At 63.0% G+C, this 57,671-nt stretch carries 47 protein-coding genes (2 of these 47 only partly in view); 22 read left to right on the forward strand and 25 right to left on the reverse strand.

All coding sequences use genetic code 11. The features are described from left to right. From C9E81_RS10400 to C9E81_RS10420, 5 genes are all read right to left on the reverse strand, one after another. Window positions 1-560: the 5' portion of a carbohydrate ABC transporter permease gene (locus tag C9E81_RS10400; protein ID WP_122112247.1), read on the reverse strand. It extends 274 nt beyond the left edge of the window; 560 of the gene's 834 nt are visible here — the first part of the coding sequence; the start codon lies at window positions 558-560; its stop codon lies off the left edge, out of view. After that, entirely contained in the window at window positions 560-1,480 is a 921-nt protein-coding gene (locus tag C9E81_RS10405) for a carbohydrate ABC transporter permease (protein WP_122112248.1), read from the reverse strand. The genes C9E81_RS10400 and C9E81_RS10405 overlap by 1 nt, the downstream gene beginning before the upstream one ends. Window positions 1,481-1,559: 79 nt before the next feature. Further along, window positions 1,560-2,774: an ABC transporter substrate-binding protein gene (locus C9E81_RS10410; protein ID WP_122112249.1), complete on the reverse strand. Its 1,215-nt coding sequence runs from the start codon at window positions 2,772-2,774 to the stop codon at window positions 1,560-1,562. Then, the gene (locus tag C9E81_RS10415) at window positions 2,774-3,712 is read right to left on the reverse strand and encodes an alpha/beta hydrolase (protein WP_122112250.1); all 939 of its coding nucleotides are present in this window, start codon (window positions 3,710-3,712) and stop codon (window positions 2,774-2,776) included. The genes C9E81_RS10410 and C9E81_RS10415 overlap by 1 nt, the downstream gene beginning before the upstream one ends. Beyond that, window positions 3,709-4,410 carry a GntR family transcriptional regulator gene (locus C9E81_RS10420; protein WP_122112251.1) on the reverse strand — a complete coding sequence of 234 codons (702 nt, stop codon included), beginning with the start codon at window positions 4,408-4,410 and terminating at the stop codon, window positions 3,709-3,711. Before C9E81_RS10420 ends, C9E81_RS10415 begins: the two co-directional genes overlap by 4 nt. 119 nt (window positions 4,411-4,529) lie before the next feature. Between C9E81_RS10420 and C9E81_RS10425 the strand changes: the two genes are divergently transcribed. After that, window positions 4,530-5,606 carry an ABC transporter ATP-binding protein gene (locus tag C9E81_RS10425; protein ID WP_122112252.1) on the forward strand — a complete coding sequence of 359 codons (1,077 nt, stop codon included), beginning with the start codon at window positions 4,530-4,532 and terminating at the stop codon, window positions 5,604-5,606. Window positions 5,607-5,675: 69 nt separating this feature from the next. Here C9E81_RS10425 and C9E81_RS10430 read toward each other — a convergent pair whose 3' ends face one another. Next, window positions 5,676-6,383, reverse strand: a complete 708-nt coding sequence (locus tag C9E81_RS10430) for a GntR family transcriptional regulator (protein WP_122112253.1) — start codon at window positions 6,381-6,383, stop codon at window positions 5,676-5,678. Window positions 6,384-6,504: 121 nt separating this feature from the next. Between C9E81_RS10430 and C9E81_RS10435 the strand changes: the two genes are divergently transcribed. The 9 genes from C9E81_RS10435 (at window position 6,505) to C9E81_RS10475 (ending at window position 17,354) form a co-directional block, all read left to right on the forward strand. Continuing rightward, window positions 6,505-7,596, forward strand: a complete 1,092-nt coding sequence (locus C9E81_RS10435) for a zinc-dependent alcohol dehydrogenase (RefSeq protein ID WP_122112254.1) — start codon at window positions 6,505-6,507, stop codon at window positions 7,594-7,596. Beyond that, entirely contained in the window at window positions 7,547-9,316 is a 1,770-nt protein-coding gene (locus C9E81_RS10440) for an acetolactate synthase catalytic subunit (protein ID WP_243698599.1), read from the forward strand. The genes C9E81_RS10435 and C9E81_RS10440 overlap by 50 nt, the downstream gene beginning before the upstream one ends. 45 nt (window positions 9,317-9,361) lie before the next feature. Next, window positions 9,362-10,561, forward strand: coding sequence for an ABC transporter substrate-binding protein (locus tag C9E81_RS10445; RefSeq protein ID WP_122112256.1), 1,200 nt, complete (start codon window positions 9,362-9,364; stop codon window positions 10,559-10,561). A gap of 67 nt (window positions 10,562-10,628) precedes the next feature. Next, window positions 10,629-11,516, forward strand: a complete 888-nt coding sequence (locus C9E81_RS10450) for a branched-chain amino acid ABC transporter permease (protein WP_122112257.1) — start codon at window positions 10,629-10,631, stop codon at window positions 11,514-11,516. After that, window positions 11,513-13,312, forward strand: coding sequence for a branched-chain amino acid ABC transporter ATP-binding protein/permease (locus C9E81_RS10455; RefSeq protein ID WP_122112258.1), 1,800 nt, complete (start codon window positions 11,513-11,515; stop codon window positions 13,310-13,312). The genes C9E81_RS10450 and C9E81_RS10455 overlap by 4 nt, the downstream gene beginning before the upstream one ends. Further along, on the forward strand, window positions 13,305-14,009 hold the full coding sequence (locus C9E81_RS10460; RefSeq protein ID WP_122112259.1) for an ABC transporter ATP-binding protein: 705 nt from the start codon (window positions 13,305-13,307) through the stop codon (window positions 14,007-14,009). The genes C9E81_RS10455 and C9E81_RS10460 overlap by 8 nt, the downstream gene beginning before the upstream one ends. Before the next feature lie 4 nt (window positions 14,010-14,013). Next, complete coding sequence (gene fabG / locus C9E81_RS10465; protein WP_122112260.1) at window positions 14,014-14,823, forward strand: 3-oxoacyl-ACP reductase FabG; 810 nt, start codon at window positions 14,014-14,016, stop codon at window positions 14,821-14,823. Window positions 14,824-14,855: 32 nt separating this feature from the next. Next, the gene (locus C9E81_RS10470) at window positions 14,856-15,665 is read left to right on the forward strand and encodes a shikimate dehydrogenase family protein (protein ID WP_122112261.1); all 810 of its coding nucleotides are present in this window, start codon (window positions 14,856-14,858) and stop codon (window positions 15,663-15,665) included. A 69-nt stretch (window positions 15,666-15,734) separates the two neighbouring features. Continuing rightward, the gene (locus C9E81_RS10475; protein ID WP_122112423.1) at window positions 15,735-17,354 is read left to right on the forward strand and encodes a GMC family oxidoreductase; all 1,620 of its coding nucleotides are present in this window, start codon (window positions 15,735-15,737) and stop codon (window positions 17,352-17,354) included. Window positions 17,355-17,377: 23 nt separating this feature from the next. Here the strand turns inward: C9E81_RS10475 and C9E81_RS10480 are convergent, their stop codons facing one another. From C9E81_RS10480 to C9E81_RS10500, 5 genes are all read right to left on the reverse strand, one after another. Then, window positions 17,378-18,235, reverse strand: coding sequence for a sigma-70 family RNA polymerase sigma factor (locus tag C9E81_RS10480; protein ID WP_122112262.1), 858 nt, complete (start codon window positions 18,233-18,235; stop codon window positions 17,378-17,380). After that, a complete protein-coding gene (locus tag C9E81_RS10485) occupies window positions 18,235-18,714 on the reverse strand; it encodes a carboxymuconolactone decarboxylase family protein (RefSeq protein WP_122112424.1) in 480 nt (159 codons plus the stop codon). The genes C9E81_RS10480 and C9E81_RS10485 overlap by 1 nt, the downstream gene beginning before the upstream one ends. Window positions 18,715-18,923: 209 nt before the next feature. Next, window positions 18,924-22,385 carry an ExeM/NucH family extracellular endonuclease gene (locus tag C9E81_RS10490; protein WP_122112263.1) on the reverse strand — a complete coding sequence of 1,154 codons (3,462 nt, stop codon included), beginning with the start codon at window positions 22,383-22,385 and terminating at the stop codon, window positions 18,924-18,926. A gap of 118 nt (window positions 22,386-22,503) precedes the next feature. Then, window positions 22,504-24,669 (reverse strand): esterase-like activity of phytase family protein, encoded by a 2,166-nt coding sequence (locus tag C9E81_RS10495; protein ID WP_122112264.1) that lies wholly within the window; start codon window positions 24,667-24,669, stop codon window positions 22,504-22,506. A 68-nt stretch (window positions 24,670-24,737) separates the two neighbouring features. Beyond that, entirely contained in the window at window positions 24,738-25,376 is a 639-nt protein-coding gene (locus C9E81_RS10500; RefSeq protein WP_122112265.1) for a TetR/AcrR family transcriptional regulator, read from the reverse strand. Between the two features lie 119 nt (window positions 25,377-25,495). Between C9E81_RS10500 and C9E81_RS10505 the strand changes: the two genes are divergently transcribed. From C9E81_RS10505 to C9E81_RS10525, 5 genes are all read left to right on the forward strand, one after another. Further along, window positions 25,496-26,695 carry an efflux RND transporter periplasmic adaptor subunit gene (locus C9E81_RS10505; RefSeq protein ID WP_122112266.1) on the forward strand — a complete coding sequence of 400 codons (1,200 nt, stop codon included), beginning with the start codon at window positions 25,496-25,498 and terminating at the stop codon, window positions 26,693-26,695. A gap of 6 nt (window positions 26,696-26,701) precedes the next feature. Next, window positions 26,702-29,812 carry an efflux RND transporter permease subunit gene (locus C9E81_RS10510; RefSeq protein WP_122112267.1) on the forward strand — a complete coding sequence of 1,037 codons (3,111 nt, stop codon included), beginning with the start codon at window positions 26,702-26,704 and terminating at the stop codon, window positions 29,810-29,812. Window positions 29,813-30,022: 210 nt separating this feature from the next. After that, window positions 30,023-30,727, forward strand: a complete 705-nt coding sequence (locus tag C9E81_RS10515; RefSeq protein WP_122112268.1) for an ABC transporter permease — start codon at window positions 30,023-30,025, stop codon at window positions 30,725-30,727. Further along, window positions 30,721-31,437, forward strand: coding sequence for an energy-coupling factor ABC transporter ATP-binding protein (locus tag C9E81_RS10520; RefSeq protein ID WP_122112269.1), 717 nt, complete (start codon window positions 30,721-30,723; stop codon window positions 31,435-31,437). Before C9E81_RS10515 ends, C9E81_RS10520 begins: the two co-directional genes overlap by 7 nt. Then, entirely contained in the window at window positions 31,437-32,240 is an 804-nt protein-coding gene (locus C9E81_RS10525) for an ABC transporter substrate-binding protein (protein WP_122112425.1), read from the forward strand. The genes C9E81_RS10520 and C9E81_RS10525 overlap by 1 nt, the downstream gene beginning before the upstream one ends. A 92-nt stretch (window positions 32,241-32,332) precedes the next feature. Here the strand turns inward: C9E81_RS10525 and fdhF are convergent, their stop codons facing one another. Then, complete coding sequence (fdhF, locus tag C9E81_RS10530; RefSeq protein WP_122112270.1) at window positions 32,333-35,104, reverse strand: formate dehydrogenase subunit alpha; 2,772 nt, start codon at window positions 35,102-35,104, stop codon at window positions 32,333-32,335. After that, complete coding sequence (locus C9E81_RS10535) at window positions 35,101-36,822, reverse strand: NAD(P)H-dependent oxidoreductase subunit E (RefSeq protein ID WP_122112271.1); 1,722 nt, start codon at window positions 36,820-36,822, stop codon at window positions 35,101-35,103. The genes fdhF and C9E81_RS10535 overlap by 4 nt, the downstream gene beginning before the upstream one ends. Window positions 36,823-36,970: 148 nt before the next feature. On the opposite strand from C9E81_RS10535, the gene C9E81_RS10540 reads away from it, so the two are divergent. Beyond that, window positions 36,971-37,198, forward strand: coding sequence for a sulfurtransferase TusA family protein (locus C9E81_RS10540; RefSeq protein WP_122112272.1), 228 nt, complete (start codon window positions 36,971-36,973; stop codon window positions 37,196-37,198). 3 nt (window positions 37,199-37,201) lie between these two features. Here the strand turns inward: C9E81_RS10540 and C9E81_RS10545 are convergent, their stop codons facing one another. Genes C9E81_RS10545 through C9E81_RS10560 form a run of 4 tightly spaced genes read right to left on the reverse strand, consistent with a single transcriptional unit; the run spans window position 37,202 to window position 40,441 of the window. Continuing rightward, window positions 37,202-38,449, reverse strand: a complete 1,248-nt coding sequence (locus tag C9E81_RS10545; protein WP_122112273.1) for a molybdopterin-binding protein — start codon at window positions 38,447-38,449, stop codon at window positions 37,202-37,204. Further along, window positions 38,446-38,937: a molybdopterin-guanine dinucleotide biosynthesis protein B gene (gene mobB, locus C9E81_RS10550; RefSeq protein WP_122112274.1), complete on the reverse strand. Its 492-nt coding sequence runs from the start codon at window positions 38,935-38,937 to the stop codon at window positions 38,446-38,448. The genes C9E81_RS10545 and mobB overlap by 4 nt, the downstream gene beginning before the upstream one ends. Then, on the reverse strand, window positions 38,934-39,581 hold the full coding sequence (gene mobA, locus C9E81_RS10555) for a molybdenum cofactor guanylyltransferase MobA (RefSeq protein ID WP_122112275.1): 648 nt from the start codon (window positions 39,579-39,581) through the stop codon (window positions 38,934-38,936). The genes mobB and mobA overlap by 4 nt, the downstream gene beginning before the upstream one ends. Further along, window positions 39,578-40,441: a formate dehydrogenase accessory sulfurtransferase FdhD gene (locus C9E81_RS10560; protein WP_122112276.1), complete on the reverse strand. Its 864-nt coding sequence runs from the start codon at window positions 40,439-40,441 to the stop codon at window positions 39,578-39,580. Before C9E81_RS10560 ends, mobA begins: the two co-directional genes overlap by 4 nt. Window positions 40,442-40,568: 127 nt before the next feature. Here C9E81_RS10560 and C9E81_RS10565 point away from each other — a divergent pair, with 127 nt between their 5' ends. Genes C9E81_RS10565 through C9E81_RS10575 form a run of 3 tightly spaced genes read left to right on the forward strand, consistent with a single transcriptional unit; the run spans window position 40,569 to window position 45,755 of the window. Then, complete coding sequence (locus C9E81_RS10565; RefSeq protein ID WP_243698600.1) at window positions 40,569-41,312, forward strand: TetR/AcrR family transcriptional regulator; 744 nt, start codon at window positions 40,569-40,571, stop codon at window positions 41,310-41,312. Next, window positions 41,309-42,475, forward strand: a complete 1,167-nt coding sequence (locus C9E81_RS10570) for an efflux RND transporter periplasmic adaptor subunit (protein ID WP_122112278.1) — start codon at window positions 41,309-41,311, stop codon at window positions 42,473-42,475. Before C9E81_RS10565 ends, C9E81_RS10570 begins: the two co-directional genes overlap by 4 nt. A 10-nt stretch (window positions 42,476-42,485) precedes the next feature. Next, window positions 42,486-45,755, forward strand: a complete 3,270-nt coding sequence (locus C9E81_RS10575; protein WP_122112279.1) for an efflux RND transporter permease subunit — start codon at window positions 42,486-42,488, stop codon at window positions 45,753-45,755. A gap of 117 nt (window positions 45,756-45,872) precedes the next feature. On the opposite strand, the gene C9E81_RS10580 is transcribed toward C9E81_RS10575, so the two are convergent. The 8 genes from C9E81_RS10580 to C9E81_RS10615 form a co-directional block, all read right to left on the reverse strand. Beyond that, window positions 45,873-46,514, reverse strand: coding sequence for a HupE/UreJ family protein (locus C9E81_RS10580; RefSeq protein ID WP_243698601.1), 642 nt, complete (start codon window positions 46,512-46,514; stop codon window positions 45,873-45,875). Between the two features lie 40 nt (window positions 46,515-46,554). Further along, the gene (gene larC, locus C9E81_RS10585) at window positions 46,555-47,787 is read right to left on the reverse strand and encodes a nickel pincer cofactor biosynthesis protein LarC (protein WP_122112426.1); all 1,233 of its coding nucleotides are present in this window, start codon (window positions 47,785-47,787) and stop codon (window positions 46,555-46,557) included. Window positions 47,788-47,789: 2 nt separating this feature from the next. Continuing rightward, complete coding sequence (locus C9E81_RS10590) at window positions 47,790-49,124, reverse strand: nickel pincer cofactor-dependent isomerase, group 22 (RefSeq protein ID WP_122112281.1); 1,335 nt, start codon at window positions 49,122-49,124, stop codon at window positions 47,790-47,792. A gap of 12 nt (window positions 49,125-49,136) precedes the next feature. After that, on the reverse strand, window positions 49,137-50,687 hold the full coding sequence (locus tag C9E81_RS10595) for a UxaA family hydrolase (protein WP_122112282.1): 1,551 nt from the start codon (window positions 50,685-50,687) through the stop codon (window positions 49,137-49,139). Between the two features lie 75 nt (window positions 50,688-50,762). Beyond that, window positions 50,763-51,500, reverse strand: a complete 738-nt coding sequence (locus tag C9E81_RS10600; RefSeq protein WP_243698602.1) for a FadR/GntR family transcriptional regulator — start codon at window positions 51,498-51,500, stop codon at window positions 50,763-50,765. Further along, the gene (gene larB / locus C9E81_RS10605) at window positions 51,497-52,213 is read right to left on the reverse strand and encodes a nickel pincer cofactor biosynthesis protein LarB (RefSeq protein ID WP_122112284.1); all 717 of its coding nucleotides are present in this window, start codon (window positions 52,211-52,213) and stop codon (window positions 51,497-51,499) included. Before larB ends, C9E81_RS10600 begins: the two co-directional genes overlap by 4 nt. Further along, window positions 52,206-53,009: an ATP-dependent sacrificial sulfur transferase LarE gene (larE, locus tag C9E81_RS10610; protein WP_122112285.1), complete on the reverse strand. Its 804-nt coding sequence runs from the start codon at window positions 53,007-53,009 to the stop codon at window positions 52,206-52,208. The genes larB and larE overlap by 8 nt, the downstream gene beginning before the upstream one ends. Next, window positions 53,006-53,758, reverse strand: coding sequence for a FadR/GntR family transcriptional regulator (locus C9E81_RS10615; RefSeq protein ID WP_122112286.1), 753 nt, complete (start codon window positions 53,756-53,758; stop codon window positions 53,006-53,008). The genes larE and C9E81_RS10615 overlap by 4 nt, the downstream gene beginning before the upstream one ends. Window positions 53,759-54,066: 308 nt before the next feature. Here C9E81_RS10615 and C9E81_RS10620 point away from each other — a divergent pair, with 308 nt between their 5' ends. The 3 genes from C9E81_RS10620 to C9E81_RS10630 form a co-directional block, all read left to right on the forward strand. After that, on the forward strand, window positions 54,067-55,029 hold the full coding sequence (locus tag C9E81_RS10620; protein ID WP_243698603.1) for a TAXI family TRAP transporter solute-binding subunit: 963 nt from the start codon (window positions 54,067-54,069) through the stop codon (window positions 55,027-55,029). Window positions 55,030-55,152: 123 nt separating this feature from the next. Continuing rightward, a complete protein-coding gene (locus C9E81_RS10625) occupies window positions 55,153-57,021 on the forward strand; it encodes a TRAP transporter permease (protein WP_122112287.1) in 1,869 nt (622 codons plus the stop codon). 24 nt (window positions 57,022-57,045) lie between these two features. Continuing rightward, a protein-coding gene (locus C9E81_RS10630) for a thiamine pyrophosphate-binding protein (protein ID WP_122112288.1) crosses the window boundary here: on the forward strand, window positions 57,046-57,671 show its 5' portion. It continues 1,072 nt past the right edge of the window; 626 of the gene's 1,698 nt are visible here — the first part of the coding sequence; its start codon is at window positions 57,046-57,048; the stop codon falls past the right edge of the window.

A 57,671-nucleotide genomic window follows, 5' to 3' on the forward strand; every position in this document is an offset into this window, starting at 1 on the left:
CGGCGCAGCGCCTGCATCCGGGTGCATCCGTCCGTCATCGCGGCCTCGTCGAGCGAGCGCGGTATCCCGTTCATGTAGCTTACCATCATCCAGATCGAGAAGGGGATCGCGACTGTGGAATTGGCGATGATAAGCGCCAGATGCGTGTCCAGAAGCCCCAGCACGCGCATCAGCACGAATAGCGGCAGGATCAGCAGGACCAGCGGGAACATGTTGATAAGCAGAAATTGCAGCATCAGAAGCCGCTTTCCCCTGAAATTGAAGCGCGAGAAGGCATAAGCTGCCGTCACCGAAAGCGACAGGCCCACCACCACCGTGCCGCTGGCCACGATCAGGCTGTCCAGCAGATTGCCGGCAAAGCCCACCGTGGCGAACAGGCGGGTGTAGTTCTCGATAGTGGCGTTCCAGATCGACGGTCCCTCGGTGAAAAGGGTGGATTCATGGCTGATCGAGGTCAGGAACATCCACAGGTAAGGCCCGAGCGTAAAGGCAAGGATCGCCAGCATGGGCAGATCGACGGTCAGGATGCGTTTTGCCGTGGATGGTTTTTTCAGGGCCATCAGGACACCGCCTTTCCGGTGCGTCTCAGGTAGAACACCACGATCGCCATCAGCAGCAGCGTGAAGAGCACAGCGATCGCCGAGCCATAGCCGAAATCGAGATTCGTGCGCGCTTTCACGAATGCGTAAAGCGGCAGGGTATGGGTGGAATAGCCGGGTCCCCCTCCGGTCATCACGAAGATCACGTCGAAACTGTTGGCCACCCAGATGGTGCGCAGCAGCACTGCCGTCACCACCACGCCCGAGATGCCGGGCAAGGTGATGTGCCAGAACTGTCTCCAGGTGCTGGCGCCGTCGATCGCGGCGGCCTCATAGTAGCTGCGCGGGATGGATTGCAGCCCGGCAAGGATCATTACCGCGAAGAAGGGAAAGCCCTGCCATGTCAGCGTCAGGATGATCGAGGCCAGCGCGGTGTCGGGATCGGCAAGCCATGGAATGGCCTTCTGGATCAGGCCAAGCCGCAGCAGGAACTCGTTCGCCACGCCGTAATTGCTGTCATAGATCCAGACCCACATCAGCGCGATCACCACCGAGGGAAGTGCCCACGGAATGATGATCAGCGCACGCGCCACGGGGCGCCACGGAAAATCCTGGTTGAGCAGCAATGCGGTAACGAGCCCAAGCAGCAATTGCGCCGGAATGGTGGTGGCCATCCAGATCACCGTGTGCCTCAGCGAGATCCAGAATACCTCGTCAGCCAGTGCGGTCCTGAAGTTCTCCAGCCCGATCCAGTTGAAGTCGTTCGGGCGGAAAAGCACATATTCATGCAGACTCATCCACGCGGTCTGCAACATCGGGACAAAGACGATGGCCAGCGTGACGAGCACGGCGGGCGAAAGCATCGCGTAAGGCAGCACCCGCCGCCCAAGGGCGGCCCGGCTTGGGCTGTCGGAGACCTGAATCCTTGTTGCGTCCGTCATCGACACGTCGCTCGCTGAGATTTGGGAAACGGGGAAGGGGCCAGGGCACGGCAGTGGTGCCCTGGCCTGCGGACCGTGATCAGCCGCCGAAAAGCTCGGCGATTTCGGCGTTCATCTCTTCGGCCGTGATTTCACCTGTCAGCACTCGCTGCATGGCCGTGGGCCAGGCGGTATTCACGAAATCGGCCGTGGCAGAACTGTCGGGCAACATCTTTGCAAAGGGCAGGCTGTCGACCGTGGCCTTAACGAAGCGCTGCGGATGCAGATCCCAGGTCTCGGTATCGGCTTTTACCACGGGCAACTGCCCGGTCGCCTCGTTGAACTTGGCATTGTTTTCTGGCGAGGACAGGAACGAAATCCATTTCCACGCTGCCTCCTTGTCCTCGGCGCTGGAAAGCACCGCCGTGCTTTCATCCCCGAAGGCGGTCCAGCGCCCGCCGCCGCATTCCGGCGCCGGGGCGGCGGCGACATCATCGCCAAGTGCTTCGACCATATCGTTGGCCGAACCGATATGGTGGATGGTCATCGCGGTCTTGCCCGCCTTGAACGCGCCGATGATCTCCTGGAAACCGTCATTCGGCGCGGAGGGCGGAAAAACCCCGTCCTTCTGGAAAAGATCCGCAACGAATTGCGTGCCCGCCACGCCCGCCTCTGAAGTCAGCCCATTGGTCAGGCTGACCCCTTCGGCACCAAGCGTGAAGCTGGCCCAATGATCATGCCCGCCCTTCGCGCCGCGAAAACCGAAGCCATAGACATCGGTCTGCCCGTCGCCGTCGGTATCGCGGGTCAATGCCTTGGCTGCCTCACGGAACTGGTCGCAGGTCGCGGGAGCCTCGATGCCCAGTTCCTCGAACATGCTTGGGCGGTAATAGAGATAAAGCACCACATATTGCACCGGCAGGTAATATTGCTTGCCGTCGGGGCCCTTGGTCAGGTCCAGCAGGTTGTCCTGCAACCCGTCCTTGCCCTCCCAATTCGCCAGCCAGTCATCCAGGGGTTCGAGTGCTCCCATTTCCACAAGCCGGGGCTGCGCGAACATCTTGACCATCGCTGCGTCCGGGGCATTGCCGCCGATCACCGCAGTGTAAAGCTGATCGTAATAGCTGTTCCAGGGCACGTTCTCGGCCTCGACCTTGATGCCCGGATTGGCTTCTTCGAAGGCTGCGACAAGCTCGTCCATCGGGTTGTCGGCATTGTCGAAATGGTACCAGAATCGCACAGTGCTGTCGGCATGGGCCAGTCCCGCGCTCAGCGCCAGTGCCGAGGCAAGGCCCAGAATTTTCGTGAGTTTCATCATTCTTCCTCCCTTTCCGTTCCGCCCTCCTCGGCGGTGTTTTGCTGGAAAACTTCTCCGGCCCGGGCAAAGGCGTCACGCGCCTCAGGCAGGGCGAGACCCATCTGCATGAAGCCGTGGACGACACCTTCGAACCGGTTGTAGTGGTCGCTGCGGCCAAGCGTCCGCAATCGGGCAACCATGTTTTCGGTATCGGACAAAAGCGGGTCGAGCGTGGCCGCATTGAAATAGAGCGGCGGCAGCTTTCCCAGCTGGGCATCATTTGCGGCAAGCGGGGCAACGGCAGGATCGCGGCGCAGTGCTTCGGGCGCGTACCAGTTCCAATAGCGGATCATCTTGTCCCGGGTCAGCCCGGGGCCGTCAGCATGGGCAATATAGCTTTCGGTCGAGAAATCCGCATCGTAAACGCCGTAGAACAACAGCCCCATGACGGGCAGTTCCGCAGCTTCGCCGATCAGCCGCAACATGGCGGCAAGCGCAAGATTCGCACCGGCGCTATCGCCAGCGATGCCCCAGTTCCGTACCCTGTCACGGGCATGCCATGCGTCGAGAACGTCATCGAGACCGGCTGGAAACGGATGTTCCGGTGCCAGCCGGTAATCCACGGTCAGCACCGGACAGGCGCAGGCGATGGCCAGCCGGCGGGAGGCGCCTTCATGGGTAATGGGCGAGCAGAACGCCCATCCCCCGCCATGCACGTGCAGGATCGCAGCTGTGCCGCGATCATTTTTCGGAACCACCCAACGCGCAGGCATTCCGGCATGCATCACGTTGCGCGCCTCGGCCATATCGGGCAACGGATCGTTCCACCGCATATTGCCAAGCGCGGCCAGGGTGCGGCCAAATTGCGGCTCAAGCAGGGTGGGATCGTCAAGGCCCGCGTCTTCACGGGCAAGGCGGTCCAGCACCGATTGCATCTGTGGGCCGGGCATTGTCATTCGGTTGTTCCGCTATCGGTCAGGTCGGGGCCGAAATCCACGATGGTCGAGATGTGATGCGACAGCAGGTCGTGCAGCTTGGCCACATCGCGCGCCTCCAATGCGCCAAGTATCGGAACATGCCGTTCGGCGGTTTCCTCCAGGGCACGATTTGGTTGCGAGTTCAGTATCTTATACCGGTGGTTATGGATCAGGCAGCGGGTCAGGATCGGCGCGACCAGCGGCAGATCCGCCGCCTCGAAAAGCCGTGTGTGGAATGCGCGGTCATGAACCGACAACAGATACTCATCCCTGTCCCGTGCAGCGTTCCGCATCGCGTTGAGCAGATCGTGCAGATCGTCATGCAAAGCTGCATCGGCCCGGGCCATGACACGGTCGAGATGGCTGCATTCCACCTCGCGGCGCAATTGCAACAGCGCACGGGCGTCGTCGGCATTGCAAGGGGCGACATGGGTGCCGCGGTTGGGCAGACGCTTTACCAGGCCTTCTTCATTGAGCTGCATCAGCGCTTCACGCACCGTGCCCTGGCTGCACTGAAAGCGCTGCGCGAGATCAAGTTCGGTCAGAGCTTTCTCGGGCGGCAATACGCCCAGCACGATCTCTTTTTGCAGCGCCACGAACAGCCTGTGGCTGCGCCGGCTTGACTGGCGCGGCACAAGTTCCGTGACGGATGCGCTGCTGAAACTCTCGACAGCCATTCCTTGCCGCTCCTCTCCCTGCTCGATTGCCGGCTTGCTTCTGATTATCAATATCGATAACATGGCAATTATCGATAATACAAGTCCCAATTCGTATATCGGGAGGGGGAGAGGCCGACATGGCGAATATCCATATGGAAGGCATCGTGAAGGACTATGGCTCGGTGCGGGCCATCCATGGTGTTGACCTGCATGTGAATGATGGCGAATTCGTCGCCTTCGTTGGCCCTTCGGGCTGCGGCAAATCCACCATGCTGCGGATGATCGCCGGGTTGGAGGAAATTTCGGGCGGCGCGCTACGCATCGGGGACCGTCTGGTGAACGATGTCGAACCCAAGGACCGCGACGTGGCCATGGTGTTTCAGGATTACGCGCTCTATCCGCATATGACGATCCGCGAGAATATCGGCTTCGGGTTGAAGATGCGCGGCTGGAAAGCTGCGGATATCGCCCCCAAGGTCGAAGAAGCGGCGAGGATCCTGCAGATCGGCGACTATCTCGACCGCAGGCCGGGGCAGCTTTCCGGCGGGCAGCGGCAGAGGGTGGCCATGGGGCGGGCGATAATACGCGAGCCCTCGGTCTTTTTGTTCGATGAGCCCCTGTCGAATCTTGACGCGAAGCTGCGGGTCGAGATGCGGACGCAAATCAAGCGGCTGCATGCGATGCTGGGCACGACGACGATCTATGTGACGCATGACCAGACCGAAGCCATGACATTGGCTGACCGGGTGGTGGTGCTGAAGGCCGGCCACATCGTGCAGGAAGGACCGCCGATGGAACTCTATTCCCGGCCCAATTGCCGCTTTGTGGGTGAGTTCATCGGCTCTCCGCAGATGAATATCTTCTCGGGCGAGGTAGACCGTTCCGGCGGAACACCGAAATTGCGTATCGGCAACGCGGCATTGGATCTCGGCGAGGTGCCGGCGCAGGATGGGGCAAGGCTGGATGTCGGTGTTCGCCCCGAGCACCTGAACTGGGCCGAACCGGGGCGCGGACGGCTGACCCCGGTGGTCGAGGTATTCGAGCCGTTGGGATCGGACACCATGGCTATCTGTCGCTTTGGCGGGCAGGAGCTGACGGCGCGGCTCGCCCCCGACGTGCCCTTGCAGCGGGAACAGGAGATCGCGCTAGGCTACGACATCGCCAATCTGCACTATTTCGACGGCGAGAACGGGCGGCGCCTCAACGCTGCCTGACCAGCCTTGCAGGCGCCCGCGCCACGGACAGCCCGGCCAAGCGGATCAAATCCGCTTTGGCGCGTTCCGCTAGTGGTTTTTCACGTAATCGATCAATCCCTTGCCTCCGGCTTCGATGTCGAACCGGATGCCGGCTCTTGCGGCTTCGGCGTCCTTGTGGCGCAACGCCTCGATGATCCTGGTGTGGGGATGGGGAACCCAGTCCTCGGGAACGCCCCCATCGTAAAGATGCGAAAGGATAGGGCCGCAACGTGCCCAGAGCCCCTCTACCAGATCATAGGTGATCGGCATCCGCCCCGCACGGCATAGCGTCAGGTGGAATTCCGTGTTCAGGTTGATCGCATCGTCAAAGTTTTTCCGGGCGTGGCATGCAGAGATTTTCTCCTGGATATCCTCGAGCTTGCTGATCTCTTCCTCGCTCGCCAGTGTCGCTGCCGCGGCGGCGGTGTTACCTTCCAGATCGACGCGGATGGACCGGATTTCCAGCAGTTGCGACAGGGTCAGTTCCGGCACGATCACCGTGCCCCGGCCATCAAGCACCATCGCCCGTTCGAATACCAGGCGAAGCAGGGCTTCGCGCATCGGTGTCATGGATATCCCGAATCGCTCGGACATGGGGCGCAGAAGCATCCGCTCGCCGGGCTTCAATTGCCCGCGCATCAATGCGCTTCGAATCGAGAGATAGGCGCGGTCACTCAGGTTTTCCCGCTCGATTGGCTGCGCCCAATCCTCTGATTTCGAGGGCGAAACTCCGCGTTCCTTGATACTTCTTGACATTCTTTCCATGGTCTCCGCATATTGTGTTATAACAAATAACAAATAACAAACTAATCTTACAGACGCCACTTACGCGCGGGCCTCGTCGGCTGATGATGAGGGGGAAGGAGGAACGAAATCAATGCTTTCCCTACGCAAGACCCGGCCCGCACCCGGCGCGGAGCTGATGCGGCACATCATTGACCCAGCAATCCCGCCAGCCGGGGAAGTCGAGATCGCAGTGCATGCGACCGGCATTTGCGGCAGCGATCTGCATGCGTTCCATTGGGACGCGGGCTACGAATTCATGGCCGGCAATTTGCCGGTGACGATCGGACATGAGTTCTCGGGCGTCGTGACGGCGCTTGGCCCGGATGTGCACGAACCCGGAATCGGCAGCCGGATTGTTTGCTGGCCGACCCTTCCATGCGGCACCTGCGCGGCCTGCATGGCCGACCGAGCTTCCGCTTGCGGGGCACGCTCGATCGTCGGGTTGCATCGCGATGGCGGTTTTGCCCCCCGCGTCAGGGTTCCGGCCGCAAGCTGCTTTCGCATTCCCGACAGCCTGCCACTGGATCGTGCGGCGCTGACGGAACCGCTGTCGGTCGCCGTCAACGCCGTCGATCTGGCCGAAGTCGAACCGGGCCATCGCGTTGCAGTTCTTGGCCCGGGACCGATCGGACTTGCGGTCGCATGGGTCGCGAAGGCGCGTGGCGCGGATGTGCTGCTGGTGGGCCTTGATGACGAGGCGCGGCTGGCGCTGGCCCGAAGGATGCATATTCCCCACACCGCGGATCTGGACCGGGAAGAACTCGCAAAGGCGGCAATGCGTGCTTTCGGTGCCCTCGCCGACCGAGTCATCGAGGCGACGGGACATCCCGGCTCGATCGAGCAGGGGCTGGGGATCCTGCGGCCCGAGGGCATATTCGTTGCCGCGGGAATCCACGGCAAGGACTGCCGGTTGAACCTTGCCCGCTTCGTGCGTGAGAAAAAGCAGCTGCGCGGCGCACATGATACGACACGGCATGCCTTCGAAGAGGCGATCAACCTGCTCGATGCGCAGGGTGACGAGCTGATCCAGCTTGTCACGCACCGCCTCCCGCTATCCGACGCCATGAAGGGCTTTTCCCTCGCCAGCGGCGGCGACGCGATGAAGGTGTTGCTATTCCCCGAAAAAAACCCGGATGAACGAGAAACCGAAAGGCCCCTGCATGTCCACGGCGATACAGCTTGAACGAATATCCAGTCGCAACGAAACCGGCGCACATGTCATGGCCGCCGCCTTGGCCCGTCATGGCGTGACCGAGATTTTCGGCCAGTCGCTGCCTTCGGCCCTGATCCTGGCCGCGCCCCATCATGGCATTCGCCAGATCGGTTATCGAACCGAAAATGGCGGAGCCGCCATGGCAGACGCCTATGCCCGTGTCAGTGGCCGGGTTCCGGTCGTCACGGCGCAGAATGGACCTGCCGCCACCCTGCTGGTGCCGGGTCTTGCCGAGGCGTTCAAGGCATCGATCCCGGTGGTGGCAATCGTTCAGGACGTGCATCGGCGGCATACCGACAGAAATGCCTTTCAGGAGCTGGATCATTTCGCGCTGTTTTCAGGCGTGTCGAAATGGATCCGCAGGGTCTCGGATGTCGATCGGATCGACGATTATGTAGACATGGCCTTTACCCGCGCCGCCTCCGGCCGGGCCGGGCCTGCAGTTCTGATGGTCCCGCCCGATGTGCTGGATGAACGTCCCGAACTTTCTCCCGATGCATCCCGCCGGCAAATCAGCCTTGGGCGCTATCCTCTTGACCGGACCGTCGCCGATCCGGCGCGCATCGCCGAAGCAGCCGCCCTGATCGCCGGGGCGAAAAGCCCGATCGTCATCGCGGGGGGAGGCGTGCACTCTTCCGGCGCGGTCTGCGAGCTTGCCCGCCTGCAGGACATGGGCATACCCGTGGCCACGACGGTGATGGGCAAGGGCGCCGTTGCCGAAACGCATCCGCTGTCGGTTGGTGTCGTGGGTTATTTCATGGGTCGGGGCGGCCGGGCCGCGCATCAGCGCGATCTGGTGACCGGTGCCGATGTGGTGCTGCTGGTCGGCAACCGGACCAACCAGAACGGCACGGATAGCTGGCAGCTTTATCCCAGGGACGCGCGTTATATCCACATCGATATCGACGGCGCGGAGATCGGTCGCAATTACGAGGCGTTGCGTCTCAAGGGCGATGCCAGGCTTACGCTCGCGGCATTGGCCGAGGCGCTGGAGGCACGTGACATATCGGCCCTGACCGGGCGTCGTGCAGTGCTGGAGGCCCGCTTGGCCGAGGGCCGGGCGAAACACGAGGCGGAACTTGAAGGGTTGATCGATTGGGATGCGACCCCCTGCCGTCCCGAGCGGCTCATGCGTGATCTGGATGCGGTGCTGCCCGATCATGCGATCACGGTCGCGGATGCCAGCTATTCCTCGATCTGGATCGCCAATTTCCTGACGGCGCGTCAACCGGGCCAGCGCTTCATCACCCCGCGGGGACTGGCCGGGCTGGGCTGGGGTCTGCCATTCGCGCTGGGGGCAAAGGCCGCAAGGCCGGAGGCGCCGGTCATCTGTGTGACCGGGGACGGAGGTTTTGGTCATGTCTGGGGCGAACTCGAGACCGCGCGGCGGATGAAGCTGCCGGTCGTGCTGATCGTGCTCAACAACCAGATCCTCGGCTATCAGAAACATGCCGAGCTCAGCATCTTCGGCGACCATACAGACGTGGTGCATTTCGAGGCGGTCGACCATGCGGCGATCGCACGGGCAACCGGTTGCGCAGGTGTCCGGGTCGAGAGCCCGGCAGGGTTCCTGCCCGCGCTCAAGGATGCCCTCGTCTCGACCGAGACAACCGTCATCGACGTGCTGACCGATGAAAGGGCGCATCCGCCTATCACCAGTTTCGAGGGCAAGGCGGCGCTCGACTACTGATTTCGACGGTCATGTCGGACCGTCATGTTCCAAGGGAGGAAACAGATGAAACTAACAGGATTCCTGACGACTGCCGCGGTATCGGTGTTCCTCGCCGGAGGGGCGGCAGCCGAGGTGAGATTCGGTGCGCTCTACCCGTTCAGCGGACAACTCGCGCTTCTGGGAGAGGAAAGCGCGCGTGGCGCCGAGCTTGCCGTGGACGAGATCAATGCCGCGGGCGGTGTCCAGGGCGAGGAAGTTGTCCTTGTTCGCGGCGACGCGGTCGATAACAACCAGGCCATCGGAGAGGCGCGGCGACTGATCTCGCGCGAGGGGGTGAAGGCCATTCTGGGCACTTACTCTTCGTCCCGCTCGATCGCCGCGAGCCAGGTCGCCGAACTTTCGGGTATCCCGTATTTCGAACTGGGCGCGGTTGCCGACGAGGTGACCGGGCGCGGCCTGAAATACCTCTTCCGCACCAATCCGACCGCCGAGCATATGGGGCAGATGATCGTCGAGATGATCGTCGAGAAGGTCGCGCCCGCCTTGGGCAAGGACCCCTCCGAACTCCGGATCGGCATCATTCACGAGGATTCGAGCTATGGAACCTCGGTCGCCGGTCATCAGGAGCGGTTCGGCAAGGAGGCCGGCCTGAATATCGTCACGGTGCAGGGCTATCCCGCATCGACCGTCGACATGTCGTCGCTGGTGCTGGATCTGAAAAGCCAGGAGGTCGATGTGGTGCTTCAGACCTCTTACCAGAACGATTCCGTGCTGTTCCTGCAACAGGCCAGCGAGGCGGGTTTCGAGCCCGGTGCGATCATCGGTGGCGGAGGCGGCTATTCGATGTTGCCAACGGCAGAGGCCGTGGGGACGGATGTCATCGATGGCGTTCTGGATGTCGATTTTACCCAGTATGCCGTGGATACCAGCTATACCCCGGGTCTGGAGGAGTTCGTAGCTGCCTACGAGGCGAAATATGGTGAATCGCCGCGTTCGGGCCATTCGCTGAACAATTATGTGGGCGCGATGGCCGTGCTTTCCGCGATAGACAAGGGCGAAGGTTTCGAGCCTGAAGGCATTATCGAAGCGGTCAAGGCGATCGATATTCCCGAGGGCAAGACGGCAGCCGGCTATGGCGTGAAATTCGGCGAGAACAACCAGAACGAGCGCGCCAAGATGATGGGGATGCAATGGCAGGACGGCAAACTCGTGACCGTCTATCCCGCCGAGGCGGCTGTCGGCGAGATGAAGCTGGGACAATGACCGCGCCTTTTTCTTTGGCTGCGGGCAATCCGTCCGCAACCTCCTCTCCTTCTGTCTGCGAGGCGTCATGGAGATTTTTCTGCAAATCCTTGCCAACGGGGTGATGCTGGGCGGGCTGTTCGCCATCGTTGCCATCGGGCTGACTCTGATCTTCGGGATCGTGAAGGTCATCAACTTCGCGCATGGCGAATTCCTGATGGTCGGCATGTATCTGACATTCCTGCTGACCACCGGGCTTGACCTGCATCCCTATATCGCCGCCGCTGCTGTCGTGCCCGCGCTTTTCGTTCTGGGTGCGCTGACACAGCGCTTCCTGATTCAGCCGCTGTTGTCGGCCCGAGACGAACATGTCCAGATATTCGCCACGGTCGGGCTGTCGACGGCGCTGATGAATCTCGCGTTGCTGATTTTTGGCGCGGACATCGCCAATACGCCGGTGCACGGTGTCCGGAGCCAGGTGCAGCTTGGCCCGGTCAGGGTGCTCGAAGGCCAGATCTGGATCCTGGTCGCGGCGGTCGCACTGGTGATCGGCCTGCAGTTTTTCATGAAGCGCACGACGCTTGGCAGGGCGATCCGCGCAACGGCGCAGAACCGGGCCGCGGCACAACTGATGGGGATCAACGATCGCTTGATCTATGTGCTGACCTTCGGGATCGGCGCAGCCTGTGTCGGATTGGGCTCGGCCCTGATCGCGCCTCTTTACCCCGCATCGCCGACTGTCGGCACCTATTTCGTGCTGATCGCCTTCGTGGTGGTGGTGCTGGGTGGGTTGGGCTCGGTTGCCGGTGCGTTCTTCGGTGCGATCCTCATCGGTATCGTGGATGCCATGTCGGGCTTTTATATCGGTTCGGATCTGCGTGAAGCGGTCGTGTTCGGCATCTTTCTGGTCATCCTGATCCTGAAACCTTCGGGGCTGTTCAGCACCCGCCTCAATCAATCCCACGTGTCGCCATGACCGATATCGCAACGACCCTCACATCCACGCCCAAACGCCTTGCGGGACGCAGAGCCGCGACATTCGGGCTCCTGGCCGTATTGGCCGGAATCCTGCTGGTTCCAATCGGCCTGAACGACGAATTCGTCTATCACATCTTCATCACGATCTGCATCTTCGCGGCGCTTTCGACGGCCTGGAATATCGTCGGCGGTTATGCGGGGCAGTTGTCCCTCGGACACGCAGTATTCTACGGGATTGGCGGCTACGCCGGGGTCATGCTGGCCAATCTGGGCATTTCGCCATGGTTCGGGATGTTCGCGGGGGCGGGAGTGGCAGTCATTGTCGCGATTATCGTCAGCTATCCCTGCTTCCGGCTGCACGGACCGTTTTTCGCCCTCGCGACCATCGCCTTTCTCGAAGTGTTCCGGGTTCTCGCCCTGCATTTCAAGGAATTCACCGGCGGTGCCACCGGAATGATGATTTCGCTGAATATCGGTTGGGAATGGATGGTGTTCCGCGAGCGCTTGCCAGCCCTCGTTATCGCCTTCGGCATGATGCTGGTTTGCCTTGCCGCCGCATGGGTCATCCGCAATCGTCGCCTCGGCTTTTATCTTGTCGCCACCCGCGAGCGCGAATCCGCAGCAAAGGCGGCCGGAGTGAACACGGTCAAGGTGCGGCTGATGGCGGTATCGGTTTCGGCGGCCTTGTCGGCAATGCTGGGTACGTTTCACGCCATGTACCTGACCTTCATCGAACCGGAGGCGATGTTCTCGCTGGAATTTTCCATCCAGATTGCGATGTTTGCCCTGATCGGGGGGATCGGAACCATCTGGGGGCCGCTACTGGGAGCAGTTCTGCTGGTGCCGATCACCGAGTTCGCCCGTGGGGCACTGGGTGCCGAAGCCATCGGGTTGCACGGATTCGTCTATGGTATCGTGCTGATGCTGGTGGTGCTTTTCATGCCGAACGGCATCATGGGCCTCCTGTCGCGCCTTCGTCCCGCCGAATCTGCCAGGAAGGAAACCGAGGCCGCGCCGGTCGCGGCCGAGCCCCGCGCATCGGGCCGCACCGATGCCGGCGAGGCGGTAATGCGCGTTGAAGGGCTGAACAAGCATTTCGGCGGGTTGCATGTCACCAATGATGTCGGCTTCACCCTGCGCGAAGGCGAAATTCTCGGCCTGATCGGTCCCAACGGCGCGGGCAAGACGACGCTGTTCAACATGCTCTCGGGCTTCCTGAAGCCGGACGAGGGGAGCGTGTCGGTGCGGGATGCGGTGGGCGACTGGCAGCATCCCGCCAGTCCCGGTGAATTCGCCGCGCTCGGTGTCGGACGCACTTTCCAGATCGTGCAGCCCTTTGCTGCAATGACGGTCGAGGAGAATATCATGGTCGGCGCCTTCCATCGCCACGCGCAGGTCGGCGATGCGCGCGAGGCCGCGCGCGAAACCGCCCGCCGCATGGGGCTTGGCCCCTATCTCGATCTCGAGGCCAGCAGCCTGACCATTGGTGGCCTGAAGCGGCTGGAAGTCGCCCGCGTGATGGCGATGGAGCCCCGCATTCTGCTGCTTGACGAGGTCATGGCGGGGATCAACCAGACCGATGTGCGGCGCGCGGTGGACCTGATGCTTTCCATCCGCGATACCGGCGTCAGCATCATCGCGATCGAGCATGTGATGCAGGCCGTCATGTCCCTGTCGGACCGGGTCATCGTCCTGAATTCCGGCCAGATCATCGCAGAGGGAGAACCCCGGAGCGTGGTCAGCGACCCGATGGTTATCGAAGCCTACCTTGGAAAGGAATTCGCCAATGCTTGAAGTCGAGCATATCGATGCGGGCTATGGCTCGACTGTCATTCTGCAGGATGTCTCGCTGCGCGTGGATACCGGGGAGGTCGTGACCATCGTCGGGGCGAACGGGGCGGGAAAGACCACGACACTGCGCTGCATTGCCGGTCTGTTACAGCCCCGCTCTGGCCGTATCCGGCTTGACGGGCAGGACATTACCGAGCTGGCTGCTCACGATATCGTCGATCTCGGGATCACGCTGATCCCCGAGGGACGGCAGCTTTTTCCCGATATGACGGTGCGCGAGAACCTGATGATGGGCGCTTATCGCCGCGAGGCGCGCGCTTGTCAGTCGCAAAGCCTGTCCGAGGTGCTCGACCTTTTCCCACGGCTGGCCGAAAGGCTGGACCAGCCGGCGGTGTCACTGTCCGGGGGCGAGCAGCAGATGGTCGCCATCGCCCGGGGCATGATGGCGCGCCCGAAGATCCTTATGTTCGACGAACCCTCATTGGGCCTTGCCCCGATCATCGTGTCGCAGGTCTTCGAGGTGATCGAACAGGTTGCCGCGAGCGGCACCACCGTGCTGATAGTCGAGCAGAATGTATTTCACACTTTGAAAGTGGCAGATCGCGGCTATGTGCTTGAAAATGGGCGGATGACTCTGGAAGACAGCGCCGCCGCCCTGCTGGCTGACGATCACGTCAGGCAAGCTTATCTGGGGATATGAAGATATGTCGGACAGGGAACTCAATCCGAAGCATCACGTGACGCGCGACAGCCATGCGGGTCGCCGGGTGCTGGTGACCGGAGGGGCCAGGGGGATCGGCCGCGCCGTTGCCGAGGGGTTTATCAATCGCGCCGCGACGGTCGGTGTGCTCGATTTGTCCGCTGCGGCGGTCAATGAGGCAGTCGAGGCACTCGATGGGGCGGGACCGGGCCGGGCCATACCGCTGGTGGCCGACGTGGCGGATTACGCTGCGTTGACCGCCGCTCTCGGTGCCGCAGAAAAACTGATGGGAGGAACGTTCGATACCGTCATCAACAATGCCGGGATCTCGCCCAAGCACGAAGGTGCCGCCCGCAAGGTGTGGGAAATGGACCCGGGGGAATGGCGCCAGGTGGTCGATGTGAACCTGACGGGGCATTTCAACACGATCCGCGCCCTGGTTCCGTCGATGCGCGCGCAGGGACGCGGCTGGATCGTCAACAGCTCCTCGGTCGCGGGCAAGACCCATTCGCCCATTGTAGCCTGTCATTATGCCGCCACGAAATCCGCGGTGATCGGGTTCACCAAGCATCTGGCCGCGGAACTCGGACCCTTCGGGATCCGGGTGAATGCAGTGGCGCCGGGACGCATCGCCACCCCGATGGTGGCCGGCGTCGCAAAAGAGGTGAATGATGCGCAGGTCGCCCTGACCCCCATGGCAAGGCTCGGAGAACCTGCCGAGGTTGCGGATGTGGCGCTCTGGCTGACCTCGCCCGAGGCAAGCTTCGTCACCGGCCAGACTATCGACGTGGCCGGCGGTCTTTACATGACCTGACAGGAACTCCGCCCATTGAAAGGCCCGATTGCATGACGATCACCGATATTACCGGCAAGACCCGGCTATTCGGCATCCTTGCCGATCCGATTCATCAGGTGAAGACCCCCCAGGTCATGAACGCGCTCTTTCGGCGGCATGCGGTGGATGCTGTTCTGGTGCCCATGCATGTCGCACCGGACGGGCTGCCTGCACTGATGGCGGGATTGCGCGAGATGCGGAATTTCGGGGGCTTCATCGCGACCGTGCCGCACAAGCCGGATATGCTTTCCCTCTGTGACGAGACGGTCGGGGACGCCGCGCGGATAGGTGCGGTGAATTGCGTCCGACGCGAATCCGATGGGCGCATGGTAGGGGCAATGCTGGACGGGATCGGCTTTGTCGAAGGGCTGCGCAGCAACGGGATCGGTATTGTCGGTTGCAGCATATTGCTGGCCGGGGCCGGTGGAGCGGCAAGCGCGATAGCCTTTGCACTGGCCGGGGCCGGGGCCGGGCGGCTGACGATCTGCAACCGGACGGTCGAAAAGGCCGAGGCGCTTTCCGATCGCGTAAGGCGGGACCATCCCTATCTGCCGGTCCAGGCGAAGGCCGCGCTTTCCGATATCGGCGAATTCGACATCATCGTGAATGCCACTTCTCTGGGTATGCGCGCCGGGGATCCGCTACCCGTAGGGCTTAAAGGGTTGGGGCCGCACCATGTCGTCGCCGAGGCGATCATGGAACCGGCTGAAACACCGCTTCTGGCAGAAGCGGTGCGGCATGGCTGCCGTGTTCAGCCGGGCCTGCCCATGCTTGAGCGGCAGATAGAGCTCATGGCTCGCCACATGGGTGCGCTTGCATGATCCGGAAGAGTGCAGGTCCGCACGCGTTTCAGCCTGTCGCAAGGGTCCGGCACGATTTGCGGTTCCGTCATGCCTGACACCAGAGACGGCGGAAGTTTCGATTATATCATCGTCGGGGGAGGCACGGCGGGATGCGTGCTTGCCAATCGTCTGAGCGCAGATCCCGGAGTGACGGTGCTGCTTGTGGAAGCCGGTGCAAAGGAGCGCAGCCCCTGGATCGAGATACCGGCGGGGTTCTACAAGCTTTTGACCAATTCCGACTTCAACTGGCGTTTCACGTCCGAACCCGAGCCCAATACCCTTCACCGCAGGATTGCCATCCCTCGCGGCAAGGGGCTTGGCGGGTCCACGCTGATCAACGGCATGATCTACGTGCGGGGGCAGGCGCAGGATTACGATGGCTGGGCTCAGCGCGGCTGCACCGGCTGGAGCTTTGCGGAGGTGGCGCCGATCTTCCGGCGTATCGAAAGTTACGATGGCCCGGATCCTTCGGGCACTCGCGGTCACGATGGTCCTCTGCCGATTTGCGAGGTCAGCGAACGTCCCGAGATCGGCAGGGCCTTCCTTGCGGCGGCGGAACAGGCGGGGTTCAGGCGCAATCCCGATTACAACGGAGACCGGCAGGAGGGTTTCGGTTATTATCAGGTCAACCAGCGCGATGGCCGCAGGGTCAGTGCCGCCAAGGCTTATCTGGCGCCGGTAAGACATCGGCGTAACCTCGTGGTGCAGACCGGGATGCGTGTCACCCGGATCGAACTGTCTGCCGAGGGGCGGGCGGTGGGGATATCCGCGCGACAGGGCAATGACAGCGTTCGCTTTTCGGCCCGGCGCGAGGTGATCCTTGCTGCCGGGGCGATCCAGACCCCACAGCTTCTGGAACTGTCCGGAATCGGCGATGCCGGGCGGTTGCGCTCGCTCGGCATCGCGCCGGTTCACGACCTTCCGGCTGTCGGCGAGAATTATTCCGACCATTTCTGCACGCGGATGAACTGGCGGGTAAGCCGCCCTGAAACGCTGAACGGACAGTCCCGCGGGCTGTCGCTTTTCCGCGAGCTGTTGCGTTACATGCGGAACCGCAGCGGCATCCTGACCTTCGGAACCGGGCTCGCACATGGTTTCGTCCGGACGCGGGAGGGGCTTGAAGGGCCGGATGTGCAGTATTTCTTCATGCATGCGAGCTATGGAAACGCTGCCGAGCGCAAGCTGGAACGCGAGCCCGGAATGACGCTTGGTATCGCCCAGCTGCGTCCTGAATCCCGTGGCAGCGTCCATGCCGTCACGCCGCATATCGGCGACCAGCCTGCCATCCGGCCGAACTTCCTCGATACCGAGGAGGATCGCAGAGCGATGATCGCGGGAATGCGCATCGGCCGGAAGGTTATCGAACAGCCTGCGCTGGATGGCTGGCGGGATCATGAAATGTCCCCCGGTCCCGGTTGCACCAGCGATGCGGATTGGCTGGAATTCGCGCGCAGCAACGGCCAGACGATCTATCACGCCGCCGGAACCTGCCGGATGGGCAGTGACCCGTCCTCGGTCGTCGATCCGGAATTGCGTGTGCGGGGGATCGACAATCTGCGCATCGTGGACGCGTCGATCATGCCGACCCAGGTTTCCGGCAATATCCAGGCGGCGGTCTTCATGATCGCCGAGAAGGGCGCCGACATGATCCTTTCATCACGAGGATGACTTATCCTCGCAGGGCTTGAAACCTAGTGCAGATGCCTCAGCTTGTCGGGGTTCCGCACCACATAGATTGCCGCGATCCTTCCATCCTCGATCTCCAGTGCTGTCGTCTGAAACTCGCCATCGGCCTCCAATGTGACGAAACCGGGCAGCCCGTTGACAAGGCATGTCCGGACAAGCGTCGAGCCACTCAACTTGAACCTGGTCGCCAGGTATTCATGTGTTTTCATCACGGCGTCGAAGCCGGTGATGGGTTCCATCGCCGCCGGGCGCTTGCCGCCGCCATCGGCATGGATGCTGACATCGGCCGCCAGCATTGCGCCAAGAGCCTTCATGTCGCCACTGCGCGAAGCGTTGAAGAACGCCTCGGCAAGCTCCAGGCCGCGCTGTTTTTCCACCTTGAAGCGCGGCCGTGCCTTGCGGACATGACCACGCGCCCGGACAGCCAACTGGCGGCAGGCCGCCGGATCGCGCCGAATGGTCGCCGCGACCTCATCGAAGCCCATGCCGAACACGTCATGCAGCAGGAACGCCGCCCGTTCGAGCGGGGAAAGGCGTTCAAGTGCCAGCATCAGCGGCAGGGTGACATCCTCTTCCTCCTCCTCGTCGAGAACCGGGTCGGGAAGCCAGGGGCCGATATAGGTCTCGCGCTGACGGCGCGCCGATTTGAGTTGATCGAGGCATAGGCGCGTGACCATGCGGTGCAGGTAAGCCTCGGGCTCCCTCACCTCGCTGCGGTCGGCCTTCATCCAGCGGATGAAGGCCTCCTGCATCATGTCCTCGGCATCGGCCACCGAGCCGAGCATGCGATAAGCGACACGCATCAGCCTTGGCCGCAATGGGTCAAAGCTGGCCGCCGCGTCCTCCTGCCCGGCGGCCGCCATCAGGCGACAGCCTCGGTCTTGGCCCAGAGGGCCTTTGCCGCTGCCGGATCGATAAACCCGCCGAAACCGACCGCGATACGGTTCCAGCCGTTGATGATATTGATGATCAAGGTCAGCTTGACCCGCTCCTCTTCGGTGAAATGCGCCTCCAGGGCTTCATAGGCCGCTTCATGCGTATGCCTCTCGGACAGACGGGTCAACGCTTCGGTCCAGCCGAGCGCGGCGCGTTCGCGATCAGTGTAACACGGTGCCTCGCGCCAGCCCGATAGCAGGTAGATCCGCTGTTCGGTCTCTCCCTTGGTGCGCGCCTCGATGCTATGCATGTTGATGCAATTGGCGCAGCCATTGATCTGCGAGGCACGGATTTTCACCAACTCGGTGATCGTGGGGTCAAGGCTCTGGTTGATGGCAATCGAGGTATCAAACCAGTTCCTCATCAGATCGGGGGCCGCAGCTACGGGATTCAGTTTGGCAGTCATGGATTCGGTTCCTTCCGTTGGTTCCGAAACTGATGACGATTCAGAATCCGCCAATGTGACATGCCTGCGGAAAAAAACTTCGTCACCACCAGGATCCGCAACCGCTTCCATGGAGATCGGCATACCCTGACGCATGCCTGGCAAGTTCCGTAGCTCGCAGACCAGAGCGCCCGCCCACGAGGGGCGGGCCGCCGATCATTTGGCAAGGATCAAACGAAGGTGAACCCGTCGTCCTCGATCCGTGTGAAGTCCACGGCTGTGATCTCGAAAGACAGGCCGTCGCCGCTGCTGACCGCCATTTCATCGAAGGCCATGCCCGGCTCGGCATGAATGCTCCCATCGGCGGGGTTCAGAAGAATTTCGTCGACCAGGACATCGTCGTCAAAGAAGGACAGGCGCAGTTCGCCCGAACCGCTGACCGAGCCCAGTTCCAGCGTCACATCCAGCGCGTCGGTCAGCCGTCCGCCATCATCCATCGTGAAACGAACCGCTTCCTGCCCGTCGATCCGCTCCGCATCGCTGCCAAAGAGCTTGTCCATGAAAAGGGAGTAGACGCTTAGCCCGTCACCCGCGAAGTTCAGCAGATTAAGCCCCCGGCCTTCCGCCGAAACAGTGATGTCGGATCCCTTGATATCCAGTTCGGATGACAGCACCGGCACGGTATCGGTGGAAACCCTTTCGCCATCCTCCGAATAGGTCACACGGTTGAACAGCAGCCGCGAATCGTCGAATTCGGCGCGGGTCGACACCAGTTGCAATTCGGGCTCCAGTGTCAGGCCGATCAGCAACGGGTCGTGATCGGATACGGCAAAGGCATCCTCGCGATAGAAGGACGGATCGTTATACTCCGAGGAATAGGAGAACAGGTCCGGCTCGTCGGCATTGATGTGCCATTCGGCGACATCCGTCACATTATCCAGCAATCCCTCGCTGGCCATGCCGTAATCCAGCGTGCCGCGCTGACCGTCGAAGACATAGCTATAGGCATCATCGCCCAGATAGCTGCCGGCCAGGTCCGTCAGGCCATTTTCCTGCAGCGCCTGCACCGGATCCTCTGCGGCGTAGGAGTTCAGATCGCCAAGGATCAGCAGGTTTTCCATGCTCTCCGCGCCGGTCGGATTGCCCGAGATCCACTCGGCAAGCTCGGCCGCGGCTTCGGCCCGGACCGCGTTCCAGAAGCCCTGTCCGTCGCCCTGATCGAAATTCGGGTCATCGCGCAGCGCTTCGATCAGCGTGGGATCGACATTGGCGGCCTCGGCCGCGTCCATGAGGTCCTGCAGCCCGCTGTCACCCTTGGACTTGAAGTGATTGGCCACCGCCGTGATCTCGGCGCCATCCGCCGTCTCGAATGTGGCGGCGATCGAGGGGCGGTTGCGCTGGTAATCGCCCAGCTGCTCGCCCGTCGTCTTTTCGATCTCTTCGGCGACGGCTGTGGTCGCCGCCGATGTGGCTTCGGTATATTCCAGCACCGCCGAACCCTTCAGCGTGACCTGATCGGCGCGATAGATGATTCCCGTGGTAATCGCGTCCGTGCCCACGAAATCCGTCCCCGGATCGACGAAGGCGTAGGTGCCGGGTGCGGTCGCGGCGTTCAGGGCATCTACAAGGGTCGCGATGGCGCTGCCTTCGCCGAAACCGTTATTCTCGATCTCCTGCAGCGCGATGATCTCGGCATCCATTCCGGTGATCGCGGCAACCAGCTTGTCGGTCTGGCGGGCAAGGTCCTCGGCAGTGGCCGCACCACGTGGTTCCAGATCGCCATTCGGGCCGGTGCCCATGCCCGAGTCGCCCAGTGTTGTGAAATAGTTCAGCACGTTGAAACTGGCGACCTGCAGATCGCCGCCGACATCGGGAACGCTGCCGGGACGTTCCCCGGTTTCCTCGATGACATCCAGCGGCGCATCGACCTGCACGCGATAGGCGCCATAGCGTTCATCCATAATGCCTGAGACGCCGGATAACTGCGTGCCAAGCCGCAGGGTCGGCCCTTCGGCGGTCAGCGGGTCGCCCGCCTCAAGGGGGGTGCCATCGCCCGAATCGATCATCGTCACCCGGTCCGGGTTCTGTCCGGTCGAGCCGTCGTCGATGGTCAGGCGCGCGGCGGCGTTCTGCGCCGCCAATGCCTCGATCTCGGCAGTCTGGGTCTGGGCGTCATAGATCTGAGTGGGCTGGACAAGGTTGCCCTCGGCCACCTGGATCTCGCCATAGCGGTCCAGGTTGAAATTCGTCACGACCGTCAGCGGATCCTCCGATCCGGTCAGCAGCTGGACCCGCATCCCCTCGTAAGCCTCGAACCCGTCGCGCATGCCAAGCGTGATCTGCGTCACCGAGGGCAGCGCGGCGCCGGTTTCAAGCACCTGCAGATCGCGGATATCCTCCAGTTGGGTCAGGTCGCCATATTCCGAAACTTCCCCGGTCAGGCGCAGCCTGTCGCCGACCGACACGGGAACGGGGGAATAGACATAAAGCCCCTCGGAGGTCGCCATGTCGCCATCCTGATCGGCGTCCTCCTCCTGCAGGTAGTAACCGACCTGCTGGCCGGAGGCATCGGTGATGATCCCCGTCACGACCGCCTCGACCGTGACCTCCTGCCCGGTCATGGCAGAGGCATCGCCGCTGCCTTGGATGGCCGAGATCCGCGTCACCGACGTATCGTCATCGGCGATCGCGACGGTCAGGTCGCCCACGGTGATCCCGTCATAATCCGGATCGGCGCTGGCGACCGTGAAGCCGAGCGTGCCGGAATGCGTCGAGCCTTCGTCCAATTCGTCATTCACTGCCCGCAGCGTGATCCCCACCGGGCCGGTGCCATCCAGAACCGCCGTGACCGAAGCGCCGAAACTGACCCCGTCAAGGCTGATCTCGCTTTGATCGTCCGGGGCAGTGACCGTGACCTCGACCGGCGCGGCGGGTATGGTCGCCAGTTCCAGCGTGAAGCTGTCGGTGGTCATGCCCGCTTCGGATACGGCCAGGCCGTCGCCTGCCCGCGCGATGACGGCGGGCGCGGACTCGCCGCCCGATGTGCCGATGATGCGGAAATTGTCGGCGGCGAAATCCTCGTCCCCCGCATCGATACTGGCGCTGAAGCGCAGGTCGAGCACCGAGCCGCTGCCCGAGATGGCGGCGGCGAATTCCTGAAACGCATCGGTCAGGGCGGCGCCGTCGCCGCTGCCATCCAGATCGCTGTCCTGCCGGAACTTGCCGTTATAGCTGCCCGAGCTGAAATCCGAGCCGACAAAGGCCAGAACGGTCTGCCATTCGCCGCCATCGACCCGCGCCTCGACGCGCAGGTAATCATTGGCGTCAATATCGCCCGGTTCATCGAAATATTCCGCGAAGCTGCCCCGGAATGTCAGGCCCGACAGGCCCGTGATGTCGATACCACTCCATTCGGCGCTGATCGGAAGCGCCGCCCCCTCGCCATCCAGATCCTGCCCGGTCAGAAAAGCGCCATCGGCGCCCTCATAGGGCTTCAGCCCCGATGGCACCGCATCCGCGCCGAAATCATCTGTGGCATTCCCGGCGATACCGAAATAATCGCTGCTGCCGTCCGAGAAAAAGCCCGTCGAGGTCGAAAAACCCGCGCCGTCATCGAAACGCTCGTCCAGTGCTGTCACCTCGGTCGAGGTGGTATCCATCTTCAGATCGTCGCGCCGCAGATTCGTTGTCATGAAGTTCACCCTGTTTGCAGATGCTTACCGCCGTGAAACCGCAAGGCTAGCAGCTTTGCGCAACCGGTATGTGACAGGGTGGCGGCCGGGTTTTGCCGCCACGTCTTGCTGCCGGGTTTCAGTCCTGATCCAGCCTGAAAGACCAGAAATGCGTCTCGCCCGAGCTGTCATCCACGCCATCGTTATCGGTCGCCACATATGCGGTTCCCTCGGATGTGATCGCCAGCCCCTCGACCTTGTCGACCACATAGCCGCCGGGGGCTTTCAGGTCGGGAATCAGGTCACGCAGGACCGTTTTGGGCACCAGCGGCAAATCGCCGTCGAGGGGGGCGGGCTGCAGGTCGGTCAGGTCAACGCGGGTGACCTGCTTGAGCGCGGCCTTCTCTCCGATCAGGTTGTCACGCTCGATCAGGTATAGCGCGCCCTCGTGAACTGCGAGATCGGACAGGCCGACCCATCCTTCGCCGGTCTCGATCGGATAGCGGACGCCGGACCATTCGCCAGTGGCCGGGTCCAGTTGCAGCAGCTTTACCTGCCCCTCGGGATCGTCGCCCCATTCGCGCTGCACCGCGAGCCAAAGCTTGCCATCCGCCAGCGCGATCCCCTCGAAGCCGAACCGCTTTTCGTGTTGAGCCAGCGCATCGGACAGCCCGAATTCCTCGGTGACCGCTCCCTCGGCATCGACATGCAGGACCGCGTGTGGAATCCCTTTCTCGCTATTGCCTTCCGAGGCCAGCCAGAAACCGCCCTGACCGTCCGGCGCGATCCCTTCCAGATCCAGCTTTTCGGCGGGTGCGCCATCGCGGGTCACGACCACACGCGAGGTGATCCGCGCGGGGGTTTGCGATGCATCGATGGCGAAGATCGCCGGGGCGGCGGAATAGACGCTGTCACTGACCGCGTAAAGCCGCGCCGGATCCTCTGGATCGGCTGCAAGGCCCGACAGCGCGCCCCAGGGGATCAACTCGTCCGCACCGGCCGAGGTGATGGTCGGATAGGCGGCAGGTGCATCTTCGCGCTCATACAGCATCACATGGGCGCGGGGGCCGCCATCCTCGCCCAGATCGGTCTCGTTCGCGGTGGCGAAGAGGTTGCGTTGCGGGATCGCGACCAGCCCCTCCGGCCCGATACCCGAAGGCAGGGCCTGCACCAGCCGCGGCGCTGCCGGATCGCTCGCGTCAAAGACGAAGACGATACTTCCGCGTTCAGAGGCCACGAAGATCATCGGCGTATCGTCGTCATATCGCGCGGTGATCACCGCCTCGGGCTCGCCGCCCTTGTTGTCCGAGCGGCCTTCCGGGTAATGGCCCAGCTTCATCAGTTCGTGTTCCAGCAGGCTGCCGCTGTCGTAAACGACGCTGCCATCCTTGTTCCAGATGGTGAAACCACGGCTGCCGCCGTTCCAGTCGCCTTCATTCGCTGTGACCAGGTGGTCATTATCGAGCCATGCAACGGCATCCGGTTCGCGCGGGATTTCCGCCAGGCTGGCTGCCGGGTCGATCCCACCGTCATCCTCGGTGTCGATCCCGTCCAGATCCACGCTGCCCGCGCTGAAATGACTGGCGAGTTCGCCATCCGCGCCGATGATCGCGATATGGTTGTTCTCCTGCAAGGTGACGGCCAGTTCACCCGCTTCGTTATACGAAACATATTCCGGTTCGGGATCGTCGCCCGCCACCTCGGCCAGTCCGGTCAGCTCGATCCGTTTCAGTCCGGCGCAATCGGCGGCGCCGTCCGCGACCGGGATCGTCACCACGAAACCGGCCGGCATCTGCGGTATGGCGCCGTCATTGACATCCTCGTCGCGCTCATTCTCTACCGCTATGGCGATCTGGCTGCCATCACCGTTCACCGCGACCGAATCCGGCTGGCCGCCGATATCACAGCTTGCCAGCACCTCCTTGGAGGCGATATCCACGCTGCGCAGCGCCCCCGAGGGCTCGGTAAAGCTATCCGAAGTGTTTACCCCGACAAATGCCGTGCCACCGACGATCACGGTGGTTGTCGGCTCTCCATCCATGGCAATATGGCCAAGCGGCCTGGGCGCGGCAGGATCGGTGATGTCGATCAGCCCAAGCGCCTTCAGCGGGCTGTCGGAATAGATCAACATGTTGCCATCCGCGGTCGCCGCCATGATCTCGGCGCTGGTTTCCTGCATCATGTCCTCGCCTTCCGCGAAATTCGCGGTCGTGGGAAAACTGGCGATACGGTTGAAAACCGGCTCGGCAAGCGCACCGGGGGCGGCCACGCCAAGCGTGATGAGCGACGTCAGCATGAGACGCATGATGTTTGATCTCCGGGTAAACTTTCTTCCGGTGCTTGTGACGCGGCAAAGCGACAGTTTCGCAACAATTATGCGACCGGTTGATGACAGTTCCCGGATGCGCCGGTCGAAACAGGCACATCGTTGATGATCTTTCCAAGCTTCACGACCTGTTGCCTGGCAAGGCCAATGATCTCTGCCTCGTTCATACCGTCGGATTGTGACCAGATGAGGATCGCATGTGCCAGCGCATGCGCCACCAGTTCGGCCAGCAATTCAGCCTCGGGGCGTGCGGTTTCGTCCAGGCGGGAAACGATGGGGCTGACCATCTGGTCGGACAGTTTCCGCAGCGAAGCGTGAAAGGTCGGCACCAGTTCGGGTGAACGCTCCAGCAAGGTATCGATCAGCCCGATCGTTTCACGACTCAGGTGGCTATCGGACAGATGCCTGCCAAGAACCTCGAACAGGTCGTTCATCAGTGGCCCTGACGCAGTTTCGAACCAGTCGATGATTTCCGGGGCGATTTCCGGTTGCTTGCCAACCAGCGCGGCCTCCTTGTTCGCGTAATAGTTGAAAAAGGTCCGCAGGCTGATCCCTGCCTCTGCCGCGATCATCTCGGTCGTCACTGCCTCGAAGCCTTCGCGCAATGCCAGTCGCAGCGTGGCGGACTGGATTTCCCGCCCGGTTTGCAGGCGGCGGCGATCACGAAGCGTTGAAGATGCGGGCATCGGCTGAGATCTCAGTAATTTCACTTAAAGCAAATATTGCATGCCATGCAAAATTATGCAAGGACGCCTCCAACCTGGTCCTTGCCAAACGGGGCCGCATCTTGTCCGGGATTATCACGATGTCTGATTTTCGTCGCTCGATCCGTCTGGCGGTCATCGCGCTGCTGACATTTGGATCCGCCGCCATCGCGCAGAATGCCGCGCCGCCCAAGCAGGTTGGCGTGGTCGAGATCGCTTTGCAGCCCGTGCCCCGGATCGTGACCCTGCCCGGACGGGCGGTGTCGGGGGCCGAGGCGGCGATCCGGCCGCGCGTCGGCGGTATCGTTACCGAGATCCTTTATGATGCCGGTCGCCCGGTCAAACGGGGCGATCCGTTGTTCCGTATCGACGCGACTACATACGAGGCCAATCTCAGCAGCGCCGAGGCGGATGTGGCCTCTGCCAGGGCGGCAGTGACCGAGGCGGAATCGGCCTATCAGCGAACCGAAAGACTGCAGGGTTCGGGAACCACGCTGGCGCAGGTCGAGGCGGCCCGGGCGACGCTGGAACAGGCCCGGGCGACGCTGCAATCGGCGCAGGCGGCGCTGCGATTGGCGCAGGCGGAGCTGGACTGGACCACAGTGACCAGCCCAATCGATGGAATGGCCAGCGTGGCCGAAGTGTCGGTGGGTGATCTGGTGACCGCCGGGCAGGCAGAGGCAATGGCCACGGTGACACGGCTCGATCCGATCGAGGTGGATATGTATGAACCCTCGGCCCGGATGCTGTCGGTCATCAGCGATATCACCGAGGGGCGGCTGAAGATGAACGAGAAGCTGCGGGCGACCCTGACGCTGGAAACCGGCCAGACCTACGAGGCGACCGGCGAATTGGTGGCGCCGGGTTTCAGCGTATCGACCTCGACCGGCGCGGTCGATACCCGCTTCCGCTTTGATAACCCGCGCAATCTTCTGCTACCGGGAATGTTTCTGCGCGGACAGGTTGAACTGGGCACGGTCCAGGCGTTCCTGGTGTCGCAATCGGCGGCGACACGCGACCGCACCGGCAAGCTGACCGCATGGGTGGTTGAGGAGGGCAAGGCCGTGCAGCGTGAACTGGCTGATAACGGCACATGGCAGCATAACTGGATCGTGACTGATGGTTTGCAAGAGGGTGATCTGCTGGCGGTGGATGGGCTGACCGGCCTGAGCGAAGGTATGGAAGTCACCACTGTTCCGGTCACCTTCGACGAAAACGGCGTGGTGCGCGAGGTGGAGGGCGATAACGCTCCCGCCTCGGAGAAAGCCTCCGTCACCGACGACACCCCGGCGACGGAGTAATCCAGCATGGCCCGTTTTTTCATCCACCGCCCTGTTTTCGCGTGGGTCATCGCCTTCGTGACCATGCTGGTGGGCTCGCTCGGCTTGTCGACCCTGCCGATCGAGCAATATCCACAGATCGCCCCGACCACGGTGCGGATCAGCGCCGGCTATAACGGCGCCTCGGCGGAGATCGTCGAAAGCTCGGTCACCACCGTCATCGAGGATGCGATGACCGGTCTCGACGGGCTGATCTACATGACTTCGAACTCGACGCCGGGATCGGCCTCTATATCTCTGACCTTCGACGACACGGTGGATGCGGATATCGCGCAGGTGCAGGTGCAGAACAAGTTGCAGCTTGTGACCTCGCAACTGCCCGACATCGTGCAGCAATCGGGCGTGTCTGTGTCGCGTTCAACCTCGTCGATCCTGCTTGTCGGGGCGCTGACCAGCAGCGACGGGCGCTATTCGACGGTCGAACTGGGCGATCTGACGGCGCAGATGATCGAAGATCCGGTCAAGCGCACGCCCGGTGTCGGTTCGATCAACACGTTCGGATCGGGCTATGCGATGCGGATCTGGCTCGACCCGATGAAGATGGCGCAATACCAGGTCACGCCTGCCGACGTGACCTCGGCAGTGTCCGAGCAGAACAGCAATGTCACCGTCGGCAGTCTTGGCGCGCAGCCTGCACCGGAAGGCCAGCGCCTGACCCTGTCGCTTTCGGCGCAGTCGCAGTTCTCCAGCGTCAAGGAGTTCGAGCGTATCCTGCTGCGCGTGGATCCGGACGGCTCGACCGTTTTTCTGGGCGATGTCGCGCGGATCGAGATCGGGCAGGAAAGCTATGGCGGCGCATCGCGCTATAACGGCAACCCGGCGGCGGGCTTCGCGGTCAACCTGGCGACCGGCGCGAATGCCGTCGAAACCGCCGAGGCCGTACGCGAGGTGCTGGCTGGCATCGCGCCATCGCTGCCCGAAGGCGTCGATATCGTCTATCCCTATGATACTTCGCCCTTCGTCGAGGAATCGATCAACCAAGTCTACCACACCCTGGCCGAAGCAGTCGTGCTGGTTTTCCTGGTCATCCTTTGCTTCCTGCAAAGCTGGCGCGCGACGATCATCCCGGTGATCGCCATCCCGGTGGTGTTGCTGGGCACTTTTGCGGTGCTTGCCTTTGCGGGATACACGATCAACACGCTGACCATGTTCGCGATGGTTCTGGCCATCGGCCTGCTGGTCGATGACGCCATCGTGGTGGTCGAGAATGTCGAGCGGGTGATGGAGGAAGAGGGGCTCGGACCCGTCGAGGCGACGGAAAAGAGCATGGCGGAAATCACCTCTGCGCTGGTCGGCATCGTGCTGGTCCTGTCGGCGGTGTTCCTGCCAATGGCCTTCATGTCCGGCGCGACCGGGGTGATCTATCGGCAGTTTTCGGTCACGATCATCACCGCCATGGTTCTGTCGCTCGGGGTTGCAGTGATCCTGACGCCGGCCATGTGCGCCACCCTGCTACGCCCGCGCAAGCACGGCGACGGGATCGCGCCCGCGCGCTGGTTCAACCGCAATCTCGACCGCGCGACCGGCGGTTATGCCAGCGTGGTTGGTGGGCTGGTCAAACGGCCCTTCCGCATGCTGGTGGTGCTGGTCGCGATCGGGGCCGGGGTGGCAATGCTGTATCAGAAACTGCCTGGCTCGTTCCTGCCCGACGAGGATCAGGGCGTGATGCTGGTCATGGTCGAGACCCCCGACGGATCGACCACGGCACAGACGCAGGCGCTGGTCGAGAAGGTCGAGGATTACCTGCTGAACGAGGAATCCGAAACGGTCGAGTCGGTCTTTGCCGCGCTTGGCTTCAGCTTTGGCGGATCGGGGCAGAACAGCGCGATGATCTTTGCCAAGCTGCATGATTACGAAGAGCGCGAGGGCCATGACGTCGCCTCTCTGGTCAGCCGCGCCAATGCGCATTTCTTCATGACCAACCGTTCGGGCCAGGTCTATGTGCTGCAGCCACCCGCCATTCAGGGCATGGGCGCGTCCTCGGGCTTTTCGATGTATCTCGTCGATCAGGCCGGGCGCGGGCAGGAGGCGCTTTCCGCCGCTGCCGATCAGCTTGTCGCCGACACACAGGCCGATGGCCGCGTCACCAACCTGCGCGGTAACGAGGCGCCGTTCGAGACCTCTCTGCGGCTGGATATCGACCAGCAGAAGGCCGCGGCTTTCGGTCTGTCGATTTCCGAGGTCAACGCGATGCTGTCGGTGATCTTTGCCGGGCGGGACGTGAACGACTTTGCGTTGGGGTCCGAACTGCGTCCGGTCATCGTGCAGGGCGAGGCCGAGGCCCGCTCGCAGCCCGAGGATATCGACCGCTGGTATGCCCGCAACGATCAGGGCGAGATGGTTTCCTTCGCGGCGATCGCGACCCGGGCGTGGGATCAGGAGCCGCAGGCGCTTGCCCGCTATGGCGGCACCCGTGCGCTGGAACTGAGCGGTGCGGCCGCGCAGGGGCTGTCTTCGGGCGCGGCGATGGAGGCGATGGAGGAGCTGGTCGCCGATCTGGATGGCGGCTATGGCACGGCCTGGACCGGCCTGTCCTATCAGGAACGGCTTTCGGGCAATCAGGCGCCGATGCTGTTTGCGCTTTCGGCGCTGGTCGTGTTCCTTGCGCTGGCGGCCCTGTATGAAAGCTGGACCGTGCCGCTGGCGGTGATGATGACCGTGCCGATCGGGGTGCTGGGCGCATTGGCGGCGGCGCTGATCTTCGGACAGTCGAACGATGTCTATTTCAAGGTCGGCCTGCTGACCACCATCGGGCTTGCCGCGCGCAACGCGATCCTGATCGTGGAATTCGCGCAATCCCTGGTGGCGCAGGGCAAATCGCTGCTGGAGGCCGCCATCGAGGCGTCCAGGATGCGGCTGCGTCCGATCCTGATGACGACCTTTGCCTTCATGCTGGGGGTATTGCCGCTGGCGATCGCCTCGGGTGCCGGGGCAGGGGCGCAGAACTCCATCGGGATCGGGGTGCTGGGCGGCATGGCGTCCTCGGCGGTGATCGGCATCTTCCTCGTGCCGGTCTTCTACGTTGCCGTGCTGCAAGGCGTGAAGCTGGTATCGGGACGGAAAAGAAAGCCCGTGTGAACTTCACAACGGTGGTGACATCACCTCCGCGCAATCAGATCATGTCGGGCCTACTGGCTTCTGCGGCGATGGCGTGATCCGTTTGCGCGGGGATTTCGTGGCAATGACGGGGCATTTGGCGACGAAGGTGCAGAAAATTCGTCGCAACAGGGTTGGAGATCCCGCAATCATCTGAAAGCTTGGGCGCAAATTCGGGAGGGCGGTCGGCACATGGTCGATCTTTGGGACGGTTTGGCACAGGCATTCTGGCTGATGGTGACGCTCGACGCGGAACTCGTCGAGATCTCGCTGCGATCCTTGCAGGTGACGATCAGCGCAACCTGCATCGCGGCCCTGATCGCCATGCCATTGGCGGCATGCCTGGCCGTGTACCGGTTTCGCTGGCGGCGCAATGTCGTTGCGGTCCTGAACGCGATGATGGGCCTGCCTCCGGTCGTCGTGGGGCTGGTCGTCTATGTGCTCCTGTCGCGCTCGGGGCCCCTGGGGGTGCTGGGGCTGCTGTTCACCCCGACGGCGATGATCATCGCGCAGATCGTCATCATCGTGCCGCTGATCGCGAGTGTCGCACATCAGTCGATCCGTGATCTGTGGCAGGAATACCATGATCTGCTGATCTCGATGAATGTCACGCAGGCGCAGAAGGTTCGGACCCTGTTATGGGATTCACGAAGGGCCCTGCTGACCGCCGCGCTTGCCGGATTTGGCCGCGCGATTGGCGAGGTGGGGGCAATCATGATCGTCGGCGGCAATATCGACAACGCGACGCGCGTGCTGACCACCGCCATCGCGCTGGAGACCGGCAAGGGCGATTTCGCATTGGCGCTGGCGCTTGGCTTCGTCCTGATCGCGTTGGCAATCAGCGTCAACCTGGCGATCCACTGGCTGAGTGGCACCGAGCGGGAGGCGGGATGGTGAGTGATCTCTTTCCGGTAACGATGGCGGGTGCCCGGACCTCGCGGCGCGGCATCGTTCTTGTCGGTCCGATAGATCTGACGCTGGAAGGTCAGGGGGCCTGTGTCGTGATCGGGCCGAACGGCTCGGGCAAGACCTCGTTCCTGCGCATGCTGCATGGCGCGGCGCGGCTGACCGGGGGATCGATTACCTGGGGCTGCCCCACGCCCGAGGCGCGCAGGCGGCAGGCCTTCGTCTTTCAGCGACCGGTCATGCTGCGGCGGACAGTCGAGCAGAACCTGACCTATCCGCTGATCGTCCATGGCGTTTCGCGCCGCGAGGCGCAATCGCGCGCCCGGCAATGGGCCGGCAAGGTCGGACTGGCTTCGATGCTTGACCGTCAGGCCTCGATCCTGTCGGGGGGCGAGCAGCAAAAGCTGGCGCTGGCCCGGGCACTGATTACCCGACCTAAGCTGTTGTTCCTCGACGAGCCTTGTGCTTCACTTGACGGGCGTGCGACACGGGAGATCGAGGAAATCCTGCAATCGACCAAGGCCGAGGGGACCCGGCTGATCATGTCGACCCATGACATGGGGCAGGCCCGGCGCATGGCCGATCAGGTGCTGTTCCTGTTGCGGGGCAAACTGCATGACCAGGGAAAGGCTCCGGGATTCTTCGACCGGCCCGGAACGCCGCAGGCACGGGCTTTCTTAAGGGGAGATATCGTTGAATGATGCGTAAACTGATGCTGGGGCTGGCGGCTCTGACAGTCGCGGCGGCCGCGCAAGCCGACGAGATGAAGATGGCGGTGACGACCTCGTTCCACAATTCGGGGCTGGCCGAAGTGCTGTTACCCGAAATCCGGAAAGATCTGGATCTGGAGGTCCAGCTTCTGGTGGTCGGCACCGGGCAGGCGATCAAGCTGGGTGAGGCCGGGGATGTCGATGCGATCCTGGTGCATTCCCGCGCGGCCGAGGACAAGTTTGTCGAGGGCGGTTTCGGCACTCATCGACGCGAGATCATGTATAATGATTACGTCTTTATCGGCCCCGGCGACGACCCCGCCGGAATCGCGGATGACGAAAGCGCCGTTGAGGTCTTGCAGGACATCGCGTCGGCCGAGGCGGATTTCGTCAGCCGCGGCGACGACAGCGGCACCCACAAGAAAGAACTGAGCCTGTGGAAAGCCGCCGGTCTCGATGCCGAGGGTTTCGGCGACTGGTACAAGGCGGTCGGCAGCGGGATGGGTGCGGCGCTGAACACTGCGGCGGGGATGAACGCCTATATCCTGTCGGACCGGGCTAGCTGGCTGAATTTCGGCAACAAGGCCGATCTGGAGCTGCTGTATTCCGGCGACCCGGAACTGTTCAACCAATATGCCTATATTCCGGTGAACCCCGAAAAGCACGATCACGTAAAACATGATCTGGCTGAAAAGCTGGAGGGTTGGCTGGTCTCGGATCGCGCGAAGGAACTGATTGACGGTTACGAGATCAACGGCGAGACGCTGTTCGTCTTCAACGCAGAAGAGGAGTGAAGCTCCCTTGCACGAGCCTCGCGACCTTCGGGCGTGCTGCCGGCTGCGGGGCTTGAAACCCCGCAGCCATTTCGAATGCAAATACCCGTGCCTTACGCCGCCGTCACCTTCACGGCAGCGAACTTGAACTCCGGTATCTTGCCGTAAGGATCCAGCGCCGGGTTGGTCAGGATATTCGCCGCCGCCTCGACATAGGCGAAGGGCAGGAACACCATGTCCGGCGACACCGCGCGGTCGGCGCGTGCCATCAGGGTGATCTCCCCGCGCCGGGTCGCCAGTCTGACCGAACCACCCGCCTCTACGCCCAGCTTGCGCAGGGTCGAGGGATGCAGCGAGCAGTTGGCCTGCGGCTCGACCGCGTCGAGCACCCGCGAGCGGCGGGTCATCGAACCGGTATGCCAGTGCTCCAGTTGCCGCCCGGTGGTCAGGATCATCGGGTATTCGGCATCGGGTTGCTCGTCCGGTGGGATGACGCTGGCCGGGGTGAAGCGGGCACGGCCACTCTCGCGCGGGAAACCGTCGCCAAAGACGATGCTCTGCCCCGGATCCTCGGGCGAAAGGCTGGGATAGGTCACGGCATTCTCTGCCGCCAGCCGGTCCCAGGTGATATTGTCCAGCGATGCCATGCCCAGCTTCATCTCGGCGAAGATCTCGGAGGGATGGCTATAGTTCCAGTCCAGCCCCAGCCTTCGGGCAAGATCGATGGTGATCTGCCAATCCTCCCGCGCTTCTCCCGGCGGGGTTGCGGCAGCGCGGCCCATCTGAACCTGCCGGTTCGTGTTGGTGACGGTGCCGTTCTTTTCATAAAAGGCGGCGGCGGGGAGGATGACATCGGCGTAATTGGCGGTCTCGGTCAGGAAGATATCCTGCACCACCAGATGTTCCAGCTTGGCCAGCGCATCGCGGGCATGGGTCACGTCCGGGTCGGACATGGCCGGGTTTTCGCCCAGGATATACATGCCCTTGATCCTGTCGTCATGAACCGCGTCCATGATCTCGGTCACGGTCAGGCCCTTCTGGTTGCTGAAGTCCCCCGACTGCCAGATCTCGGTAAATGCCGAGCGCACGCCGTCATCGGTCACATCGCGGTAATCGGGCAGGAACATCGGGATCAGCCCTGCATCCGAGGCGCCCTGCACGTTGTTCTGGCCGCGCAAGGGGTGCAGCCCGGTGCCCGGCTTGCCGACATTGCCTGTCATCAGAGCAAGGTTGATCAGGCAGCGGGAATTGTCGGTGCCGTGGATATGCTGCGACACGCCCATGCCCCAGAAGATCATGCCCCTTTCCGCAGTGGCGAAATCACGCGCCGCCGCCCGGATGGTCGCGGCATCCACCCCGGTCAGATCCTCCAGCGTTTCGGGGGCGAACCCGGCGAGATGCTGCTTCTCGACCTCCCAGTTCTCGGTGAAGCCGTCGATATAATCCTGATCGTAAAGCCCCTCTTCGACGATTACGCACATCATCGCGTTGAGCAGCGGCACATCGGCGCCGGGACGGAATTGCAGCAGATGGGTGGCGAAGCGCTTCAGCGACTGTGCGCGCGGGTCCAGGACGATCAGCTTGCCGCCGCGCTTGGTGAACTGCTTGAAGAAGGTCGCGGCGACAGGATGGTTCTCGATCGGGTTCGCGCCGATGACGATGGCGACATCGGCATTTTCGATCTCGTTGAATGTGGCCGTTACCGCGCCGCTGCCGACATTCTCCATCAGCGCCGCCACCGACGAGGCGTGGCACAGCCGGGTGCAGTGATCGACATTGTTGTGACCGAAGCCCTGCCGGATCAGCTTCTGGAACAGGTAGGCTTCCTCGTTGGTGCATTTGGCGCTGCCGAAACCGGCCACCGACTCGCCGCCCTCGGTATCGCGCAGACGCGCCATGCCACCCGCCGCGAAATCCAGCGCCTCTTCCCAGCTTGCCTCGCGGAAATGGGTGAAAGGGTTGGCGGGATCGACGTTCAACCCCTTCTCGGCCCCCTCAAGCCGGATCAGGGGCTTGGTCAGGCGATGCGGATGGTGGATATAGTCATAGCCGAAGCGGCCCTTGACGCAGAGCCGGCCCTCATTGGCGGGGCCGTTGAGGCCCTCGACATATTTGACCTTGCCGTCCTTGAGCTTCAGCGAGACCTGGCAGCCGACGCCGCAGAAGGGGCAGATCGATTGCACCTCTTCATCGAAATTGCGGCTGTCGCCGTGCTGCCTGTCATCCAGAACCGTGGCGGGCATCAGCGCGCCGGTCGGGCAGGCCTGCACGCATTCGCCGCAGGCGACGCAGGTGCTGTCGCCCATCAGATCACCCATGTCAAAGCTGGGGAAGCTGTCATGCCCGCGTCCGGCCATGCCGATCACGTCATTGACCTGAACATCGCGGCAGGCGCGGACGCAGAGATTGCACTGAATGCAGGCGTCCAGATTGACCCGCATGGCGACATGGCTGTCGTCCAATAGCGGGATGCGGCTCTTTTCCATCTTCGGAAAGCGGCTTTCCTCGACCCCGTTCAGTTCCGCCATGTCCCACAGATGGCTGCCGGAATCATGGGCCTCGGCGCGGTCGGGCTGGTCGGCCAGCAGCAGTTCCATCACCATGCGGCGCGATTTCTCGGCCCGGTCACTGGCGGATTTCACCACCATGCCTTCAGAGGCGGCACGGCAGCACGAGGCCGCCAGCACCCGCTCGCCCTCGATCTCGACCATGCAGGCGCGGCAATTGCCGTCGGGCTGATAACCGGGCGCGGGCTTGTGGCACAGATGCGGGATGGTGATGCCACGGCCATGCGCGGCCTCCCAGATGGTGGTGCCTTCGGGAACCGTGACCTCTTCGCCGTCGAGCATGAAAGTCACCTGCTTGATGTCGATATGATCCTTCATGCCTTGCCCCCATCTTTCCGGCTGCAGCCCACTTCATCCGCGAAATGCTCCATCACCAACCGGATCGGGTTGGGCGCGGCCTGGCCCAGCCCGCAGATCGAGGCATCGGTCATCACGTCGCAAAGGTCATTCAGCAGCGGCTGGTCCCATTGATCCGCCTGCATCAGCTTGACCGCCTTTTCGCAGCCCACCCGGCAAGGGGTGCATTGCCCGCAGCTTTCCGATTCGAAGAAACGCAGCATGTTGAGTGCAGCCGCCTTGGCGCTGTCCTTGTCGGACAGGACGACCACCGCCGCCGAGCCGATGAAGGTGCCGTGGGGCTGCAAGGTGTCGAAATCCAGCGGCACATCGTCCAGCGAGGCGGGCAGCAGGCCCGAGGAAGGACCACCCGGCTGATAGGCCTTGAACTCGTGCCCTTCGGCCATTCCTCCGGCGGCCTCGATCAATTCCCGGATCGTGGTGCCGGCGGGCAGGAAGTAGACGCCGGGATTGGCGACCCTGCCAGACAGCGAGTAACTGCGCATCCCCTTGCGGCCGTTATGCTCGACCGAGGAAAAGATTTCAGGTCCCTCGCGGCAGATGCGGGTGATCAGGTGCAGGGTCTCGACATTATGAACCAGTGTCGGCTTTCCGAAAACGCCGTCCTGCGCTACATAGGGGGGCCGCAGCCGGGGCAGGCCGCGCTTGCCCTCGATCGACTCGATCATCGCCGATTCCTCGCCGCAGATATAGGCCCCGGCGCCACGACGCAGATCTATATAGCCCGGCGCTGCGATGCCCGCCTCTTCAAGCGCGGCGATCTCGCGGCGTAGGATTTTCAGCACGGCGGGATATTCGTCGCGCATGTAGATGAAACATTTCTCGGCCTCGACGGCCCATGCCGCGATCAACATGCCTTCCAGCATCAGATGCGGCTGGCGTTCGAGGTAATAGCGATCCTTGAAGGTGCCCGGTTCGCCCTCGTCGCCGTTCACTGCAAGGTAACGTGGTCCAGGATTGGCGCGAACGAAGCCCCATTTCTTGCCCGAAGGGAAACCGGCCCCACCCATGCCGCGCAAACCGGCATCCAGCAATGTTTGCTGCACCTGCTGCCAGTCGCCGGCATCGCGAAGTTCCGCCAGCCTGGCATAGCCGCCACCGGCTTGATAATCCTCGAAGCTCTCATAATCCGGAATGACCGGGTGCAGATCGCCGCCCGCGATGACCTGATCGATCCGTTCCGGCGTGGCGAAATCGACATGGCGATGCCCGATCTCTGCCACCGGGGCAGTATCGCAGCGGCCCATGCAGGGCGCGCGCAGCACACGGATTCGTGACGGGTCATGGCCGGATTGCAGTGCATTCAACAGCGCCTCGGACCCGGCCAGCTCGCAAGACAGCGAATCACAGACGCGGATGGTCAGGTCAGGCGGAGGGGCTTCGTCCTCGGTGATCGGGTCGAAATGCGCGTAGAACGTGGCGACCTCCCAGACCTCGGCCATCGACAGCCGCATTTCCTCGGCAAGGGCACGCAGATGCGGGGCCGACAGATGGCCGTATTCGTCCTGTATCAGGTGCAGGAACTCGATCAGCAGGTCACGGCGGCGCGGCCGGTCACCCAGAAGCGCCCTGACCTGATCCCATGCGGTATCATCCAGTTGGCGGCCCTTGGGTGTGCCGCGCCCCTTGCCGTTTCCGCGGCCCGAGCTCCAGATGCCTTTTTGTTGATCGAGTGCCATGTTTTGCCTGCCGTTGCGGGTGGGACGTCGTGGGTTTGTGAGACATTATACCACGGTTGGTCAATATCGACTTCCCGTCAGTTGATAGAAATCATCTATCATTTCGATATTATGGACAGTCTCGATAACCGCGCCTATCAGTGGTTCCATGACATGGGATCAAGAACTCGATGCGCGGGGCCTTCTGTGCCCGTTGCCGGTCCTGAAGGCGCGCAAGCGTCTGCAAGGCATGGCGGCGGGCGAAGTGCTGCGCATGCTGGCCACCGATCCCGCCGCGGTGATCGATGTGCCGCATTTCTGCGCGGAATCCGGGCATGAGCTGCTTGAGCAGCGGAACGAGGACGAGGCGCAGATCTATCTGATCCGCAAGCGGTAGGGTTCAGACCAATCCGAACGAGGTATAAGGGATATATCTGACGGAAGTGTCCGGCCCTATCTCTGCGGCTTCATCCGGCAATTCCACCAGCCCGTCGGCCCAGCTCAACCCGCTGATGCGGCCTGATCCTTCCGACGGAAACACTTCGGCCCGGCCTTCTGCGTTCAGGCGTGCGCGCAGATATTCGCGCCGCCCGGCCTTCTTGCGCTTGGTGAAGGCGGCGGGCACGGTGAAACCTCGCGGCACTGTCCAGCCCGCTCCGGCCAGCAGCGACAGGGCGGGCCGGGCGAATACCAGCGAGCAGACCAGCGCGGCAACCGGATTGCCCGGCAGCCCGAAGACTGGCACGCCCTCCCATTTCGCCAGCACCAGAGGCCGGCCGGGTTTAAGCGCGATGCGCCAGCTTGACAATGTGCCATGCGATTTCAGCAAGGCCGAGACGTGATCCTCGTCACCTGCCGAAGCGCCGCCCGAGGTCAGGATGACATCGGCACACCGCGCACCATCGTTAAGGCGTTCCCTGACGGCGTCGTCGCTGTCCGGCGCATGACCCAGATCCACCGGCTCATAGCCCCAGCCTGCCGCCAGGGACAGCAGCATGGGGCGATTGGCGTCCCAGATCTGGTGGGGCAGGGCGGGCAGATCGGGTGAGGCGATGATCTCGTCCCCGGTCGAAAGCACCCCGACCCGCAGCGGGCGATGCACCGTCACATGCGAAATGCCGAGAGCCGAGAGCAGCGCCAGATCCGGCGCACGCAGCTTGTGGCCGGCAGGCAGGGCGGGGCTGCCTTCGGCCACGTCTTCACCGGCCTTGCGGGTATTGCTACCGTGCCTGACCGGACCATCGAACATGACCGCCGCGCCGTCGATTGTGGTGTTCTCTTCCAGCACGACGGTATCGACGCCATCGGGCAGGGTCGCGCCGGTCAGGATACGGATCGCGCTGCCTTCAGGAACCGGATGCGGCCAGGGCTGGCCCGCGGCGGCGCGCCCGTCGACCAGGGGCAGGCGCTGCGATCCTTCGCTGATAGCCGCATGGCCGAATCCGTAGCCGTCGACGGCGGAATTCGGCTGTGGCGGGTTGGAACGGCGGGCAATGCAGTCTTGGGCCAGGATCCGGGCGGCGGCCCGGGCTGTGGCAATCGTTTCAGTGCCTGTCACCGGATGCAGGGCGCCGCGCAGTCGGTCCAGTGCCGTATCGACCGGCACCCAGTCCACTCCCGGCGGCATCGCGGAACCTTCACTTTTCATAGCTCAACCTCGCGCAGGATGAAATCGGCGATAGCGGCGGTGTCGTCAAGGTCGAAAACCGGCAGCCCGGTGTCAACCGGTCCATCGGCGGCGATGGCACGGATGGTTCCTATCTTGGAGGCGAGCAGCGGGCGGCCGATGACCTGCCGATAGGTTTCGATCTTGGGATGCGGAGCGTGCTTGTAGCCTTCGATCAGGACCAGATCCACCGGCGAGAGGCGTGACAGCAGATCGGCAAGCGAGGGTTCTCCGGCTTCGCGCAACTCGTGCATCAGGGCCCAACGGCGGGGCGTGGAAAGCAGGACCTCCTGCGCCCCGGCCTCGCGATGACGGTGACTGTCGCGGCCGGGCTGGTCTATATCGGTATCGTGATGGGCATGCTTGACGGTCGATACCGTCAGGCCCCGCGCCGTGATCTCGGCGACCAGCCGTTCCATCAGGCCGGTCTTGCCCGCGTTCTTCCAACCGGTGATACCGTAAAGCCTCAACTCTCGCCTCCATGGGCAAGAGCCTCGGCGCGTGCCAGATCCTCGGGTGTATTGACGTTGAAGAAGGGATCGAAGGGTGTGGCGGGAAACAGCGCCTCGCCCGCGTCGTGACGGTCGGTCCACAGGACGACCTTTCGCAATCCGTCATTCAGCGCTGCGCGCAGATCGTCGCGCAAGGCGACCGGCCAAAGACCGAAGGTGGGATGGCGATTGACGCGTTTGCGGCCCGATTTCAGCGCTTCGCCCGCGTCTCGCGGAGTGGTGGCGAGGGCCAGCGGATGGGGCTTGCCCCTGGCCGCCTGTTGGAGCCGTGATACCAGGTCGGCGGGAAAGAATGGCGTATCGGCGGCGACCGTAACGATGGCGCCCGTGCCGTTTTCTGCGGCCCAGTCCAGACCGGCCAGCACCCCGGCCAATGGTCCCGGGAAACCGGCGATGCTGTCGGGCAGGACCGGCAGGTCATAATCCGCGAAACGCGCCGCATCGCCATTGGCATTCAATGCAAGGCCCGCGACCTGCGGCTCCAGCCGCGCAATCACCCGGGACAGCAGGGACTGCCCGCCGACCTGCAGCATGCCCTTGTCGCCGCCGCCCATTCTCGTCGCCAGCCCACCGGCGAGGATGACACCTGCAGGTCTGCTCATGTCGCAGCCTTGCGGTGCCGTTTGCGGTCCTCGTCGGGGATGTTTTTCGGGTCGGCATCGCGGATCAGCCGCTCTTCGCCGCTGAGGCAGACAAAGCGTTGTCCGCGCATTCGCCCGATCAGCGTCAGCCCGACGCGGCGTGCGATCTCGACCCCCCAGGCAGTGAAGCCCGAGCGAGACGCGAGTGCGGGAATCCCCATCAGCGCCGTCTTGATTACCATTTCCGAGGTTAGCCGCCCGGTCGTGTACAGGATCTTGTCCGCAGCCCCGATCTCGTGGCGGAACATGAATCCGGCGATCTTGTCCACGGCGTTGTGACGGCCGACATCCTCCATATAGACCAAGGGCTTGTCCTGCCAGCACAGCACCGTGCCATGGATCGCCCCGGCTTCGAGGTAAAGCGAAGGTGTGGTGTTGATTTCTTTCGCCAGCGCATAGAGCCAACTCGTGCGAATACCGGTCTGCGGCAAGGTCAGGCCGTCGAGTCCCTCCATCATGTCGCCAAAGACGGTGCCCACCGCACAGCCGCTTGTGCGGGTCTTCTTTTGCAGCTTTTCCTCGTAGGAGGTCTCGCGCTCGGTCCGCACGACCACGGTCTCGATCTCGTCGTCGTAATCGACTCCGGTGACGCGGTCATCCGCGCGCAGCATACCCTGATTGCGCAGGAAGCCCAGAGCGAGATATTCGGGATAATCGCCGATCGTCATGGCGGTGACGATCTCCTGCCGGTTGAGATAGATCGTCAGCGGACGCTCTTCGACCACCGAAAGCGTTGTTTCCGCGCCGGTCTGGTCGGTGCCGGTGATCCGCCGGGTCAGGCGGGGGTCAAGCGGGTCGGGCAAGAGCGGGAAATCGGGCATGATGACGATGCGGCGCCTCCTCTGGCCTGAGCGACGGTTATCATCCACGCTGGTGGGGCGAGTTGCAAGGCTGCGCATCGCGGTGGTGTGTCGTGGCGGGCAACCGTGCCGACGGGGGATGGCCGACATGAAACATTTTCTTGACCTGCGACTCATAACGATCAATCATGTGAATGAACGTTCACTTATGGAATCACCTCCCCGAATGGTCATCCGTCCCATCCCGTTCGACACGCAGGATTCCGATGCCGCCGCACCCGTCCGGCCGCGGGAGAGCGAGATCCTCGACAGCATTCGCCAAACCTTTGCCGAAAAGGGCTTTGATGGCGCCTCGATGCAGGAACTGGCACGGGCAGCGGGAATGAGCGTGGGCAATTTCTATCGTTATTTCCCGTCGAAGGCCGCGATGGTGGCCGCCATCATCACTCGCGATCTTGAGGAGGTGGGGCAGAAATTCACCGATGTCGTGGCGGCCGAGGATCCGCTGGCGGCGCTGCGCGAGGGGCTGCATATGCGCGTGGCCGAGGAATGCTGTGGTGTCGAGGACGCCTCGCTCTGGGCCGAGATCACCGCGGCGGCACAGCGCAAGCCCGAGATCGGCAATGTCGTCCAGCATATGGAGCGCGGGATAACCAGCTATCTGGTCGAGGCGTTCGCGCTGATCGCCGGCATGTCGCGGGACGAGGCGGAGCATCGCTTTCTGCCCCATGCGGCGATGGTGGTGATGCTGGTCAAGACGACATCGATCCAGGCGCATGGCCCAAGCGCGCAATGCAAGCTGTTGCGCGACGATCTGACGGCGCTGGTCCAGCGACTGATCGACATGATCCTCGATGAAGTGGCCGCTGCAAGGCCGAAGGAGCCGAAATGAAGTGCAGGATCCTTTCCGCGCTGGTTCTGTTGCTCGCCCTGCCTGCCTGGGCGGCGGAGGAGGAACCCGTAGCGACCGATCAGCCCGCGCCCCCCGCTATCACGGTCTCGGAGATCACGCGAATGATCCTGCGTGACCGCGTGATCGCCGGAGGGCTTGTCGGTGCGGTGGAGCAGGTAACCGTCCAGCCATTGGTCGAGGGCCAGCCTATCGAGACGCTGGAGGCCGATGTCGGCGATCATGTCGAGGCAGGGCAGGTGCTGGCCCGCCTGTCGACAGCCGCGCTGGAACTGCAAAAGAGCCAGCTTCGGGCTGGATTGGCGTCGGCCCGGGCAACTGTCGCGCAGGCCGAGGCGCAGGTTGTCGAGGCGCGTGCCTCGGCGGATGAGGCGCAGCGGGTAGCGGAGCGGAACCGCGCCTTGCGGGAGCAGGGCAACACTTCGCAGGCGGCTTATGATCAGGCGCGTGCGGCGGCGGCTTCCGCAGCGGCGCGGGTCACCGTGGCGCGACAGACGTTGGAGGCGGCGCAGGCGCAGGTGGATCTGGCCAAGGCTCAGCTTGCCGATGTGGAGCTGAACCTGAAACGCACCAATGTCGTCGCCCCGGTAGCGGGCGAGGTGCTGACCCGAAATGCTCAGGTCGGCGCGGTGGCCAGCGCGGCGGGCGAACCCATGTTCGTACTGATGAAGAACGGGGCGCTGGAGTTGCGGGCAGAGATTTCCGAGGCCGACCTGCTGCGCCTGAAGCCCGGGATGCCGGCATTGATCCGCAATGTCGGTGGCCAGACGCCGATCGCCGGAACATTGCGACTGGTCGAGCCGGGGATCAGCGCCACAACCCGGCTCGGGATCGCACGGATTTCCATTGATGACCCGGATGCGCTGCGTTCGGGCATGTATGCGGATGCAGAGATCATCCTGGCCGAGCGCGAGGGGCTGGCGGTGCCGGTTACCGCCGTGGGCAGCAACGCCGACGGGGAGCCGGTAGTGATGCAGGTCGAGGATAGCGTGGTGCACGAGGTGACGGTGGAAACCGGTATTCGCGACGCGGGCATGGTAGAGGTCGCCACGGGACTTGCCGAAGGTGATCGGGTGGTGACAAAGGCCGCCGCCTTTGTCCGTGAGGGCGACCGGGTCAGTGCCGTTCTGGCAGGCGGGCAATGAGGGCGGAACCATGAATTTTTCAGCCTGGGCGATCCGCAATCCGGTGGCGCCGCTTCTGGCGTTCTTCATGCTGCTGATGTTGGGATGGCAAAGCTTCAACAGCCTGCCCATCACCCGGTTCCCCAATATCGACGTTCCGCTTGTCGCGGTGACCGTGGCACAATCCGGCGCGGCCCCGGCCGAGTTGGAAACGCAGGTGACCAAGGAGGTCGAAGACGCCGTCGCGGGCATTGCGGGCGTCAAGAACGTGACCTCGACCGTGACAGACGGGCAATCCCAGACATTGGTCGAGTTCCGCATGGAAGTGCCGACCGACAAGGCGGTGCAGGATACCAAGGACGCTATCGACAAGATCGTCGGGGATCTGCCGGGCGATGTGGAAACCCCCATCGTCAACCGTATCGATGTCGAGGGGCAGGCGATCATGACCTTTGCCGTTTCGGCCCCCAATATGACGATGGCGGAATTGTCGTGGTTCGTGGACGACAAGATCAAGCGCGCGCTCCAGGGACGGCCCGGCATCGGCCGTGTGGACCGCTATGGCGGCGCCGACCGCGAGATCCGCATCGAACTCGATCCGGTGCGGCTGGCCAGTTATGACGTGACCGCCGAGCAGGTGAGTTCACAACTGCGCCTGACCAACACCAATCTCGGTTCCGGCCGGGCGGAGCTTGGCGCCGGAGAGCAGGCGATCCGCACCCTGGGCGACGCCAGCACCGTCGAGCAGCTTTCCCGCACCACCGTGGCACTTGGTGGCGGGCGTTATGTCCGGCTGTCGGAACTGGGGACGATCACCGACACCTACGAGGAACTGCGGTCGTTCTCACGCTTCAATGGCACGCCGGTCGTGACCTTCGCGGTGTTCCGGGCCAAGGGCGCCTCGGAGGTATCGGTGGCCGAAGTGACCAACGAGATGCTGGACGAGTTGCGCGCCGAGTATTCCGAGGTCGGGATCAGCCTTGTCGATGACACGGTTTATTATACCTATGGCAATTACGAGGCGGCGCTGCACACCTTGCTGGAAGGCGCGCTTCTGGCCGTGCTCGTGGTGCTTGCCTTCCTGCGCAACTGGCGGGCGACGATCATCGCAGCCGTAGCCCTGCCGCTCTCGGCCATTCCGACCTTCTGGATGATGGACCTGCTGGGCTTTTCGCTGAACCTCGTCAGCTTCCTTGCGCTGACGCTGGCCACTGGCATCCTCGTCGATGACGCGATCGTCGAAATCGAGAATATCGCCCGCCATATCCGCATGGGCAAGACGCCATATCGCGCAGCCATGGAGGCCGCGGACGAGATCGGGCTGGCGGTGATCGCAACTACCTTCACTATCATCGCCGTGTTCGTGCCGGTCAGTTTCATGCCCGGTATTCCGGGCCAGTATTTCCGGCAGTTCGGCCTGACCGTGGCCATCGCGGTGGCTTTCTCGTTGCTGGTGGCGCGGCTGATCACGCCGATGATGGCCGCCTACCTGATGCGCGACAAGGATGCCGCGGGTCACGAGGAGGGCCAGCGCGATGGTCCGGTGATGCGCGGCTATCTGCGTTTCGTCGCCATGACCACCCGCCACAAATACCTGACCATGCTGACCGCAATCCTGGTGCTCATCGTCTCGGTCTTCTTCATGCTTCGGGTGCCCGGCAGCTTCCTGCCGCCCGAGGATGTCAGCCGTATCTCTATCAGTGTCGAACTGCCGCCCGGTGCGACCCTGGAGGAAACCGAGCGCGCGACCAGCGCCATGACCGAGCGCATCCGCGAGATCGAGGGCGTGAAAGACATCTTCGTGCTGGGCGGCTCGTCGCCGACCGGAGATCTCGATATCCGCCGCGCCTCGGTAACGGTGCTTCTGGACAAGCTGGACCATTCGCTGCTGCACAAGCTGGCCGATATCGGCAATTCGGTGCCGCTGTTTTCCGTCATCGTTCCGGATCTTGAAAGCAAAGGTAGAACCAAGCCCCAGAACCGGATCGAGGCCGAAATCGCCCTGCTTTTGCGCGATGTCCCGGATATTCGCGCCTATCGGCTGAATGACCGGGGAGAGCGCGACCTGTCCTTTTCGATCCTGTCGAATGACGAGGAGAGCCTCAACCAGGCCGTCGCCATGCTGGAGAATGCGTTGAGCGGCGATCCGCTGCTCGCCGATGTCGGCACCGAGGGCGCGTTGCCCCGGCCAGAATTGCAGATCACGCCCAAGCCCGACGAGGCGGCGCGGCTTGGCGTGACCACGGCCGCCATCGCCGCGACGGTGCGGGTGGCGACGATTGGCGATATCGACGCGGCGCTGGCCAAGCTGGCGATCGATGACCGGCTGGTGCCCGTGCGGGTGCGGCTGAACGACGCGACGCGTGGCGATCTTGCCCGGATCGGCGCCCTGCGTGTCGCGACGGTCACCGGTGGTTCGGTGCCACTGAAATCCGTTGCCGATATCCGTATCGGCGAAGGCCCCTCGTCCATCGAGCGTTTGAACCGCACCCGCAAGGCGACCATCGGTGCCAGCCTGCCCGTCGGTGTGGCCCTCGGTTCGGCGACGGAGCGTTTCAACGAACTTGTCACCGGGGTGGATCTGCCGCCCGGCGTGCGGGTGGCCGAATCCGGCGATGCCGAGATCCAGGCCGAATTGATGGAAAGCTTCGGCAATGCCATGATCATGGGGCTGATGCTGGTGCTGTCGGTGCTGATCCTGCTGTTCGGCAGCGTGATCCAGCCCTTTACCATCCTGTTGTCGCTGCCACTGGCCATCGGTGGCGTGGCCTCGGCACTGATCCTGACCTCTTCGCCGCTGTCGATGCCGGTGATGATCGGTATCCTGATGCTGATGGGGATCGTGACCAAGAACGCCATCCTGCTGGTCGATTTCGCCATCGAGATGCGGCGGCAGGGGATGGACCGGATCAAGGCGGTGATGGAGGCCGGGCACAAGCGTGCCCAGCCCATCGTGATGACCTCGATCGCCATGTCGGCGGGGATGCTGCCCTCGGCGCTCGGGGTGGGCGAGGGCGGGTCCTTCCGCGCGCCGATGGCGACGGCAGTGATCGGGGGGATCATCGTCTCGACCGTGCTGTCGCTTCTGGTCGTGCCGGCCTTCTTCCTGATCATGGACGATTTGTCGCGCCTGTTGGCCCGGCTGACACGCGGCATGATCGGCCGCAAGGAAGAGGAACCCGAGACGCTTGCCCCCGAAGCGGTTGCCGCCGGGATCGCGGGACTGGAAACCCGTGTCGCGCAATTGGAAAACGACCGCCCGCATGACAGCAGACCACGCCTGTCGGTGGTCGTGGAATAGCCGTTGCCGCAGGCGCTTGCGGCGGTAACGGCTATTTCATCTTTTGCGCCATCGCGGCGCCAGGTGCGATCCGGGGGATAGCTGGCGGGCCAGCCACGTCTGGACCATAGGCTGCAGCTAAAGCATGCCGGTAAGAAAACCCATCCCTGTCAGGGCGATAGCGGCAGCTGCCGTGCGGGTGGCCAGCTGGCTGCCGCGGATCAGGAATCCCATACCCGCGCCGCATAGATGCAGTGATATCGTGCCGACCACGAAACCCGCCGCATAGGCCAACGGATTGGCGGCCCCAGGCATCTCGGCACCATGCGCATATCCGTGGAAGATGGCGAAGAAGGCGACGATGACGGCCGCGAAAACCAGGGGCGGGTTCGTGCGAAACAGCACTGCGAGGCCGATGACCAGCGCCGAGGCCGCGATTCCGGTTTCGACACCCGGCAGCGGTATCGCAGCCATCCCGAGAACTCCGCCAAGGATCATCGCCAGCGGAAAGACAGCAAGCAAAGCCCATCCCGCAGCCCTGCCGAAGCAGATGCTCCAAAACCCGACCGCTACCATGGCGGCTACATGATCCGCGCCAAGCAGAGGGTGTCGGAAGCCGGTCAGGAAACCGCCTCCGGCAGCATGACCGGTATGGGCCAGGGCAGGAGAAGTACTGGCGAGCATGATACCGGCCATCGCGAGGAGCGCCATGGAGGACCGTATCAGGAAAGTGTTTTCCTGCATGTGTGGCGCTGGTTCCGGGCTGCGGATGCTGCTCATCTGTCACTCCATATGCTGTCGAAGCGGATTGCCCGCGGATTTACCCTTGTTCGGCCCGGCGAGCCTGTGCCCGGCGCTCGGCCAGCGTTGGCGCTGCGTCGAGATCGTCGCTTTCCGCCTTTACGGTAACACCCGATGGCCGGGTGGCGCGCTTGCGCCGCGTCTTGCCGTCCGGCGCGGTGTCGGTGCTGCGAGGCAGGATCAGCCGGGTGATCTCGCTGCGGCGCAGGCCCAATGTGCTGGTTCGGTCGAACAGCGCCTGGACGACCTGCGTTTCGACTTGCGGCTCCAGCAATAGCTCCATGCGGGTCACGGGCCGCGCCTTCTTTCCCTGTGCCGTCAGCAGAACAAGGTCGATGACCCCGGGAAAGGCACGCAACGCATCCGCCGCCGCGCCGATTTCTTCCCCGGTCATGTCGTCCAGATCGCATGCAAGCTGCACGACCCGGTCGGTCTGTGCCGTGCCTGCCAGGTCAAAGGCGGTAATGCGCAGAATATTGGGTCGGCCGGGCAGGTCGCGGGTGCCTGCCCCCATGCCAGTGGCGACCAAGCGGCCGGATGGGCGGCTGCCGGGGGAACCACCGGTCAGATGGGCCATGATCGCGGCCCCGGTTGGCGTGACGCGCTCGCCCCCTACACCATCGTCGTGCCAGTCATAGCCCCGCAGGATCCGCACCGTGGCCGGGGCCGGGACAGGCAGCATGCCATGGGCCGTCCGCACCTGGCCGCCGCCCAGGGGCAGCGAGGCCAGGGACCAGCCCGCGCCTTTCAAGGCCGCCGCGATACTACCGGCGGCAGTCACATCCATCAGGGCGTCCCAATCGGCGAGTTCATGGAAATGGACATCCTCGATGGGAATGTCATGGGCCGCTGCCTCGGCCTCGGCGATCAGATGCAGGATCGCGCAGGCATGTTCCGCTGTTCCTTCGGCAAGCGGCGCCGCCTCGATCATGGCGCGCATCGCGCGGTAGGTCGTCTCTTCGCCGTGGCGGTGGTGGTGGTGATCTTCATGCCCGTGATGATGGTGATCATCGTGCGAATGCCCGCCATCCATCGGAATTAGAGCAAAGCGCCGCACCGACATGCCGCCGCTATGTCCCCGGGTCAGCGCGGCATGGCCGACATGATCGGGCAGGATGGCCGCGATATCCTTCATCACCCGCTGTTCCAGCGCCGGAAAGCCGTCCAGCATCGCGGCGATGAACATGTCGCCCGCCACGCCTCCGACGGGATCGAGATGGATATGCAGGCGGGCACCCTCTGGCAAATTCATGATCAGTGCTCCCCGGGCCATGAATTTATCAGGCGGCCATTCTCGAAGCGCATCTCCTCCAGCGGTCCGACGATCTCCATGCCGGGCCGGGCCTCCAGTTCGGGCAGCATGGCCTCGGAGGCATAGAGATACTCCAGGTGCAGCGTGTTCGGAATCCGCAGAAGGCGCACGCGGGAGATGTCCTCGGCTCCGCAAGTCTTGACAGCCGCCTGGATGGCGCTGCGGTCGTCTGGCATGACCATTGGCATCTTGGCCTGTATCAGGACGGTCGAGGTCAGCGCATTCGCATAAACCGCCTCGCGGTCGAACGCCGCCTCGAGCCGGGCGGTCACCACATCGGCCCGCGCCGCGCCATTGCCGTTGCCGTTGCTGCGTGGCGACAGTTCCAGCGCCGCGAGCCGCGCGATGCGCAGTTTCACATGAGCCTGCATCTTGGGTGACGAGAAGCGATGGGTGATATTCGGATCCATGCCGGTGCCCGAGAATTCCTTGCCGATCTGGTCCACGACCAGCACATCCAGGTCCCCAGAGGCGGTGGGCGCATCGACCGGCCCAAGCGGCAGCCGGGGCATATTGGCCATCGCTTCCCGCAGGAAAGGCTGTTCCGCCTCCAGCATTCCCTCGCTGGCGAGAACCACGACACGGGCCAACTGGTCATAGGCATTCTCGATCGTGCCGATGCCGAAGAGGATCCTGCAACGTTCCAGTTTCATCCGTGCCATCAGGTCGACATAGACCGGCACCTCGTCGATGCCGCGCGAATGACAGGCCTCGGCACCCGATTGTTTGCCAAGGCCGATGGCAAGCATCTTGGCCAGCCCGCTTTCATTGGCTGCCCGAAAGGACGTATGCGGCTTGATACGGTTGAACAACACGATCCCGTCGGCCTCATGCGCCAGCCGGTCGATGCGCACGGACATGCCGTTATCCAGCCGGCCAATTTCGACCGTCTCCATGGAGGAGCGGATCGGGCAGCCGATCACGGCCTCGGTCACGCCCAGCTTTTCCAATACCGCCGTCTGCCCCTCGGCGGTCGCGCCGCCATGGCTGCCCATCGAGGGCACGACAAAGGGATCCGCCCCGCGCGCCCTGACCTCGTTCACGATCGCTGTCAGCAGTTCGGGGAATGCGGCGATGCCCCGGCTGCCCGCCGTTATGGCGACGGACATCCCCGGCCGGATCCTGGCGGTGCAATCCGCCTCGGCCATCGCGTCATGCACCGCCGCCGCCGGATCCCCAATATGATTGGAGGGAAAGCTTTGCCGGCACAGCGCGATGCGCGGCAATGGCGTGTCCTCGACCAGCTTCACGTAGTTCGGCCTTGTCCCGTTCGACATGCTCTTTCCTTCCTATCCGGTGACGCCGATGGGCCAAGGGGCGAATTCCTCTTCACCGACCCCAAGCGCCTCGGATTTGCTTTTCTCTCCCGAGGCAATGGCAAGGATCTTTTGGAAAATCGCCTCTCCCATCTCTTCGAGGCTCATCTCGCCATCGACGATCCGGCCGCAATTTATGTCCATATCCTCCTCCATCCGGGTGAACATGGGCGTATTCGAGGCCAGCTTGATCGTCGGTGAGGGGTAGGAGCCGAAGCAGGAACCCCGTCCTGTGGTGAAGCAGATCAGGTTGGCGCCTCCGGCGATCTGACCGGTGGCCGAGACGGGATCGAAACCCGGCGTGTCCATGAAGACGAGGCCCTTTTCGGTCACCGGTTCGGCATATCGGTAAACCTCCATCAGCCCGGTCGTGCCACCCTTCTTGGCCCCTCCCAATGATTTTTCCAGTACATTGGCAAGCCCTCCGGCCTGGTTTCCCGGGCTGACCACGCCGTTGATCTGGGTGTCCTTGCCCTTGGTATGTTCCAGCCACCAGTCCATCCGCTCGACCAGCTTGCGGCCAATCGTTTCATTGCGGGCGCGGCGCGTCAGCAGATGCTCGACCCCGAAGATCTCGGGCGTTTCCGACAGGATCGCGGTGCCGCCGTTGCGGATCAGGATATCCGCCGCATGTCCAAGGGCAGGGTTTGCCGTCAGCCCCGACAACCCGTCCGAGCCGCCACATTGCATGCCGATAGTGATATGCTCGGCCGAGCAGGGCTCGCGCCGGACCTTGTTCGCCTCTTCCAGCATCTCGCGCACGGCGGCCTTGCCTTCGGCGATGGCCCGCGCGGTGCCTCCGACATGTTGCATGGTGATGGTGCGAAGCATCTTGCCTTCTGCCAGGCTCTGTTCCTCGAAGAACTGCATCAGGTTGTTGCGCTCGCATCCAAGCGAGCAGACCACGGCGCCGGCCATGTTGGGATGGCGGATATACCCGGCGAGCGTGCGGCGTAGCAGGTCCATCGGTTCGCCCGTCAGTTCCATCCCGCAACCGGATTCGTGGATGAAGGGAATGACACCATCGACATTCGGCCAGCCCGAAATCCGCTCTTCGTCGAAGTAATTCGCGATCTTGCGCGCGACCGTGGCCGAGCAGTTTACGGTGACGAAGAGGCCGATATAGTTGCGCGTCCCGACCTTGCCATTCGCGCGGCGGATACCCTGGAATCGCGCCCGCTCATCTTCGGGCAGGATCTCGGTCGGTCGGTAGTCGCGGGCGAAGGCATAATCCTTCTCGACGGCATCAAAGCGGATATTGTGGCTGTGCAGCCACTCGCCCGGCAGGATGTCATGGGCGGCATAGCCGATCACGGTCTCGAATTTCAGAATCGGTGCGCCTGCCTGGATGGGGCGGGTGGCGATCTTGTGGCCCTGCGGCACCTGCTGGCGGGTGGTCACGCCCTCCTCGGAAAGTTCCGTGCCCTCGGAGATTTCGCGAATGGCGACGACGACATTGTCCCCGGCGCTTAGTCGCAGCACCGGGGCGCGGGTTCTATCCTGTTCAAGCGTCGTGGCTGTCATGGCTTCTCCTTTCCGGGTTTCCGCAGCCAGATAATCTGGCGGCCACCACCGCAGACAACAGCCGAGGGCATGGTGTCATTCCTCGCGGGCATAATCGGTCACGCGTTGGCGGGATTGCAGCAAATGATAGGCCATGCTCAGCCCGGCCGCCTCTGCGTCGCGAGCGACGATGGCTTCATAGACCTGCCGATGCTCCCGCACGACGCGATCGATCCGCGATTGGCTGCCTTCGCGCGTGATGCTCTGGGCGACATCAATCGCGCGTTCCATCACGTCGCGGATCGCGTTCAGCATGGTGACGAAAACCTCGTTCCCGCTGGCCTCCGCGACGGCAAGGTGAAAGTCGAAATCGGCATCGCGCGCCACCTCGCGGCGCTGCATCGTATCATCCAAGGCCTTCAGCGCAGCCTCTATCCGGGCGATTTCATGCGATCCTGCCCGTTGCGCGGCCAGCTTCGCGGTCGCCTTCTCTACCACCATTCGCGCTTCCATGGCCCGCATCAGCCCCGATACGCTGTCCGCGGTGGCAAACTCGATCAGCCGCTGCGGAGGGCGCTTGCGGACGAAAGAGCCAACGCCGCGCCGTGCCTCGACCAGCCCGTCATCCTGCAGCTTGCGCAATGCTTCCCTGACCACGGGGCGAGACACGCCAAAGGCCGAGCAGATCTGGTTTTCCGATGGCAGTTTCTCGCCCTGTTCAAGCGTTCCCGAAACGATCTGTTCCAGTATCTGGCCGTATAACTGATCCGAGAGCGTCTTGCGCTTGCGAATGGTCAGCCTGCCACTATCCATGTTCGGACCGTCAGAAATCACCTGGATTCCTTTTTCTTTGCATGAATATCCTCCGGATGTGCGGCAGCATGGGCAAAGCGTAGCGCGGCGCAGGCGGCGCCGTAACCGTTGTCGATATTGGTCACCAGAACGCCCGGCGCACAGCTGGCCAGCGCCGCGTCCAGCGCCACGCGCCCTCCGGTGGCCACACCGTAGCCGACCGAGGTCGGGACCGCGATCACCAGCCCCGGCACCAGCCCGGCCACGACACTGGGCAAGGCGGCATCCATCCCGGCAAAGACGATCACCACCTGCATCTCGCGCAGGAGTGGTTCGCGGTCGAGCAGCCGCCACAGCCCCGCAACGCCGACATCGGGCACCTGGGTTGCAGCAAGGCCAGAATAGGCAAGGACCCGCCGCGTCTCGGCCGCGGCGGCGGCATCCGATGTGCCCGCACTGACCAGCGCGACCCGGGGCGTAGTCTTTTGCGGGGGCAAGGCGCCCAGAATCGCGCTGCGCGACAGGGCGCAGTAATCCAGTGCGGAACGTTGCTGTGGGGGTAGAGCCTCGTATTGTGCCAGAGTCAGGCGGGTCAGGAGAAGCCGGCGCTCTTCCCGCATGGCGTCGCCAATGATCGCGGCAATCTGTTCGGGCGTCTTGGGCTCTGCCAGAACCGCCTCTTCCAGGCCGATCCGTGCCTGGCGGCCGCGGTCGAAAGTCACGTCGGGATGGCTGTCCGGCCGCGCGTCAGGCATGTAGAAACGCGCTCCCTCGCCGATAGGGTCTCAGGGTGATCGCCAGGTCGCCGCCACCAAGCGGGCTGCTTGCCTTGCGCGCCAGCGCCGTCAGCTCCGCAAGCCTGTCCGCATCGAACTGCTCCAGTAATGCCTGATCAATCTCGATGGCCAGACCGGTGCGCAGGCGGCGGCAGCGCAGGGTGATCTCGCCCAGGGAGGCACGCAGCGCGGTTTCCACCGCATCGATCATGGCAAGCTCCGCAGGTTCGACCCTCAGCCCTGTCTCGACCCGGCTGGCAAGACATGGCGAGGCGGGCAGATCCGCGATATCGCCCAGATCGAGAACTCGGGCCAAAGCCCGGATATCCGCCTTGTCCATCCGGGCTTCGACAAAGGGATGAAGGATGCCGTGTTCCTTCGCAGCCTGAAGTCCGGGCCGGTAATCGCCCAGATCATCCAGATTGGTGCCGGCAGCCACGGCACTGCCAGCTCCGAGGCGCGTCAACATTCCATAGAGATTCGATTTACAGAAATAGCAGCGATTGACCGGGTTGGCGCGGTAGCGCCCATCGGCGAACTCCCCGGCATCGACGATTTTCAACGCCAGATCGCGGCTTGCGGCGAAAGCCCGAACCCGTGTGGTTGCCGCTTTGGGCACAGCGGGTGAAACGGCGTGGCACAAGGTCAGGTCCATTCCCCGCCGCGCGATCGCTGCCACGGCAGAGAGGCAAAGGCTGTCCACCCCTCCGCTGACGGCTATGACAAGCGTGGCGGGCTGGCGCAGCGTTTCGGCAAGGCGGGCTGGCAGGGTCATTCCCGGCCCCCGCTGTTCCAAAGATGCCCCAGCAGACGGGCGCTGGACAATTCCAGGTGCTTTCGCATCAGTTTGCGGGCAGCCAGACTGTCCTGTGCGGTGATAGCCTCGGCCACGGCGCGGTGTTCTTCGGCTGCCTCGCGGCTGTCACCCCCGCGCTCGACCGAGCGATTTCGTCCGGCTTCGATGGTTTCCCGCAGGCTGGCGCCGAGATAATTGAAAAAGCCAAGGTAGTAATCGTTCTTCGTCGCATCGCAGATGGCGCGATGGAACTGCAGATCGGCATCGACCCCGGCCCGCACCTGTTCGGGGCCGAATTTCTGCACGGCGGCAAAGGCTTCGACCGCGGCATCGATCCGCTCCAGATCCTCATCGGAGCGGCGGCGGGCGGCGATGGCGGCGGCCTCGATCTCGATCCCGAGGCGCAATTCCAGGATCTGCGTCAGCTTGCGGCGGTTGTCCACGTCGCGCGCGTTGATGGCAAAGCCCATGCGGGGGCGATTGCTGGCCACGAAGGCGCCCCGGCCTTGCTGGCTGGCCAGCAGCCCTTCGGCCTTGAGGCGCGATACCGCCTCCCGGATCACGGACCGGCTGACATTCATTTTCTGTGACAACACCACCTCGGACGGCAGCATGCTGCCCACCGGCCAGTCGCCGTTCATGACGTTGCGCCGCAGCGCCTCTGTTGCCTGGTCGCTGAGGGTCTGGCCACGGGCCAGAGGCACGGCATTCTCAAACAGATTGCTCATGAGCCCCTCCTTACTTTTACCGGCAAGCCTACACCTATATCACGGACTGTCAATATGATGACATTACAAGTGATACTCATGATTTTTTTCCATCCGTTTAACCATATACTTACATTAGATAAATTTTCGCAAAGCTAAGCTGGCGATCCTTGCTTTCTTGTATTTTTATTTGACAAGCATGCCGTGATTGAACAGAGTTGCCGTGGCGGCACGCCAAAGCCGCATCAGGAGGAGACGCGGGCGGATAGGCGCCTGCAGGTCGTTGGGTGCCGAATGTGCCCTGCGCGAGTCCATATAGGGGAGGTTTCATGTCTCAGATCATCAAGAGCCTGCGCGGCACGGCGGTTGCCGCAATCGTTCTGGCAGGCACTGCCATTGGTGCGAATGCGCAAGCCATCACGATGGCCACCGGCCAGCAAGGCGGGTCCTGGTATCCGGTTGGCGGCGCCATCAAGGCCATCGTCGAGCGCGAATTGCCGGATGTCAGCATGACGGTGACACCCGGCGCCGGGGTGTCCAACGTTGTCGGGGTCGAGGCCGGGCGTTTCCAGATCGCCTTCGCCAACTCGATCTCGACCGTGGACAGCCTTTCGGGGAAAGAGCCGTTCCGGCAGCCCACTACCAATGTCTGCAATATCGGGATCCTCTATCCGCAATATTTCCAGATCGTCACCCTGGCGGAGTCGGGAATCAAGACGGTTGCGGATATCAAGGGCAAGCGGCTGACCACGCAACAGCTTGGCAATACCGGAGAGTTTCTGACGCGGGAGCTTTTGTCCACCGCCGACCTGACATTCGATGACCTCGGCTCGGTCGCGCACACATCCTATTCCGACAGCGCCTCGCAGATGAAGGACGGTCATGCGGATATCTTTACCCTTGGTTCGTCCTTGCCTACCGGCTCGGTGATGGATCTGGCATCGGCGCGGGATATCGCGTTGCTCAATGTCGACGAAGAGACCTTCAAGCATTTCAAGGATCAGAATGCCGCCTTCCAGCTGCGCGAAGTTCCGGCAGGAGCCTATCCCGGCTTCGACGAGACCGTGCATGCCATCAGCTATGACACCCATATGGTTGCTCCCTGCGATTCCGATGGCGAATTGGTCAAGGCGGTTCTGGGGGCTATCGCGGACAATATCGACAGCTTCGCCTCTGTTACCAAATCGATGGCCGATCTGACGGTCGAGGAAATGGCGACCGATATCGGCGTGCCGTTCCATCCCGCGGCCAAGGAGTTCTACGCGGAGCGTGGCGTGGCCGGTATGGAATAATCCCGCCAAGGGAAGGATCGGGGCGGGGCCTGTCGGGTCTTCGCCCCGATCTGCGTTCGGTCCGTTACGGCGGCCGAGCCCGATACCGCGCAAAGCCTTCGACAGCGTCATAGGGAGGGGTCCATGAACCTGACGATTTTCGACCGGAGCATTCCGCTACTGGGGCGTATTGCGCGCCTTATCCTGATCGGGATGGCGCTCTGGCATTTGTATGTAGCATTCGCAGGACCGCCAAATCCTTACATCATGCGCGGTGTTCATGTCGCGCTGGCACTTTTGCTGATCTTTCTGACGATCGATTTCCGGGGCCGGCCGGTAGAGCGGCCCAAATGGTATGATATCGGGCTGGGGGCCATCGCCTGTCTGGCGGCGCTGTATCCCTCGTTGAACCTCGACTATATCTTTCAGCGTTTCCTCTATGTGGATCCGCTGACGCCGCGCGATATCGTCGTGGGTATTACCCTCGTGGTCCTGCTGCTCGAAGCCACGCGCAGGATGCTGGGACCGATGCTGCCGCTTACCGCGATCTGCTTCATGGCCTATGGGCTGATGTTCACATCCACCCTGCCGAGCGTGATCCTGGAGCAGCTTTTCATGACGCCCGAAGGGATCTTCGGCATTCCGACCTCGGTTTCGGCTACCTATATGGTCCTGTTCATCCTGTTCGGTTCGCTGGTGGAAAAGATGGGGGTGGGGCAGCTCTTCATGGACTTCGCTGTCGCGTTGACAGGCAGGCAGGCCGGTGGCCCGGCGAAGGTGGCCTGCGTCACCTCCGGCATGTTCGGCTCGGTTTCGGGTTCGGCGGTCGCCAATGTGATGACCACCGGCACATTCTCGATCCCGCTGATGAAGCGCATGGGCTTCAAGCCCGCCTTCGCCGGCGCGGTCGAAGCCGTCGCCTCGACGGGCGGGCAGATCATGCCGCCTGTCATGGGGGCTGCGGCCTTCGTGATGGCCGAGTATCTTGGCGTGGGTTATTTGCAGGTGGCCAAATATGCCATCGCACCCGCGGTCCTGTATTACGTCGCATTGTTCGCGGCCGTGCATTTCGAGGCCAAGCGCCGCGGCATCGGTTCGGTTCCGGAAGAGGACCAGGTGCCGATGATGCAGGTGCTGCGCGAGCGCGGCCATCTGTTCCTGCCGCTGGCGATCATCATCGGCGTGCTGCTGATGGGCTATTCCGCGCCCTATGCAGCGCTTTGCGGGGTGCTTTCGGTCGTGCCCGTGGCGGCGATGCGCAAGACCACCCGCCATTACGTGACTCTGGACAATATCCTGATCGCGCTTGAAAGCGGCGCGCGCAATGTGTTGGCCATCGCTGCGGCCTGTGCCTGCGCGGGCATCGTCGTAGGTGTGATCGATATCACGGGATTGGGGCTGTCCTTCTCGAATTTCGTGATCTCGATAGCGCAGGACAAGCTGCTTTTCGCGCTGCTGTTGTCGATGGTGGCGGGAATCATCCTGGGCATGGGGATGCCGACCACACCCGCCTATATCGTTCAGGTCGCTTTGCTGGTGCCCGCGCTGGTCAAGCTGGGCGTGCAGGTCGAGGCGGCGCATCTGTTCGTGTTCTACTTTGCCATCCTTTCGGCAATCACCCCGCCCGTCGCCATGGCGGTCTATGCTGCCAACGCGCTGAGCCAGGCCAAGATCATCGAGGCCAGCGTGGCTGCGATCAAGCTTGGGGCGACCGGCTTCATCGTGCCCTTCATGTTCGTCTATGAACCGACTATCCTGTTGCAGGGTGATTGGATGCGTATCGTGATGGTGCTTGCCCAGGCGACGCTTGGGGTGGTGCTGCTGGCCGCGTCATTGCAGCGCTATTTCTTCGGCAAGCTGGAGATGTGGCAGGCGGTGGTGATGTTTGTCGGTGCGCTGTGTTTCATCTATCCCGATTGGCGGGTGACCTTGTGCGGGCTGGCTTGTGCTGGCATCGTCTGGTTCCGGCAAAGCCTCCGGCCAGCCCGGACCGCCACCCAACCGGGCGAATGATACCTGCAATGAACGGAGAAAATCATGTTGCAGTCTGCCAGCTTTCCGACTCGTAGCGGTGGCCAGATACTTGTCGATCAGCTTCTGATCCACGGTGCCGATACCGCCTATTGCGTGCCGGGTGAAAGCTATCTGGAGGTTCTGGATGCGCTGCATGACGTGAAGGACCGTTTCACGCTGATCAATGCCCGGCACGAGGCCGGGGCGGCAGATATGGCCGAGGCTTACGGCAAGTTGACCGGCAGGCCGGGCATATGCATGGTAACGCGCGGTCCGGGCGCCTGCCATGCGGCCATCGGTGTGCATATCGCCCAGCAGGACAGCACACCGATGATCCTGCTTGTCGGTCAGATCGCGCGTGACACCACCGATCGCGAGGCGTTCCAGGAGGTCGATTACCGGGCCATGTTCGGCCCGATCGCCAAATGGGCGACACAGATCGACGATGCGCGGCGGATTCCGGAATACATGGCGCGGGCCTTTCGCGTGGCGACCTCTGGCCGTCCCGGTCCGGTGGTTGTGGCATTGCCCGAGGACATGCTGACCGAACGCGTGGCCGTTGCCGACGCACGGCCCTATACCGCCACCGGCGCGGGTATCACGCCCGAAAGCGTCGAAGCCCTCAAGGCCGAGTTGATGGCGGCGAAACG

The sequence above is a fragment of the Paracoccus alkanivorans genome (assembly GCF_003697785.1).
In the GTDB taxonomy this organism is placed as follows: Bacteria; Pseudomonadota; Alphaproteobacteria; order Rhodobacterales; family Rhodobacteraceae; genus Paracoccus; species Paracoccus alkanivorans.

Bases quoted from the DNA above. Each gene is read 5' to 3' on its own strand.
- C9E81_RS10405 (WP_122112248.1), bottom strand. From the start codon at position 1,480: ATGACGGACGCAACAAGGATTCAGGTCTCCGACAGCCCAAGCCGGGCC.
- C9E81_RS10410 (WP_122112249.1), bottom strand. From the start codon at position 2,774: ATGAAACTCACGAAAATTCTGGGCCTTGCCTCGGCACTGGCGCTGAGC.
- C9E81_RS10415 (WP_122112250.1), bottom strand. From the start codon at position 3,712: ATGACAATGCCCGGCCCACAGATGCAATCGGTGCTGGACCGCCTTGCC.
- C9E81_RS10420 (WP_122112251.1), bottom strand. From the start codon at position 4,410: ATGGCTGTCGAGAGTTTCAGCAGCGCATCCGTCACGGAACTTGTGCCG.
- C9E81_RS10425 (WP_122112252.1), top strand. From the start codon at position 4,530: ATGGCGAATATCCATATGGAAGGCATCGTGAAGGACTATGGCTCGGTG.
- C9E81_RS10430 (WP_122112253.1), bottom strand. From the start codon at position 6,383: ATGTCAAGAAGTATCAAGGAACGCGGAGTTTCGCCCTCGAAATCAGAG.
- C9E81_RS10435 (WP_122112254.1), top strand. From the start codon at position 6,505: ATGCTTTCCCTACGCAAGACCCGGCCCGCACCCGGCGCGGAGCTGATG.
- C9E81_RS10440 (WP_243698599.1), top strand. From the start codon at position 7,547: ATGAACGAGAAACCGAAAGGCCCCTGCATGTCCACGGCGATACAGCTT.
- C9E81_RS10445 (WP_122112256.1), top strand. From the start codon at position 9,362: ATGAAACTAACAGGATTCCTGACGACTGCCGCGGTATCGGTGTTCCTC.
- C9E81_RS10450 (WP_122112257.1), top strand. From the start codon at position 10,629: ATGGAGATTTTTCTGCAAATCCTTGCCAACGGGGTGATGCTGGGCGGG.
- C9E81_RS10455 (WP_122112258.1), top strand. From the start codon at position 11,513: ATGACCGATATCGCAACGACCCTCACATCCACGCCCAAACGCCTTGCG.
- C9E81_RS10460 (WP_122112259.1), top strand. From the start codon at position 13,305: ATGCTTGAAGTCGAGCATATCGATGCGGGCTATGGCTCGACTGTCATT.
- fabG (WP_122112260.1), top strand. From the start codon at position 14,014: ATGTCGGACAGGGAACTCAATCCGAAGCATCACGTGACGCGCGACAGC.
- C9E81_RS10470 (WP_122112261.1), top strand. From the start codon at position 14,856: ATGACGATCACCGATATTACCGGCAAGACCCGGCTATTCGGCATCCTT.
- C9E81_RS10475 (WP_122112423.1), top strand. From the start codon at position 15,735: ATGCCTGACACCAGAGACGGCGGAAGTTTCGATTATATCATCGTCGGG.
- C9E81_RS10480 (WP_122112262.1), bottom strand. From the start codon at position 18,235: ATGGCGGCCGCCGGGCAGGAGGACGCGGCGGCCAGCTTTGACCCATTG.
- C9E81_RS10485 (WP_122112424.1), bottom strand. From the start codon at position 18,714: ATGACTGCCAAACTGAATCCCGTAGCTGCGGCCCCCGATCTGATGAGG.
- C9E81_RS10490 (WP_122112263.1), bottom strand. From the start codon at position 22,385: ATGACAACGAATCTGCGGCGCGACGATCTGAAGATGGATACCACCTCG.
- C9E81_RS10495 (WP_122112264.1), bottom strand. From the start codon at position 24,669: ATGCGTCTCATGCTGACGTCGCTCATCACGCTTGGCGTGGCCGCCCCC.
- C9E81_RS10500 (WP_122112265.1), bottom strand. From the start codon at position 25,376: ATGCCCGCATCTTCAACGCTTCGTGATCGCCGCCGCCTGCAAACCGGG.
- C9E81_RS10505 (WP_122112266.1), top strand. From the start codon at position 25,496: ATGTCTGATTTTCGTCGCTCGATCCGTCTGGCGGTCATCGCGCTGCTG.
- C9E81_RS10510 (WP_122112267.1), top strand. From the start codon at position 26,702: ATGGCCCGTTTTTTCATCCACCGCCCTGTTTTCGCGTGGGTCATCGCC.
- C9E81_RS10515 (WP_122112268.1), top strand. From the start codon at position 30,023: ATGGTCGATCTTTGGGACGGTTTGGCACAGGCATTCTGGCTGATGGTG.
- C9E81_RS10520 (WP_122112269.1), top strand. From the start codon at position 30,721: ATGGTGAGTGATCTCTTTCCGGTAACGATGGCGGGTGCCCGGACCTCG.
- C9E81_RS10525 (WP_122112425.1), top strand. From the start codon at position 31,437: ATGCGTAAACTGATGCTGGGGCTGGCGGCTCTGACAGTCGCGGCGGCC.
- fdhF (WP_122112270.1), bottom strand. From the start codon at position 35,104: ATGAAGGATCATATCGACATCAAGCAGGTGACTTTCATGCTCGACGGC.
- C9E81_RS10535 (WP_122112271.1), bottom strand. From the start codon at position 36,822: ATGGCACTCGATCAACAAAAAGGCATCTGGAGCTCGGGCCGCGGAAAC.
- C9E81_RS10540 (WP_122112272.1), top strand. From the start codon at position 36,971: ATGACATGGGATCAAGAACTCGATGCGCGGGGCCTTCTGTGCCCGTTG.
- C9E81_RS10545 (WP_122112273.1), bottom strand. From the start codon at position 38,449: ATGAAAAGTGAAGGTTCCGCGATGCCGCCGGGAGTGGACTGGGTGCCG.
- mobA (WP_122112275.1), bottom strand. From the start codon at position 39,581: ATGAGCAGACCTGCAGGTGTCATCCTCGCCGGTGGGCTGGCGACGAGA.
- C9E81_RS10560 (WP_122112276.1), bottom strand. From the start codon at position 40,441: ATGCCCGATTTCCCGCTCTTGCCCGACCCGCTTGACCCCCGCCTGACC.
- C9E81_RS10565 (WP_243698600.1), top strand. From the start codon at position 40,569: ATGAAACATTTTCTTGACCTGCGACTCATAACGATCAATCATGTGAAT.
- C9E81_RS10570 (WP_122112278.1), top strand. From the start codon at position 41,309: ATGAAGTGCAGGATCCTTTCCGCGCTGGTTCTGTTGCTCGCCCTGCCT.
- C9E81_RS10575 (WP_122112279.1), top strand. From the start codon at position 42,486: ATGAATTTTTCAGCCTGGGCGATCCGCAATCCGGTGGCGCCGCTTCTG.
- C9E81_RS10580 (WP_243698601.1), bottom strand. From the start codon at position 46,514: ATGAGCAGCATCCGCAGCCCGGAACCAGCGCCACACATGCAGGAAAAC.
- larC (WP_122112426.1), bottom strand. From the start codon at position 47,787: ATGAATTTGCCAGAGGGTGCCCGCCTGCATATCCATCTCGATCCCGTC.
- C9E81_RS10590 (WP_122112281.1), bottom strand. From the start codon at position 49,124: ATGTCGAACGGGACAAGGCCGAACTACGTGAAGCTGGTCGAGGACACG.
- C9E81_RS10595 (WP_122112282.1), bottom strand. From the start codon at position 50,687: ATGACAGCCACGACGCTTGAACAGGATAGAACCCGCGCCCCGGTGCTG.
- larB (WP_122112284.1), bottom strand. From the start codon at position 52,213: ATGCCTGACGCGCGGCCGGACAGCCATCCCGACGTGACTTTCGACCGC.
- larE (WP_122112285.1), bottom strand. From the start codon at position 53,009: ATGACCCTGCCAGCCCGCCTTGCCGAAACGCTGCGCCAGCCCGCCACG.
- C9E81_RS10615 (WP_122112286.1), bottom strand. From the start codon at position 53,758: ATGAGCAATCTGTTTGAGAATGCCGTGCCTCTGGCCCGTGGCCAGACC.
- C9E81_RS10620 (WP_243698603.1), top strand. From the start codon at position 54,067: ATGTCTCAGATCATCAAGAGCCTGCGCGGCACGGCGGTTGCCGCAATC.
- C9E81_RS10625 (WP_122112287.1), top strand. From the start codon at position 55,153: ATGAACCTGACGATTTTCGACCGGAGCATTCCGCTACTGGGGCGTATT.